The organism is Caballeronia sordidicola (genome assembly GCF_002220365.1).
In the GTDB taxonomy this organism is placed as follows: Bacteria; Pseudomonadota; Gammaproteobacteria; order Burkholderiales; family Burkholderiaceae; genus Caballeronia; species Caballeronia sordidicola_C.
The window spans coordinates 57,672-104,688 of the sequence record NZ_MTHB01000261.1 but is presented as its reverse complement, the minus strand read 5'-3'; the positions used below and the strand labels follow the sequence as shown (position 1 = coordinate 104,688).

Annotated in this window: 48 protein-coding genes (1 of these 48 running past the window's edge); 34 read left to right on the top strand and 14 right to left on the bottom strand. The window is 60.2% G+C overall.

Annotated elements, in window-relative coordinates:
* From BSU04_RS37690 to lipA, 3 genes are all read left to right on the top strand, one after another.
* A partial coding sequence (locus BSU04_RS37690) for a transposase (RefSeq protein WP_144021165.1) occupies window positions 1-292 on the top strand: 292 nt, incomplete at its 5' end.
* A gap of 155 nt (window positions 293-447) precedes the next feature.
* Window positions 448-1,197, top strand: coding sequence for a lipoyl(octanoyl) transferase LipB (gene lipB, locus BSU04_RS37685; RefSeq protein ID WP_089165311.1), 750 nt, complete (start codon window positions 448-450; stop codon window positions 1,195-1,197).
* A 13-nt stretch (window positions 1,198-1,210) separates the two neighbouring features.
* Window positions 1,211-2,221 carry a lipoyl synthase gene (lipA, locus tag BSU04_RS37680; RefSeq protein ID WP_089165310.1) on the top strand — a complete coding sequence of 337 codons (1,011 nt, stop codon included), beginning with the start codon at window positions 1,211-1,213 and terminating at the stop codon, window positions 2,219-2,221.
* A gap of 339 nt (window positions 2,222-2,560) precedes the next feature.
* Here lipA and BSU04_RS49030 read toward each other — a convergent pair whose 3' ends face one another.
* Together BSU04_RS49030 and BSU04_RS47245 are read right to left on the bottom strand one after the other, a co-directional pair.
* Window positions 2,561-2,938, bottom strand: a complete 378-nt coding sequence (locus BSU04_RS49030; RefSeq protein WP_373452914.1) for an adenylyltransferase/cytidyltransferase family protein — start codon at window positions 2,936-2,938, stop codon at window positions 2,561-2,563.
* 23 nt (window positions 2,939-2,961) lie between these two features.
* Entirely contained in the window at window positions 2,962-3,126 is a 165-nt protein-coding gene (locus BSU04_RS47245) for a hypothetical protein (RefSeq protein ID WP_218827413.1), read from the bottom strand.
* A gap of 856 nt (window positions 3,127-3,982) precedes the next feature.
* On the opposite strand from BSU04_RS47245, the gene BSU04_RS37675 reads away from it, so the two are divergent.
* The 3 genes from BSU04_RS37675 (at window position 3,983) to BSU04_RS37665 (ending at window position 8,813) form a co-directional block, all read left to right on the top strand.
* Complete coding sequence (locus BSU04_RS37675) at window positions 3,983-5,266, top strand: dicarboxylate/amino acid:cation symporter (RefSeq protein WP_089165320.1); 1,284 nt, start codon at window positions 3,983-3,985, stop codon at window positions 5,264-5,266.
* Between the two features lie 69 nt (window positions 5,267-5,335).
* Window positions 5,336-7,345 carry a sensor histidine kinase gene (locus BSU04_RS37670; RefSeq protein ID WP_089165309.1) on the top strand — a complete coding sequence of 670 codons (2,010 nt, stop codon included), beginning with the start codon at window positions 5,336-5,338 and terminating at the stop codon, window positions 7,343-7,345.
* 127 nt (window positions 7,346-7,472) lie between these two features.
* The gene (locus BSU04_RS37665) at window positions 7,473-8,813 is read left to right on the top strand and encodes a sigma-54-dependent transcriptional regulator (RefSeq protein ID WP_089165308.1); all 1,341 of its coding nucleotides are present in this window, start codon (window positions 7,473-7,475) and stop codon (window positions 8,811-8,813) included.
* A 109-nt stretch (window positions 8,814-8,922) separates the two neighbouring features.
* On the opposite strand, the gene BSU04_RS37660 is transcribed toward BSU04_RS37665, so the two are convergent.
* The gene (locus tag BSU04_RS37660) at window positions 8,923-9,459 is read right to left on the bottom strand and encodes a peroxiredoxin family protein (RefSeq protein WP_089165307.1); all 537 of its coding nucleotides are present in this window, start codon (window positions 9,457-9,459) and stop codon (window positions 8,923-8,925) included.
* A 248-nt stretch (window positions 9,460-9,707) separates the two neighbouring features.
* Between BSU04_RS37660 and BSU04_RS37655 the strand changes: the two genes are divergently transcribed.
* Window positions 9,708-10,340: a hypothetical protein gene (locus BSU04_RS37655; RefSeq protein ID WP_179258576.1), complete on the top strand. Its 633-nt coding sequence runs from the start codon at window positions 9,708-9,710 to the stop codon at window positions 10,338-10,340.
* Between the two features lie 388 nt (window positions 10,341-10,728).
* On the opposite strand, the gene BSU04_RS37650 is transcribed toward BSU04_RS37655, so the two are convergent.
* Complete coding sequence (locus BSU04_RS37650) at window positions 10,729-12,309, bottom strand: YifB family Mg chelatase-like AAA ATPase (protein WP_089165306.1); 1,581 nt, start codon at window positions 12,307-12,309, stop codon at window positions 10,729-10,731.
* 104 nt (window positions 12,310-12,413) lie between these two features.
* Window positions 12,414-12,689: an accessory factor UbiK family protein gene (locus BSU04_RS37645; protein WP_089165318.1), complete on the bottom strand. Its 276-nt coding sequence runs from the start codon at window positions 12,687-12,689 to the stop codon at window positions 12,414-12,416.
* Between the two features lie 467 nt (window positions 12,690-13,156).
* On the opposite strand from BSU04_RS37645, the gene BSU04_RS37640 reads away from it, so the two are divergent.
* The 7 genes from BSU04_RS37640 (at window position 13,157) to ptsP (BSU04_RS37605) (ending at window position 20,934) form a co-directional block, all read left to right on the top strand.
* Window positions 13,157-13,495, top strand: coding sequence for a P-II family nitrogen regulator (locus BSU04_RS37640; RefSeq protein ID WP_031364354.1), 339 nt, complete (start codon window positions 13,157-13,159; stop codon window positions 13,493-13,495).
* Window positions 13,496-13,527: 32 nt separating this feature from the next.
* Window positions 13,528-15,003 carry an ammonium transporter gene (locus BSU04_RS37635; RefSeq protein WP_089165305.1) on the top strand — a complete coding sequence of 492 codons (1,476 nt, stop codon included), beginning with the start codon at window positions 13,528-13,530 and terminating at the stop codon, window positions 15,001-15,003.
* Window positions 15,004-15,305: 302 nt separating this feature from the next.
* Window positions 15,306-16,595 (top strand): glutamate--cysteine ligase, encoded by a 1,290-nt coding sequence (gene gshA / locus BSU04_RS37630; RefSeq protein WP_089165304.1) that lies wholly within the window; start codon window positions 15,306-15,308, stop codon window positions 16,593-16,595.
* 150 nt (window positions 16,596-16,745) lie between these two features.
* The gene (gene gshB, locus BSU04_RS37625) at window positions 16,746-17,702 is read left to right on the top strand and encodes a glutathione synthase (RefSeq protein ID WP_089165303.1); all 957 of its coding nucleotides are present in this window, start codon (window positions 16,746-16,748) and stop codon (window positions 17,700-17,702) included.
* A 352-nt stretch (window positions 17,703-18,054) separates the two neighbouring features.
* A complete protein-coding gene (locus BSU04_RS37615; protein WP_089165301.1) occupies window positions 18,055-18,549 on the top strand; it encodes a PTS sugar transporter subunit IIA in 495 nt (164 codons plus the stop codon).
* 124 nt (window positions 18,550-18,673) lie between these two features.
* Window positions 18,674-18,943 (top strand): HPr family phosphocarrier protein, encoded by a 270-nt coding sequence (locus tag BSU04_RS37610; RefSeq protein ID WP_062090111.1) that lies wholly within the window; start codon window positions 18,674-18,676, stop codon window positions 18,941-18,943.
* Between the two features lie 230 nt (window positions 18,944-19,173).
* Window positions 19,174-20,934 (top strand): phosphoenolpyruvate--protein phosphotransferase, encoded by a 1,761-nt coding sequence (gene ptsP / locus BSU04_RS37605; protein WP_179258575.1) that lies wholly within the window; start codon window positions 19,174-19,176, stop codon window positions 20,932-20,934.
* Here ptsP (BSU04_RS37605) and BSU04_RS37600 read toward each other — a convergent pair.
* The 4 genes from BSU04_RS37600 to gpmA all read right to left on the bottom strand — a co-directional run bounded on the left by BSU04_RS37600 (window position 20,922) and on the right by gpmA (window position 26,287).
* Window positions 20,922-22,145, bottom strand: coding sequence for an autotransporter strand-loop-strand O-heptosyltransferase (locus BSU04_RS37600; RefSeq protein ID WP_179258574.1), 1,224 nt, complete (start codon window positions 22,143-22,145; stop codon window positions 20,922-20,924). The two genes, ptsP (BSU04_RS37605) and BSU04_RS37600, sit on opposite strands and share 13 nt — an antisense overlap.
* Window positions 22,146-22,303: 158 nt before the next feature.
* Entirely contained in the window at window positions 22,304-23,062 is a 759-nt protein-coding gene (locus BSU04_RS37595; protein WP_089165298.1) for a HesA/MoeB/ThiF family protein, read from the bottom strand.
* A gap of 294 nt (window positions 23,063-23,356) precedes the next feature.
* Entirely contained in the window at window positions 23,357-24,970 is a 1,614-nt protein-coding gene (locus BSU04_RS37590; protein WP_089165297.1) for a S41 family peptidase, read from the bottom strand.
* A gap of 570 nt (window positions 24,971-25,540) precedes the next feature.
* A complete protein-coding gene (gene gpmA / locus BSU04_RS37585; RefSeq protein WP_062090106.1) occupies window positions 25,541-26,287 on the bottom strand; it encodes a 2,3-diphosphoglycerate-dependent phosphoglycerate mutase in 747 nt (248 codons plus the stop codon).
* A 202-nt stretch (window positions 26,288-26,489) separates the two neighbouring features.
* On the opposite strand from gpmA, the gene BSU04_RS37580 reads away from it, so the two are divergent.
* The 4 genes from BSU04_RS37580 (at window position 26,490) to BSU04_RS37565 (ending at window position 28,804) form a co-directional block, all read left to right on the top strand.
* Window positions 26,490-26,915 carry a rhodanese-like domain-containing protein gene (locus BSU04_RS37580; protein WP_089165296.1) on the top strand — a complete coding sequence of 142 codons (426 nt, stop codon included), beginning with the start codon at window positions 26,490-26,492 and terminating at the stop codon, window positions 26,913-26,915.
* Entirely contained in the window at window positions 26,912-27,172 is a 261-nt protein-coding gene (grxC, locus tag BSU04_RS37575; RefSeq protein ID WP_089165295.1) for a glutaredoxin 3, read from the top strand. Before BSU04_RS37580 ends, grxC begins: the two co-directional genes overlap by 4 nt.
* A 135-nt stretch (window positions 27,173-27,307) precedes the next feature.
* The gene (gene secB / locus BSU04_RS37570) at window positions 27,308-27,781 is read left to right on the top strand and encodes a protein-export chaperone SecB (protein WP_089165294.1); all 474 of its coding nucleotides are present in this window, start codon (window positions 27,308-27,310) and stop codon (window positions 27,779-27,781) included.
* Between the two features lie 24 nt (window positions 27,782-27,805).
* Complete coding sequence (locus tag BSU04_RS37565) at window positions 27,806-28,804, top strand: NAD(P)H-dependent glycerol-3-phosphate dehydrogenase (RefSeq protein WP_089165293.1); 999 nt, start codon at window positions 27,806-27,808, stop codon at window positions 28,802-28,804.
* Between the two features lie 32 nt (window positions 28,805-28,836).
* Here the strand turns inward: BSU04_RS37565 and trmL are convergent, their stop codons facing one another.
* Both trmL and BSU04_RS37555 read right to left on the bottom strand, forming a co-directional pair.
* Entirely contained in the window at window positions 28,837-29,307 is a 471-nt protein-coding gene (trmL, locus tag BSU04_RS37560; RefSeq protein WP_089165292.1) for a tRNA (uridine(34)/cytosine(34)/5-carboxymethylaminomethyluridine(34)-2'-O)-methyltransferase TrmL, read from the bottom strand.
* A gap of 19 nt (window positions 29,308-29,326) precedes the next feature.
* On the bottom strand, window positions 29,327-30,130 hold the full coding sequence (locus BSU04_RS37555) for a ComF family protein (protein ID WP_373452913.1): 804 nt from the start codon (window positions 30,128-30,130) through the stop codon (window positions 29,327-29,329).
* A 157-nt stretch (window positions 30,131-30,287) separates the two neighbouring features.
* Here BSU04_RS37555 and BSU04_RS37550 point away from each other — a divergent pair, with 157 nt between their 5' ends.
* The 8 genes from BSU04_RS37550 (at window position 30,288) to BSU04_RS37515 (ending at window position 37,731) form a co-directional block, all read left to right on the top strand.
* The gene (locus BSU04_RS37550; RefSeq protein WP_089165291.1) at window positions 30,288-31,259 is read left to right on the top strand and encodes a methyltransferase domain-containing protein; all 972 of its coding nucleotides are present in this window, start codon (window positions 30,288-30,290) and stop codon (window positions 31,257-31,259) included.
* 332 nt (window positions 31,260-31,591) lie between these two features.
* On the top strand, window positions 31,592-32,068 hold the full coding sequence (locus BSU04_RS37545) for a DUF2244 domain-containing protein (protein ID WP_089165290.1): 477 nt from the start codon (window positions 31,592-31,594) through the stop codon (window positions 32,066-32,068).
* Between the two features lie 218 nt (window positions 32,069-32,286).
* On the top strand, window positions 32,287-33,942 hold the full coding sequence (coxB, locus tag BSU04_RS37540; protein WP_089165289.1) for a cytochrome c oxidase subunit II: 1,656 nt from the start codon (window positions 32,287-32,289) through the stop codon (window positions 33,940-33,942).
* A 90-nt stretch (window positions 33,943-34,032) separates the two neighbouring features.
* On the top strand, window positions 34,033-35,670 hold the full coding sequence (gene ctaD, locus BSU04_RS37535) for a cytochrome c oxidase subunit I (RefSeq protein ID WP_089165288.1): 1,638 nt from the start codon (window positions 34,033-34,035) through the stop codon (window positions 35,668-35,670).
* A 117-nt stretch (window positions 35,671-35,787) separates the two neighbouring features.
* Entirely contained in the window at window positions 35,788-35,928 is a 141-nt protein-coding gene (locus BSU04_RS46860; RefSeq protein ID WP_089165287.1) for a cytochrome oxidase small assembly protein, read from the top strand.
* A gap of 5 nt (window positions 35,929-35,933) precedes the next feature.
* Window positions 35,934-36,506 carry a cytochrome c oxidase assembly protein gene (locus BSU04_RS37525; protein ID WP_089165286.1) on the top strand — a complete coding sequence of 191 codons (573 nt, stop codon included), beginning with the start codon at window positions 35,934-35,936 and terminating at the stop codon, window positions 36,504-36,506.
* Between the two features lie 69 nt (window positions 36,507-36,575).
* Entirely contained in the window at window positions 36,576-36,782 is a 207-nt protein-coding gene (locus BSU04_RS37520) for a DUF2970 domain-containing protein (RefSeq protein ID WP_089165285.1), read from the top strand.
* Window positions 36,783-36,873: 91 nt separating this feature from the next.
* Entirely contained in the window at window positions 36,874-37,731 is an 858-nt protein-coding gene (locus tag BSU04_RS37515) for a cytochrome c oxidase subunit 3 (protein WP_089165284.1), read from the top strand.
* Window positions 37,732-38,081: 350 nt separating this feature from the next.
* Here the strand turns inward: BSU04_RS37515 and BSU04_RS37510 are convergent, their stop codons facing one another.
* Window positions 38,082-38,291, bottom strand: coding sequence for a twin transmembrane helix small protein (locus BSU04_RS37510; protein WP_089165283.1), 210 nt, complete (start codon window positions 38,289-38,291; stop codon window positions 38,082-38,084).
* A 99-nt stretch (window positions 38,292-38,390) separates the two neighbouring features.
* Between BSU04_RS37510 and BSU04_RS37505 the strand changes: the two genes are divergently transcribed.
* From BSU04_RS37505 to BSU04_RS37485, 5 genes are all read left to right on the top strand, one after another.
* On the top strand, window positions 38,391-39,146 hold the full coding sequence (locus BSU04_RS37505) for an SURF1 family protein (protein WP_089165282.1): 756 nt from the start codon (window positions 38,391-38,393) through the stop codon (window positions 39,144-39,146).
* A 211-nt stretch (window positions 39,147-39,357) separates the two neighbouring features.
* Entirely contained in the window at window positions 39,358-40,014 is a 657-nt protein-coding gene (locus BSU04_RS37500; protein ID WP_089165317.1) for an SCO family protein, read from the top strand.
* A 24-nt stretch (window positions 40,015-40,038) separates the two neighbouring features.
* Window positions 40,039-41,184, top strand: coding sequence for a COX15/CtaA family protein (locus BSU04_RS37495; protein WP_089165281.1), 1,146 nt, complete (start codon window positions 40,039-40,041; stop codon window positions 41,182-41,184).
* 6 nt (window positions 41,185-41,190) lie between these two features.
* Window positions 41,191-42,096, top strand: coding sequence for a heme o synthase (gene cyoE / locus BSU04_RS37490; protein ID WP_089165280.1), 906 nt, complete (start codon window positions 41,191-41,193; stop codon window positions 42,094-42,096).
* Window positions 42,093-42,692, top strand: coding sequence for an SCO family protein (locus BSU04_RS37485; protein ID WP_089165279.1), 600 nt, complete (start codon window positions 42,093-42,095; stop codon window positions 42,690-42,692). The genes cyoE and BSU04_RS37485 overlap by 4 nt, the downstream gene beginning before the upstream one ends.
* Window positions 42,693-42,842: 150 nt before the next feature.
* Here the strand turns inward: BSU04_RS37485 and BSU04_RS37480 are convergent, their stop codons facing one another.
* Window positions 42,843-43,133 (bottom strand): YciI family protein, encoded by a 291-nt coding sequence (locus BSU04_RS37480; protein ID WP_089165278.1) that lies wholly within the window; start codon window positions 43,131-43,133, stop codon window positions 42,843-42,845.
* A gap of 72 nt (window positions 43,134-43,205) precedes the next feature.
* Window positions 43,206-44,117, bottom strand: a complete 912-nt coding sequence (locus BSU04_RS37475; RefSeq protein WP_089165277.1) for a bifunctional helix-turn-helix transcriptional regulator/GNAT family N-acetyltransferase — start codon at window positions 44,115-44,117, stop codon at window positions 43,206-43,208.
* A 673-nt stretch (window positions 44,118-44,790) separates the two neighbouring features.
* Here BSU04_RS37475 and nagA point away from each other — a divergent pair.
* The 3 genes in view from nagA to ptsP (BSU04_RS37460) are tightly spaced (at most 14 nt apart) and all read left to right on the top strand, a layout consistent with a single transcriptional unit that may run on beyond the window.
* The gene (gene nagA / locus BSU04_RS37470) at window positions 44,791-45,894 is read left to right on the top strand and encodes an N-acetylglucosamine-6-phosphate deacetylase (protein WP_089165276.1); all 1,104 of its coding nucleotides are present in this window, start codon (window positions 44,791-44,793) and stop codon (window positions 45,892-45,894) included.
* Window positions 45,887-46,894: an SIS domain-containing protein gene (locus BSU04_RS37465; protein ID WP_089165275.1), complete on the top strand. Its 1,008-nt coding sequence runs from the start codon at window positions 45,887-45,889 to the stop codon at window positions 46,892-46,894. Before nagA ends, BSU04_RS37465 begins: the two co-directional genes overlap by 8 nt.
* Window positions 46,895-46,908: 14 nt before the next feature.
* Window positions 46,909-47,017: the beginning of a phosphoenolpyruvate--protein phosphotransferase gene (gene ptsP / locus BSU04_RS37460; protein WP_089165274.1), read on the top strand. 2,483 nt of this gene lie beyond the right edge of the window; 109 of the gene's 2,592 nt are visible here — the first part of the coding sequence; its start codon is at window positions 46,909-46,911; its stop codon lies beyond the right edge, outside the window.

Genomic DNA, 47,017 nt, shown 5'->3' with positions numbered 1-47,017 from the left:
CTTGATTGGTCAGAGCTGGCGTCGTAACTGGGCCCGGGTGATACCGTTCTTCGACTACCCGCCGGAGATCCGAAAGGTGATCTATACGACCAACGCGATCGAGTCGATCAACATGAGTCTGCGAAAGGTCATCAAAACGCGCAGTTCATTCCCGACTGACGACGCCGTAATGAAACTGTTTTACCTGGCGCTGAACAACATCAGCAAGAAATGGTCGATGCCAATCAGAGACTGGAAGGCGGCTCTAAACCGCTTCGCTATCCAGTTCGAAGACCGGATGTCGCCGGGTTAAACGAAAACCCGTTTACACAAAATTCGGGACACCCCCTCTTGACCGTTAAGCCCGAAACCAACAACTGGACACTGTCAGCGAGTTCGGACTGCCGCAAAAGCACCTCAAAACCATCCCCGGCGCGAGCTACCGAACTTCGGTAAACTAATGGGACTATGTCCGCCCAGCCGGTAATAACTTCCCCCTCAGCGTCAACTGATCGCGCGGTCCCCAGCGCCTTGGCCCCTGCGGTCATTTTCCGCTGGCGCGGGCTCGAGCCTTACATACAAAGCTTCGACGCCATGCGCGCGTTCACGGAAGAGCGCACGCCGGAGTCCGCCGATGAAATCTGGCTCGTCGAGCATCCGCCCGTCTTCACGCTAGGACTGGCCGGCGACCCCGCACATCTGCTCAACCCCGATAGTGATATCCCGCTCGTCAAAGTCGATCGCGGCGGCCAGATCACCTATCACGGGCCCGGACAAGTCGTCGCCTATCTGCTCCTCGACCTGCGCCGCCGCAAACTCATGGTCCGCGAACTGGTACAGCGAATCGAGGCCGGCGTGATCGAAACGCTTGCATCGTATAATCTGGCAACGCAACGCAAGGAGCGCGCGCCGGGCATCTACGTCGCGCCAACGCCGTCGCAGCTCGCCCACGCAGGTGCGAAGATCGCAGCGCTCGGGCTGAAGATCCGCAATGGCTGCAGTTATCACGGTGTGAGCCTCAACGTGAAAATGGATCTGCAACCGTTCCTCGCAATCAACCCGTGTGGCTACGCCGGCCTCGAAACCGTCGACATGGCAACACTCGGCGTGACGGCAGAATGGAACGACGTGGCTCAAACGCTGGCAGAAAACCTCACTCACCATATCGGCGGCCATCGCGCGACCGCCGCCCAACTGCAGAACGGCGTGGCCGTCTGAATGGACCGACCGAATGACTGACGTAACCGGAAATCTGGCTGGCAGTACCGCCGCATCACCCTCCGCTGCCGCGCCTTACGACGCCACCGCCAAACAAAAGGCGCAAGCGAAAACGGCGCGCATCCCGATCAAGATCATCCCGATCGAAAAGCTGAAAAAGCCGGAATGGATTCGCGTGAAGGCCGCAACGGGCAGTTCGCGCTTCACCGAAATCAAGCAGATCCTGCGCGAACACAACCTGCATACGGTCTGTGAAGAAGCGAGTTGCCCGAACATTGGCGAATGTTTCGGCAAGGGCACCGCGACGTTCATGATCATGGGCGACAAATGTACCCGTCGCTGCCCATTCTGTGACGTGGGCCACGGCCGCCCCGATCCCCTCGATGCCGACGAACCGCTGAACCTCGCCCGCACGATCGGCGCGCTCAAGCTCAAGTACGTGGTAATCACGAGCGTGGACCGCGACGACCTGCGTGACGGCGGCGCGGCGCACTTCGTGGAATGTATCCGTCAAGTGCGCGAGCATTCGCCGCTGACGCGCATCGAAATCCTGACGCCGGATTTTCGTGGTCGTCTGGACCGCGCAATCGGCATCCTGACCGCTGCGCCGCCTGACGTGATGAACCACAATCTCGAAACGGTGCCGCGTCTTTACAAGGAAGCGCGTCCTGGTTCGGATTACGCGCATTCGCTGAAGTTGTTGAAGGACTTCAAGGCGCTGCATCCGGAAGTGGCGACCAAATCGGGCTTGATGGTCGGCCTGGGTGAAACGGAAGAAGAAATCCTCCAGGTCATGCGCGACCTGCGGGCGCATAACGTGGACATGCTGACGATCGGCCAGTATCTGCAGCCTTCCGAACATCACCTCCCGGTGCGTTCGTACGTTCATCCGGACAGGTTCAAGATGTACGAGGAAGAAGCGTACAAGATGGGCTTCACGCACGCCGCCGTTGGTGCCATGGTGCGTTCGAGCTACCACGCGGATCAACAGGCTCACGACGCGGGCCTGGTCGGCGCCATGTAGGTCTTCTGGTTTGGTTGGTATAAAAAACCCACGGAAAACGTGGGTTTTTTATGTCCGCAATGCTTCCGAATTACATAGCAAGGACTTCGGCGGTTGTTCGAATTAATGGGCCAGTAGTTTTGCCGCGCATGCTTGAGCAAAATCCGGCAGTTGTTCAGGCTTGGAGAGATTCCCGTCAAATAGAACGCCCGATCAGGCGAGATGTATTCTCGCTGGATGTCGAGTAGAACGAGTGTCGGATGGTTGATTATGGCGTAAGTGAGCATGCATCAATCCTCGGAATGGATAAGCGAGCGAACTTCGGATTGTTCGAGAGTGCCGCTTTCGGCCCAAGCTCCCTCAGGTCGATTCAGTACTTGGGGGCCGTCCTGAATCCCCAGGTCGGAGCGGTTTAAATCGAGTGAATTGATAATAAGAGCGACTACCGGTGAGGAAGTAGTTGGCGTTTAGATCAGCCTTTGATGTGCGCTCGAGGATGTACAATCCGCAATCAAACTTCGATACGCGAGTTTCACCCCACCGCAATGCGGTCGCGTGAAGCCGTGGCACGACGGTTGAATGAATAAATACTTTGTATAGTCCGCGCAGTTCCAGCGCCCGTTTGATGATAGCGACGTGGGTCGCGTGAAACGGGTTGAAGGTGCCAAAGAAGATTCCGATTCCACCCTTTAGACAAAGGCACCCTCTGATACCCGATATGACGCCGCCGAATATCATTGCACCCAGAAGCAGGCTGAGGCTCACCAAAAATCCTTCACGACGGGAATGCCGGTCGTGGCTGCCGCCGTGACCAGGATATTGGCTGCAAGCGCGAATATAATGTTCCAGTTGAGATTGCCTAGTCCCCGGTTAAACAAAATGACAGCTATATATTGCGCGCCCTGCGACGCAATAGTAAACGCCATCCAGCACGGCGCTGTTTAGTACGCCGCCCACTCTGAACGCGGTAAATATGAGGTAATTGAAAGCCAGCTGCAGAATAAAACGACTCGCGCGACCGACTGTGACGAGTGCGAAAAGCCAATTTGCTTTCTCTTCAACTGCGCTACTTGGCCGTGAGTACCACGGAAGGAATATTGCAACAAATACGCAGATTATGGGGTCTCAATCAAAGCGAACTCCTGATTTTTGGAAACGAACCCGTTGCGATGTTTTGCTGTTTCCGAAATTCATCGTAGTCCTATAAATCAAATATTCATACAGTTAATAAGCGTTTATCAGTATCGACTACACAGTTTTACATATTTTCATTAAGCTTTCTTTGAGATGGATTGGCGCAATGAGGTGAAATTCAGCTAAATTAATTTAGATCCGAAATCACGCGTTAATGCGATCTGGAATTTCCGCAGTTCGTCCAGAAGCCCGGAAGCTTGCGCCTGGCATATCGCTTCGCAGACTGTGCAGAACCTCGGGAAAGCCCGTAGATAAAGCGTCCAAGGGATAACCCTTATCCCGTCCGGATGACCGGACGGTCCAATTCCTGAATTCCGGAAATGCAGATTTTTACCGTTTCGGGTCAACAAAAAACCCTTAATAATCAAGGCTAAACGCGAGTCAAAAACTGGCATCGACCTTGCAATATGAAGGGCTGGCCAGACAGGCCATAAAACAAGATAGGGAGACGATTCAATGCAACCCATTCCATCCAGCTTTATCTGATTTTACCGACGCCAGACGCGCATCGCCGCAGCCTAGCGCCGGCGCGTTTTTGTCTTACCCCTTTGCTATTCGCCGACCATGCCCGGAACAACTGTGACAACCGTGAAGAAACCTTTTTATAAAGTCCTGTATGTGCAGGTGCTGTTGGCTATTGCCATCGGCATAGCGCTCGGGCATTTTTATCCCGCGCTCGCTACTGAGATGAAACCACTCGGGGATGGGTTCATCAAGCTCATCAAGATGGTGATCGGCCCAATCATCTTCTGTACGGTCGTGACCGGGATCGCCGGCATGGAGGACATGAAGAAGGTCGGACGCGTGGGCGGCAAGGCGCTTCTGTACTTCGAAGTCGTCTCCAGCTTCGCGCTTGTGCTCGGCCTGGCCGCGACGCATCTGCTGAAACCGGGCGCGGGCTTCAATATCGATCCGGCTACGCTGGACGCCAAGGCGGTCGCCTCGTACGCCGCGAAGGCGCACGGCCAGACGACCACGGACTTCCTGATGCACATCATTCCGGACACCATCTCGTCCGCGTTCGCGCAAGGCGAAATCCTGCAGATCCTGTTGGTCGCGCTGCTGTTCGGTGCTGTGCTGGCTACCGCAGGTGAGAAAGGCCGCGCGGTGACGAGCTTTATCGAAAGCTTGTCGCACATCCTGTTTGGTGTCGTGCGCATCATCACGAAGCTGGCCCCGATCGGCGCGTTCGGTGCAATGGCGTTCACCATCGGCAAGTACGGAATCGGCTCGCTCGTGCCCATGCTCAAGCTGATCGGCACGTTCTATCTGACGTCGATCGTGTTCGTGGTCGTCGTTCTGGGCGCGATTGCACGAATGGTGGGCTTCAACATCCTGCGTTTCGTCGCGTACATCAAGGAAGAGATGCTGATCGTGCTCGGCACGAGCTCGTCGGAAGCCGCATTGCCGCAACTGATGCTCAAGCTCGAAAAGCTCGGCTGCTCGCGCTCGGTGGTGGGCCTTGTCGTGCCGACCGGTTATTCGTTCAACCTCGATGGCACCAACATCTATATGACGATGGCCGTGCTGTTCATTGCACAGGCGACGAACACCGACCTGACGTGGACGCAGCAACTGACGCTGCTCGCGGTGACCATGCTGACGTCGAAGGGCGCAAGCGGCGTGACCGGCGCAGGCTTCATCACGCTGGCTGCAACGCTCGCTGTCGTGCCGACCATTCCGCTGTCGGGCATGGTGCTGATCCTTGGCATCGACCGTTTCATGAGCGAGTGCCGCGCGTTGACGAACATCGTGGGTAACGGCGTGGCGACGGTGGTTGTGTCTGCGTGGGAGAAGGAACTGGACCGCGACAAGCTGCGCGATCAGCTCAAGCACGGCGCGGTGGATACCGAAGCCGAAACCGTGTCCTGATCGGGCGAAGCAGCGGCGCTTCCAAGCACGCTGCGCACCCGGCATTCACGCGAAAGGGAATCAACAGCAATGAAAGCGGCGAAGCATTCGGTGGCGGATGCTTCGCCGCGTCCGTTTACGGAAGGGGTGGCGAGGGCGTCGGCGGAAACCGCGTTCGAAGCGGCGCGTGCCACAATCGGGGGTCTCCATCGTCTGGAACCCGTTCACGTGACGCGGCGTTTGGTCGTTTTCCTGCTTCTTCTCGCGGCACTTGCCGGCGTGTGTGCGCTCACGTGGAGCATCGCGTGGCAACGCGGGCTCGACACGTTGCGTCAAAACGCGGCGGCGCGTGTCGACCGCACGACAGCCGAGCTGAAAAGCACGCTCGACCGTTACGAATATCTGCCTTATCTGCTTTCGCGCCATCCGTTCGTGCAGGAGGTTCTCGCTGATCCTAACCCGCGCTTCGCCGCGCGCGCGGACCGTTATCTCGCCGACCTGAATACGCACGCGCGTGCCACGGCAACTTACATCATCCAGTCGAACGGGCGCTGCGTGGCGGCGAGCAACTGGAATGGCCCGGATAGTTTCGTGGGCGCGGAATACCTGTTCCGGCCGTATTTCGTCGATGCCGTCAAAGGCGGCACCGGCCGTTTTTTCGGACTCGGCACGATCTCGCGCGAGCCCGGTTATTTCATTTCGCAGCCGGTATTCAAAGAGGGCACGCGGGACATTATCGGCGTGGCGGTCGTCAAGCTGAACCTGGAATGGCTGCAGGGCGCTGATGCCTCGGAACCGCTGCTCGTCACCGACGACCACGGCGTGATCTTCCTTTCTTCCGTGCCGGCGTGGAAATATCACACGCTGCGGCCGTTGCCGAAGGATATCGAAGCGTCGGTGTATTCCGCACGGCAGTACGCGCAGCATCCGATCACCGCGCTGCCGATGACCATCGTGCGCACGCTCGAAGGCGGCGCGCAAATCGTGCGCGTGGGAGGCGGGCGCGACGCGCCGAGTTTTCTCGCCACGCAGCGCGCGCTCGGCGAGCCCGATTGGCACTTGATGACAATGGTTTCGCTTGATCCGGCGGTCGACGCCGCGTGGAGCGCGACGATTGTGACGGCGCTGGTGTTCGTCTCGCTGTGTTTGCTCGCGTTCTACTGGCGCATGCGCCGTGTGCGTGTGCGTGAAATGATCCGCAGCCGCGCGCTCTTGCAGACCGCCTATGCCGAGCTGAATGAACGCGTCGCGGAGCGGACGGCGGATTTATCGGAGGCGAACGTGTTGCTGACCAAGGAGGTGAGCGAGCGCACGCGGGCCGAACAGGACTTGCGCGCGGCGCACGACGAACTGATCCAGGCGAGCAAACTGGCCGCGCTGGGGCAGATGGCAGCGGGCATTACGCATGAGTTGAACCAGCCGCTTGCCGCGTTGCGCAGTTTCTCTGACAACACCCGCGTGCTGATCGAGCGCGGCGATCACGTGGCAGCGCACGAGAATCTCGAGGCGATTGCCGCGTTGACGGAGCGCATGGGAAAGATCACGAACCAGCTGAAGTTGTTCGTGGCCAAGGCCCGTCCGAAAAACGCGCGTACCGATGTTGGCCGAGCATTGCGCAACGTCCTTGCCATGTTGCAGCCGCGCCTGAAGAACGTGGTGCTTGCCTTCGATGCCAACGAACGCGCCGATTCCAGCCCGCCGCTATATGTGCGCTGCGAGGATCTGCGGCTCGAGCAAATCCTGATCAACCTGATTGGCAATGCGCTGGACGCGGTGGTCGCGTGCGATCTTCCTCGTATCGAGATTGAGTTGATGAGGCACGAAACCACGGTCGACATTGTGGTGCGTGACAACGGGCCGGGCATTCCATCGGATGTTCTCCCGCGTCTTTTCGAGCCGTTTTTCACGACGAAGGAAATGGGTCATGGATTGGGCCTGGGATTGGCGATTTCATCGGCTATAGCGCGGGACTATGGTGGCACATTGGTCGCACGCAACCTGGTCCCGCAGATGGAAGTGGATGGGCCCGAAGGCGGCACGCAGGCTGACGCGGATCGCTCGCACGGGGCAGAATTCGTGATTACGCTGCAGCGCGCGTGACGAACGCGTGACCGGTGCAGCAGCACGCGCTACATGCTGAGAAAATGGCGCAGCACGCAGCGTTTCGCGCTGAAGCAGTCGCGCTGAAAGCGGCAACACGAAGCAATATCCGCAGGAGTCGAAACCCATGACCACAGGCCTTCAGGTGATCTTCATCGAAGACGACGAGCTGGTACGCCGCGCAAGCGTGCAAAGCCTCCAGCTCGCCGGCTTCGAGGTAACCGCATTCGGCAGTGTGGAGGGAGCATCGCGCCTGATCGATGCCAGTTTCCCCGGCGTGATCGTGAGCGACATCCGTCTGCCGGGCGCGAGCGGCCTCGACCTTCTCGCTCAATGTCACGAACGGGCGCCCGAAGTACCCGTCATCCTCGTGACAGGCCACGGCGATATCTCGATGGCTGTCCAGGCCATGCGCGACGGCGCCTACGATTTCATCGAAAAGCCATTCGCGTCGGAGCGGTTGATTGAAGCGGTTCGCCGCGCGCTGGAACGTCGCAAACTCGTGCTGGAAAACCGCGCGCTGCGGCGTGAACTTGCTGGCCAGAGCAGCGTGGCGCCGAGAATCATCGGACGCAGCCCGGCGATTGAACAGGTGCGCAAGCTGATCGCCAACGTCGCGCCCACTGACGCCTCCGTGCTGATCAACGGAGACACCGGCGCTGGCAAGGAGCTGATCGCGCGCAGCCTCCACGATTTGTCGCCGCGCCGGGATAAACCGTTCATCGCCGTGAATTGCGGCGCGTTGCCTGAGCAGATGTTCGAGTCGGAGATGTTCGGCTACGAGGCCGGCGCGTTTACCGGTGCGCAGAAACGCCGCATCGGCAAGCTCGAACATGCATCGGGCGGCACGCTGTTCCTCGATGAGATCGAAAGCATGCCGCTCGCGTTGCAAGTGAAATTGCTTCGAGTGCTGCAGGACGGGGTTCTGGAGCGGCTGGGCTCGAACCAGCCGATTCGCGCGAATTGCCGCGTGATCGCGGCCGTGAAGGGCGATATGACGGAGCACATCGCGGCAGGTACGTTCCGGCGCGACCTGATGTACCGCCTGAACGTGGTGACAATCACGCTGCCGCCGCTCGCTGAACGCCGCGAAGACGTGGTGCCGTTGTTCGAGCATTTTTTGCTCGACGCCGCCGTGCGATACGAGCGCCCCGCGCCGTTGCTCAGTGATCGACAGCGAGCAGAACTGATGCAGCGCGACTGGCCGGGCAATGTGCGTGAACTGCGCAACGCGGCGGACCGGATGGTGCTGGGTATCATCGATGAAACCGGGGTCCCGCTCGATGCCGCGACGCAATCGCTCAAGGAGCGCACCGAGCAGTTCGAACGCGCGGTGATCGGGGAGGCGCTGGAGCAGTGCGGCGGTGTGGTGGCCGCAGCGGCCGACCGGCTGCAGCTCGGCAAGGCCACGCTCTACGAAAAGATCAAGCGCTATGGACTGGCGGCGAAGGGTGAGGTTGAGCGGTAGACGAGGCGCGGTGTTCTGCCTTTTTATGCTTCTCATAAAACAAAACGCCCGCCGGTGATTCCGCGGGCGTTTTGCTCTTAACCGTGTAACGCGTCAAGTCGAACCGGTTTCAGGCTGCGTTCAGCGCTTTGTCGAGAAGCGCATCGAGTTCCGAGAACGTCGGCTCACCCACGTAGCGCTTCAAGATCTTGCCATCCTTATCCACGACAAATGTAGTCGGCGTCAATTGCACATTGCCGAACTGCTTTGCGGCGCTGCCGTCGTCCATGGCAACCTTGAATGGCAGGTTGCGCGTTTGCGCGTAGTTGGTCACGTACATCGGGGCGTCGTATTTCATCGCCACCGCGACGAATTCCAGGCCGCGGCCCTTGAAGCGGTTGTACGTGTCGACCATTGCCGGCATCTCTTTCATGCAGGTTTCGCAGTCGGTCGCCCAGAAGTTGATCAGGTAGACCTTGCCTTTCAGATCTGTCGATGTCGAAATCTTCTGGCCCGACAACAACGTGAAAGTGGCATCCGGAACGCGTTGCTGACCGCCGAATGCAAAATAGCCGGTGCACGCAATCACGCCGGCGACAACCGCCATCACGATATAGCGCAGCGGGCTCTTGCTGCGCCCCGGTGAAACCTGTGAATTCTCTGACATGGAAACCTCGAGCGTGCTCGGTTCTTACTCTGTTCTTACTCTGTTCTTACTCGGTTCTTACTTCGCGAAGCTGCAACAGCGCCAGCCTGACTGGATGGACTGCATTTTAGCCCCAATCTCGAAAAGGCGTTCTGCGTGCGGCTTGCTGTGAGTCTTTTTCAAGGCAGGGCATTGTTCCGTGCAAAGCCCGCCCTCAACGGTTTCAGCACCGGCAGCGGATAATCACGTTTTTCTCCTCAGCTTTATTCATGATCCGATCTTTTCCACTCGCCTTGAAACGCGCTTTTCTTCACGTCGGCGTGCCGTCCTCGCGCACAGTGTTCAACTCTGCCGCTTCGACCGCGACGCTTCTGCTCACCGCCGCCGCACTGCTCGCCTGCACGCCGGCCTATGACTGGCGCACGATCCAGAACAACGACGACGCTTACGAAGTGACCTTCCCGGCGAAGCCGCGCTCTGATGCTCGCGATATCGACGTTGCCGGCAAGCCGATGCGTATGAAGATGCAGATGGCCGAGGCGGGCGACGCGGTATTCGCCGTCGGTACGGTTGACTTGCCGGATGACGACCCCGCGACCCAGCGCGCCGCGCTCGATTTTCTCCAGCAAGGATTGGCACGCAATCTCAACGCCGCGCCTGCTGCGCATCCGGTTGATATCGACGTGGCGGCAGGCGGACGTTTGTCCGGCACGGAAATCAGCGTCAGAGGGACGAGCGGTACGAGCGGTACTGGCGCCGACGGCCAGAAGAGCCAGGCGCGTCAGATCCGGGCGCGTTTCATTGCCAAAGGGACGCACGCCTACCAGATCGCAATCGTCTCAACCAAGGTGCCGCCGCCCGATCAAATCGATCAGTTTTTCTCCTCATTCAAACTTTTTTAAGTATTTGCCCCGAAGCGCATCTATTCGTTCGTCGATATTTCTCAAATTGAACGACACACCGCAAACGTTTCGAGTCTGAGAAATCGCACAAGCATTTACAGCTAAAACTAGGATTTATCTCAGTTTTTTGAACTATCCACAGAGGCTGTGGATAACTTTGTGGAAAACATCGCCGCGCGCTCGCCAAGTGCCCGCCCGACGCGGCTTTCCTTACTTTGCCTTGATTCAGTGCAGTCTAAAATAGTCAATAAAATCAAAGGCCTGAAGATCATTAACAATATGGGTGTTTGATCAGATGTTAAAGAAACACAGAACGATGCAGTGTGCATAAGTCAAGTCTTGACAGCCGATTTTTCTTTTTGTGAAAGGGCGCGGCGCCGGTGGTGGTTTATGCGGTCGTCAATGCCCGTCGATACTGAATTGCTTCGGCGAGGTGAGTCGCGGTTGGTGAATCGGCCGCCGCGAGATCGGCAATTGTGCGCGCCACTTTAAGAACGCGGTAATACGCCCGTGCCGACCAGCCGAATCGCTCACCGGCTTCCCTAAGCAGGCCTTCTCCGGTGGCATCGAGCCGGCAGACAGCGTCCACTTCGCGCCCGTCCAGCTCGCGGTTCGTCTTTCCCTGCCGTTCGAGCTGCCGGTCGCGCGCGTCGGCCACTCGCCGCGCAACGATCGCGCTGGTTTCGCCAACGGATGCACTCCTCCCCGACAGTTCCGCTGGCGACAATGCCGGCAATTCGATCTGGATGTCGATTCGATCGAGCAGCGGCCCGGATAATTTGCGCAGATAACGCGTGGCGACGTCGGGCGTGCACCGGCAGCGGCCGTTGGGATCACCGCGCCAGCCGCACGGGCAGGGATTCATGGCTGCGACCAATTGGCACGCCGCCGGAAAATCGGCCTGGTGCGCGGCGCGCGAAATAGTGATGCGGCCAGCCTCTAACGGTTCCCGTAGCGTCTCGAGCACTTTCCGGTCGAATTCGGGCAACTCGTCGAGGAACAGTACGCCGAGATGCGCCAGCGTGATCTCGCCGGGTTGCGGCGGATTGCGCCCACCTACCAGCGCAACCGAACTCGACGAATGATGCGGCGCGCGAAACGGTCGCTGTCGCCATTGCGAGGGCGAAAATCCGAGCATGCTGGCGGAGAGAATGGCCGCGGACGACAACGCTTCGTCGTCGGTCATGGGCGGAAGAAGGCTGGGTAGCCGGGCGGCGAGCATTGACTTACCCGCGCCGGGCGGCCCGACCATCAGCAGGTGATGTCCCCCCGCTGCCGCAACCTCGAGCGCGCGGCGTGCGCCGGGATGGCCGATCACATCGACGAGATCCGGCAACGGCGCGCGCCCGCGTAGCGGGGAATCGGGCGCCGCTCCGCGCATAGGGATAAGACGGCCATCGACCGAACCACTCAAGTGTGCACACAAAGCGGGCAGATCGGCAGCCCCGAATACATCGATACCCGGTACCAGCGCCGCTTCCGCCGCGCTCCCCAGAGGCAGGTAGATTTCGGGCATGCGGAGATCGGTATCGCGGATGGAGACGCCTTCGAGCGCCGACCCGGCGCGCGCATATTGCCGCGCCGCGCCGCAAGCCATGGCGAACGCGCCGCGCATTGGGCGCAGTGCACCGGTCAGCGACAACTCCCCGGCGAACTCGCGATGCAGCAGCGCGTCGGCCGGAATCTGACCGCTCGCCGCCAGGATGCCCAATGCGATCGGCAGGTCGAATCGGCCGGATTCCTTCGGCAGGTCGGCGGGAGCGAGATTGACGGTGATGCGGCGAACCGGGAAATCGAAACCGCAATTCTGGAGTGCTGCGCGCACCCGCTCGCGGCTTTCACGAACTTCGAGATCGGGCAAGCCGACGATTGAAAACGACGGTAATCCATTGGCGAGATGAACCTCGACGGTCACCTCGGGCGCGCGCCCAGGGGCGGGCGCGCGGCTGCGCACCACGGCAAGCGACATGATTTTTTTCCCCGCTGCCGTTGCCTCGCAATTTCGAGGTGCCGGCTCAATGATTCAACATCACGGCTCGCTTAGCCGATGACACGCTTTAGAACATCTGGACCTCAGTCCTGCACAGTAGACGAACCGGACGACGGTCCGCCGCCCAGCTTCGCTTCCAGTTGCGCGACGCGTTGTTCCAGCTCCTCGAGCCGGGCGCGCGTACGCACGAGCACTTGCGTCTGAGTATCGAATTCTTCGCGCGTCACCAGGTCCAGCTTCGAAAATCCCTGGGACAGCATGGCTTTCATATTCCGTTCAATGTCCTTTGCCGGCGAATTCTTAAGCAGTTCGCTCATCTTGGCCTGGAAATCATTGAATACGTCGTTCGGTTGTTTCATGCGGGTTTCCTCTTGCGCACCATAAAAGTGCATTCATTGTTAGCTCAGTGCTCCGGCAAACCGGATGATCCATTTTGGTGCGTGCACTAGCGGGCTACGAGAACCGCAGCACCTCCGCGCGACACGATGCCGCGCTTCGGAACACACCTGCTTTGCCTGGACCTTGCGAGCACTCTAGCAACGATCCACGGTGCGCGCCAGCGAACGCAGGCGTTGCTGGCCATCCGGTCTACGCCCGCGCATTACACGCCATTCGAGCCGGTTCGACAGGTCATGGACACGCGCATGGCATACGAGTTGCATATGTGCCCCGGGCCTTGTCCGTGCGCGCTTTTCCGGGCGGTTGGCAATGCGGCGTGGCGCAACAGACGCCGCCCGCGGCGGACATGAGACAAACGAGGGATCAGGCATGGGACCAGATTAAAGCGCTAAAGCGCCAACTCTGTTCGACACACAGCGAGGGATACATGAAGCTCATTACCGCAATCATCAAGCCGTTCAAGCTCGACGAAGCACGCGAAGCGCTGTCGGCTATTGGCGTCTCGGGTATCACCGTGACCGAGGTAAAAGGCTTCGGCCGCCAGAAGGGCCACACGGAGCTGTATCGCGGCGCCGAATACGTGGTCGATTTCCTGCCAAAAGTGAAGATCGAAGCAGCGGTCTCCGACGACATCGTCGACCAGGCCATCGAAGCGGTCGAGCGTGCAGCCCGCACAGGCAAGATCGGCGACGGCAAGATCTTCGTCACCCCGATTGAACAGGTCATTCGCATTCGTACCGGTGAAACCGGCGCGGACGCTCTCTAATAAAAGACACGGCGATAAGAGGAAACAGAAGAATGCGTAAATTATTGATGTCCTTGTTGATGGCGGGGTCGCTGCTTGGAGTCAGCGCCGGCACCGTGATGGCGCAGGATGCCTCCGCGCCAGCGGCTGCATCCGCCGCGGCTTCAGACACGACCGCGGCAGCACCTGCAAGCGCACCAGATACAGCCAGCGCGGCAATGGCAGCATCGGCGGCCGCTCCGGCTTCCGGCGCATCCGATGCCGCAGCCGCACCCGCCGCACCGACGGAACCGTTCTCTGTTGATTCATCGAAGATCAATTCGGGCGACACCGCCTGGATGCTGACTTCGACCGCCCTCGTGCTGTTCATGACGATCCCGGGCCTCGCGCTGTTCTACGCGGGCATGGTCCGCAAGAAGAACGTGCTCGCAACCGTGATGCAGAGTTTCGCGATCTGCTGCCTGGTCACGATCCTCTGGACCGTGGTGGGCTACAGCCTTGCGTTCACGCCGGGTAACGCGTTCATCGGCGGCTTCTCGCGGGTGTTCCTGCACGGCATGAACTACATCCACGGCGACAAGGCGACCACCCTGACCGTCAGCCATCTGGCTCCGACGATTCCGGAATCGGTCTACTTCGTCTACCAGATGACGTTCGCGATCATCACCCCGGCGCTCATCGCCGGCGCGTTCGCCGACCGGATGAAGTTCTCGGCAATGCTGGTCTTCATGGGACTGTGGACGATCATCGTCTACTCGCCGATCGCACACATGGTCTGGGAACCGACGGGCTGGTTGTCGGCGGCTGGCATCCTCGACTTCGCAGGCGGCACGGTGGTTCACATCAACGCCGGTATCGCGGGTCTGGTGTGCTGTCTGGTGCTGGGCAAGCGGGTCGGTTACGGCCGCGAAGTCATGGCGCCGCACAACCTCGTGCTTTCGCTGATCGGTGCTTCGATGCTGTGGGTCGGCTGGTTCGGCTTCAACGCGGGTTCGGCAGTGGCGGCTGACGGCCGTGCCGGTTTCGCGATGTTGACGACGCAAATCGCTACCGCATTTGCCGCGTTCGGCTGGATGTTCGCCGAATGGCTGGCCAAGGGTAAGCCTTCGGTGCTCGGCATTATCTCGGGCGCGGTGGCAGGTCTGGTGGCCATTACGCCGGCTTCGGGTTACGTCGGCGTGACCGGCGCGATCGTGATCGGTATTGCGGCTGGCGTGGTCTGCTTCTGGTCGGCAACGTGGCTCAAGACGAAGCTCGGCTACGACGACTCGCTCGACGCATTCGGCGTCCATGGCGTTGGCGGTATTCTCGGCGCGCTCCTGACCGGCATCTTCGCGGTCAAGGACATTGGCGGCGCGGACGGCAGCATCCTTCTGCAAGCCAAGGGCGTGCTCACCACGCTGGTCTACAGCGGCGTGGTCAGCTTCATCCTGTTGAAGGTTATCGACATGGTCATGGGTCTGCGTGTCACAGAAGAAGAGGAACGTGAAGGCCTCGACGTGACGCTGCATGGCGAACACGTCGAATAAGAAGTTTTTTCGATGGCGGTGATGCCCGGCGCGAGAGGTCGCGGCGTCATCCCCATAATCGAGCGCAGGCTAGTGCAGCTCGGCTCCGAGAAAAGCGCAGCGTTTTGCCCGCCCACTTACCGGCGGGCATTTTTTTGTCCCGGGTTTTGTCCCATTTTTGTGCGGGGTAAGTGTTTCTGGCTGGCGGGATTGGTGCAAACAGCGGCACGAACCATGCGAATAGGCTTGGGAAAAGGGAGTTCATACCCAAATACGTGAGGCGTTTGTTCTACAATCTTTCCTCTTAAGTCCGCGAGTCATCAATGGTTCCGCACCTCGTTACGGCTTTAAACGGCCCTTTGCTCGATCTCGAGCGGAAGATACTCGACGCGACGCCGTCCATCGAACGCTGGTTTCGGCTGGAGTGGCAAGAACACACCCCGCCGTTCTACTGCTCGGTCGACCTGCGCAACGCCGGTTTCAAGCTCGCTCCCGTCGATACCAACCTCTTCCCGGGCGGCTTCAACAACCTGCCGGTCGAAGTGTTGCCGCTCGCCGTGCAGGCCGCGATGGCGTCGATCGAAAAGATCTGCCCCGACGCGAAGAACCTGCTCGTGATCCCCGAGCGCCATACACGCAATGCGTTTTATCTCGAGAACGTCGCGCGGCTCGCGACCATCATGCGTCAGGCCGGGCTGAATATCCGCTTCGGCACGCTTGACGAAAATATTCATGGACCGGTCACCATCGCGCTCGCGGACGGGCAGAAGATCGTCCTGGAACCGCTTGAACGCACGCCGCGCCGGCTGGGCTTGAAAAACTTCGATCCCTGCTCGATCCTGCTGAACAACGACCTGTCCGGCGGCATTCCGCCCGTGCTGGAAAACCTGCACGAGCAATATCTGCTGCCGCCGCTGCATGCGGGCTGGGCCGTGCGCCGCAAGTCGAATCACTTCTCTTGCTATGACGACGTCGCGAAGAAGTTTTCGAAGCTCGTCGAGATCGATCCGTGGATGATCAACCCGTATTTCGCGCACGTGGAAGGCGTGGATTACGAGGCACGTACCGGCGAGGAAGCGCTGGCGGATGCGATCGACGGCGTGTTGAAGAAGATTGCGAAGAAGTATCGAGAGTATGGAATCAGCGAGAAGCCGTACGTCGTGATCAAAGCCGATGCCGGCACCTACGGCAAAGGCGTCATGACGGTGCATGACGCGTCCGAAGTGGCCGCGCTGACCAAACGCGAACGCGTGAAGATGAACGACGCGAAGGACGGCCTCGAAGTCCACGACGTGATCGTGCAGGAAGGCGTGCATACGTTCGAGCGCGTGGAAAATGCAGTCGCCGAGCCGGTAGTCTACATGATCGACCGGTATGTGGTGGGCGGGTTTTATCGTGTGCACGATTCTCGTGACCGCGACCAGAACCTCAACGCGCCGGGCATGCATTTCGTGCCGCTCGGCTTCGAGCATACGGCCTTGCCCGACGCCCATGCGAAGCCGGGCGCCGCGCCGCCGAACCGCTTTTATATGTATGGCGTGGTGGCTCGGCTGGGATTGCTCGCGGCATCGGTGGAACTGGAAAAAACCGATCCGGAAGCCATTCAGGTCTAAGCTTCATCCCATCACGACGGCCGCACGAAGTTGCGGCCGTTTGCACTTCAGGCGCGAACGCGCGCGACGTGTTAAAAATCGCGTATTGCACGCCGCTTTCTGCTGCCGCCTCTCGAATCAACCAAGGCCTAACGGCCGCTCTGGACGCTTATGGACATCCTTTTTATCGCCGATCCGCTTGATCATTTCAAGATCTACAAAGACACGACCTACGCGATGATGGCCGAAGCCGCGCGTCGCGGCCACACGGTCTACGCGTGCGAGCCGCAGCATCTGGCCTGGATAGGCGGCAGGGTGGAAGGGACAGTCCAGCGCGTGACAATCATCGGCGACGAAGCCGATTCCGCGCGCTCGCCGTGGTACGAAGCCGCTGCACCGGAACTGCTCGACCTCAAGCATTTCGGCGCGGTCCTGATGCGCAAAGACCCGCCGTTCGACATGGAATACGTGACGTCAACGTGGCTGCTCGAACTGGCCGAGCGCACCGGCGCACGCATCTTCAACAAGCCGAGCGCGATCCGCGATCACTCCGAGAAGCTGGCGATTGGCGAATGGCCGGAGTTCGTCGTGCCCACGCTGGTTACCCGCGACGCCGCGCGTCTGCGATCTTTCCATGCCGAACACGGTGACGTGATCCTCAAGCCGCTCGATGGCATGGGCGGCATGGGCGTGTTTCGCGTGAAAGCTGATGGCATGAACCTCGGCACGATCGTGGAAATGCTCAGCGACAACGGCGCGCGTAGCGTCATGGCCCAGAAGTTCATCCCGCAAATTGCCGATGGCGACAAACGCATCCTGCTGATCGGCGGGCAACCCGTGCCGTACTCGCTTGCCCGGATTCCGCAGGGCAACGAAGTACGCGGCAATCTGGCCGCAGGCGGATTGGGGCGTGCGCAACCGCTCACGGAAAACGATCGCAAGATCGCGGAAACACTGGGAGAGACGCTCTTCGCGCGTGGCTTGCTGCTGGTCGGACTCGATGCCATCGGCGACTATCTGACCGAGGTGAACGTGACCAGCCCGACCTGCTTCCGCGAAATCATGGACCAGACAGGTTTCGATGTGGCCGGCATGTTTATCGATGCGCTGGAACGAGCCGCAGCTTAAGCGTCGAGCAGAGGAAGGAAGGCGAGAAATTAGAGGTGGCTGTCGAACAAGGCAGTCCGCCCGTTGATTTCTCCCAGACTGTTACAATCTCCCCCTCATGAGATTCGTTTCGTGGAGCGATCCGGCCCCGAAATTGAAGTGGAAACTTGCTGCAGCGCATTACGCTGCGCATAGCGTGCGAAATCCGACTAAGCTTAGGTATTGGGCTGGTTGACGTTTCTGCACCCGGATCGATGTTGCAGTCGCGTTTTGCAATGCGTTTCACCATGCTTGGCATCGCAATTGGCATACATAACAGCACGTTCCCACGATTTCCGACGTATCTCGTCGTTTTGGGGCAGCACACTCTGACATGGCTGGCATTCTAATTATTGCGCACGCTCCGTTCGCTTCAGCGTTACGTGAGTGCATTACCCACATTTACGGCGGTTTGCCCGCTCGCATTGGTGCGATCGATGTGAAGCCGGATTGCGATCCCGTCGAAGTCCGGGCGTTTGCGCGCTCCGAAATCGACCGTCTGAAGGAAGAAAACGGTGCGATCGTCCTCACGGACGTGTTCGGCGCAACGCCTGCGAATATTGCGCAGAGCCTGGCAAGCAACAGCGTTCGCGTGCTCGCCGGCGTCAACCTGCCCATGCTCGTGCGCGCGGTCTGTTACAGGACCACGCCGCTGGACACGTTGGCTGAAAAGTCGCTGCAGGGGGGATCGAAGGGCATTCAGGAACTGGATGCCTCTACGCCCGCCAACCCTTGCGCAATGGCCAGCGCCGCGGCTGCGGCCGCTGCTAATTGTGCTGTGGGTGCCGCGGCCACCAGCTGCATGCCCGCCAAGGTGGCAAGTCACTGAGTCGCGGCTGAGCTCGGTTGGGTTTGCCTCGCTGGCAGCACACTGGCCACCCGTTGCGAAGACCGTTAAAAAGCATTGACCCAGCTGCATCGCGTCAGCCCTCTCAACTAGCGCCCGGAGCATCATGCTGCAACAGGAAACAACGATCGTGAACAAGCTGGGGCTGCACGCGCGTGCTTCGGCCAAGCTCACACAACTGGCGGGAAACTTTCAATGCGAGATCTGGATGAGCCGCAACGGCCGCCGGATCAACGCGAAAAGCATCATGGGCGTGATGATGCTCGCGGCGGGAATCGGCAGTACGGTGACAATTGAAACCGAAGGCTCCGACGAAGCCGAAGCGATGAAGGCGATCCTTGCGCTCATCGCAGATAAATTTGGCGAAGGACAATGACGTTGTCCTGCCAGCAGCATTGAGAAGAAGCCGCGCATCGACGCGGCTTTTTTGTGTCCGCGGACAGAGCGCTGACATGGCTGGCAATAAACTGCGTCAGTTTGTGACAGAAACTTGCTGCACCGCAAAGAGTGTCAAATCGCGTTCGAATTTATAATGGTGTGCGGACTCGCATTGCCAGCCGGTGATCGACAAAACCGTGAGACACCCATAACTAGAGAGAGGTGCGCGTGTCGTTCACGCTGCATGGAATTCCCGTTTCGCGCGGTATCGCCATCGGCCGCGCGTATCTGATCGCGGCGGCTGCACTCGATGTCGATCACTATCTGGTCGAACCAGATCGCATCGACAGTGAAATTGAACGCTTTCACGCAGCGCAAGCGCAGGTGCACGCGGAGCTGGACGCCCTGCGCGACGATCTGGCTGCGGACGCTCCCAGCGAGATGGGCGCGTTCATCAACGTCCACTCCATGATCCTGAACGACGCCATGCTCGTTCACGAAACCATCGATCTCGTCCGTACGCGCCGCTACAACGTGGAATGGGCGCTGACAGAGCAGCTTGAAATCCTGAGCCGCCATTTCGACGATATCGAAGACGAATATCTACGCGAGCGCAAGGCCGATATCCAGCAAGTCGTGGAGCGCGTGCTGAAGGCGCTGGCCGGCGCGCCATCCACCGCTACGCTCGTCGTGGATGGCGCGGCGACCAACGGCCACAACGACATGATCGTGGTCGCCCACGACATCGCGCCGGCGGACATGCTGCAGTTCAAGACCCAGGCGTTCAAGGGTTTCGTGACGGATCTCGGTGGCCGCACGTCACACACGGCTATTGTGGCCCGCAGCCTGGGTATTCCGGCGTCGGTCGGCGTGCAGCAGGCGAGTGCCTTGATCCGGCAGAACGATCTGATCATCGTGGATGGGGATCACGGCATTGTGATCGTCGATCCGGCGCCAATCGTGCTGGAGGAGTATTCGTATCGGCAGAGCGAAAAGGTGCTCGAGCAGCGCAAGCTGCAGCGCCTCAAGTTCTCGCCGACGCAAACGTTGGACGGCACCAAGATCGAATTGTGCGCGAACATCGAATTACCCGACGACGCCAAGACGGCGCTCGACGCGGGCGCAATGGGCGTGGGCCTGTTCCGCAGCGAGTTCCTGTTCATGAATCACAAGGACGAGCTGCCGGAAGAAGAAGAGCAATTCGAGGCTTACCGGCGCGCGATCGAGCTGATGAAGGGCCGGCCGGTGACCATTCGCACGATCGACGTGGGTGCGGACAAGCCGCTTGAATCCATGAGCAGCGGCGACGGTTACGAGACGGCGCAGAACCCTGCGCTGGGTCTGCGGGCGATCCGCTGGAGCCTGTCCGAGCCGCAGATGTTCATGACGCAATTGCGGGCTATCTTGCGGGCATCGGCATTTGGCCGCGCGAAGATCCTGATCCCCATGCTCGCGCATGCGCAGGAAATCGACCAGACGCTCGACCTGATCCACGAAGCGAAGCGGCAGCTTGACGACGCGGGTATCGACTACGATCGCAACATTCAGGTCGGCGCGATGATCGAGATCCCGGCGGCCGCGATTGCCGTGCGGCTGTTCCTGAAGCGGCTGGATTTCCTCTCGATCGGGACCAACGACCTGATCCAGTACACGCTTGCAATCGATCGCGCCGATAACGCTGTCGCCCATCTTTACGACCCGTTGCATCCCGCGGTTTTGCACTTGATCGCGTTCACGCTGCGTGAGGCTAAAGCTGCGGGCGTCCCGGTCTCCGTGTGCGGTGAAATGGCCGGCGATCCTGCCGTGACACGTCTGCTGCTCGGCATGGGCCTCACCGAGTTTTCGATGCATCCAAGCCAGCTGCTCGTGGTCAAGCAGGAGATCCTGCGGGCTGACTTGAAGGCGTTGCAAAAGCCGGTCGCGGACGTGCTCGCCGCGTATGAACCCGCGGAGTTGCTCGCCGCGCTGGCGGTGCTTCAGAAGGTCTGAGCGAGACCGCGCTCGGCGATGAGTTTATCGACGACGCGCATCACGAACTCAGGGGTGATCACCGCCGTGCATTGAAACGGTTGCGGTTTGTCGACGCGGCGGGGACACCAGGTGAAATCGTGCGTATCGAACTCGATGGTGGTGTCGTTGAAGCAGCTATTGCAGGCGTGAAAGTTGATCACGCGATACGGCGTGCGGAACTCGGTCGACGGATGCGAGAAGCCGCTGATCATGACCACGGGCGTGCCTGCCGCCCACGCGAGCCACGACAGTCCACTCCCCAATCCGATGAAAAAATCCGCGTGATGCAACAGGCTCATGCGCTCCTGCAGCGGCCGGTTACCGGTGAAATCCTCGGCGCCTTCCGGCATGGTGTTCATGTGCTCCGCCTTGCCATATTGCTTGTCGCGGTCAATGCATAACACTCTATAACCCAGCGTTTTCAGGTGCTCGATCAGCGTCGGCCAGCCACGCGGATTGTTCCAGTACTTGCATTGCGCGGTGGATTGCGTCGCGATGCACACGTAACGTTCGGCAATCGTGCGCGTCTTGTCCGCGATAACCACATTCGGCTTGCGTTCCTCACACGGCACGCCCAGCAGATACGCCATCATGTCCTGCATGTTGCTCACGCGCGGATCGGTGGGTTGATGATCGCGTTCAGAGAATGGCTTTAACAGACCGAGGTAGTACGTTGCGTAGTATGCGTCGTTCCGGCTGTCGAGTTCGGCGTCTGTTGCGATGTGCAAATGCGGATAACCGTCTAGAAAAAGCGGCTGCAAATGCTTCGCCAACGGCATATATAGCGCGCATTGATGTTGTTCGCGGAATGCATCGATGACGGGCAGCCATGCGAGCGAATCGCCCAGTGCGAGTGGTTGCATGCGTAATCGAATTTTTCGGTTCGTGGCGTCGAAAGCGTGAGAGAACACGAGCCGCTGGCCATCGAATACTTCCAGCAGGAAACGCACGAAATACTTGCGTCTGCTGGTGATCACAGCGTCGGCTTCCACGGCTTCGTCCAGCAGGACATTGAACGTGTCCAGGTCGGTCATCCGGACGTGCCATCCATCTACGGGCACTTGCACGCGGCAGCCGTAATTAAAATCGTAGAGGATGCCTTCGGGTCCAGCCAGCACCGGGACGCCGGGCTTGGCGAATTCCGTTTCGGTCCTGCCGCGTTGCGTATGCCGGGTTTCGGTCTCGTTCATGTGTTTCTCCAATTGCGTCAAAGCGTAGTAGCCAAGATAGGCTGGCCCGGTGCTTAGGAAAATTGGAGAACTCTTAAATTTGAGACAGCGGCGTGAATCGACGTTCGTGTGGCAAGTTGGGCGGGCTTTGGCATGGCGCGGCCATCGCCTTGAACAGACTATTTCTGTGCGTGTATTCCGCATACCGGGCAGTCGGTCTGTCGTGTGATGCGCATTGTGTTCCATTCCATGCGCATCGAATCAAGCATCATCAGGCGGCCTTGCAGCGTCGTACCGAACCCGCCGATCACGCGTAACGCCTCGGCGGCCTGCATGGCGCCGATGATTCCGACCGTCGGCGAGAAGACGCCCATGGTCGAGCATGCGACTTCCTCGAACGCTTCGTCCGGCGGGAACACACATGCATAGCAGGGGGATTCGGCGCAGCGGAAGTCGAAAGTGCTGATCTGGCCGTCGAAGCGCAGCGCGGCACCCGACACCAGCGGCACGCCGTGGGCGAAGCACGCAGCGTTGATCGCGTGGCGGGTGGCGAAGTTATCGGTGCAATCGAGGACGACAGTCGCGTGTGGGACGTGGGCGTCGAGCCAGGCAGCATCGGCGCGAACGGCGGCTGTGGTCACCTTTACGCCGGGGTTGAGCGCGGCGAGCGTAGCGCGGGCCGAATCCACCTTCGGTGAACCGACCGATGCGCTCACGTGCAGGATCTGGCGCTGGAGATTGGTGAGATCGACGGAATCGGCATCGACCAGCGTGATCTCTCCCACCCCTGCCGCTGCCAGATACATGGCGGCAGGAGACCCGAGCCCACCCGCGCCAATGATGATGGCGTGCGCATCGAGAAAGCGTTGTTGCGCTTCAATGCCGATTTCATCGACGAGGATGTGGCGGGAGTAGCGGAGAAGCTGATCGTCGTTCATCGAGCGCTCAAGTAGGCTTCGACCGGTACGCCTGGCAGCAGGAGACAGACGCGCGATCGCGAAACCGCCATTTTAATCGCGTGTCGAGGGGAGTTGGTGCAGAGCGCTCACCCGGTCCCATGCGATCGCAGGAAGCTGAGGGTCGAAGCGAGAAGCGTTGGGGAGGGGGGCAGCGGGCAACGGGAGCGGCACCTGGGGTTGTGCCGGAAGACGTTTAGTTTAATTCTTTGCTGCTAGCCGCTGAATCAGTCGGCGCGGCTATCAAGCGCGCGCCGACTGAAACTGAGACAAAACTTACTGTATAGCCGAAGCGGGCACCGGTGCGGACGCGGGCGCCGGCGACGCGTCGGCACCCGGCACACCGGAGGCAGGCGTTGATTCCGCTCCCGGTGTAACCGGCAACGCTGGTTTGACAGCAATAGGCGCCGAAGCCGATGGAGCCGGCTTATCCTGCGCCAGCTTCCGTTCGGAATAAGACTTCGACTCCTGCACCGGCTTGCCTTCCAGCTTGTTCAGCGCTTGCGTGAGCATGAAGTCATCGGCCGTGCCGAAATCGACCGGCTTGCGCTCGCGATCCTTACGGCGTTGCTCCGGCGTCTTCTTGTCGTTTTGCTCTTCAAGAATCCGCAGTTGCTCGAGCCGGTCCGCTTCGCGGGCTTCCTGTTCCTTCTTCTCGTTCGGATCCTGCGTATTGGCCAGGTGGTTCGAGTAATCCACTTCGCGGGTGACGAGCGCGTCGTCTGGATCACCTTCAGCGTATTGATCGACCGGAACGTCCGGGCGGATGCCCTTGTTCTGGATCGACCTGCCGCTCGGCGTGTAGTAATAAGCAGTGGTCAGGCGCAGCGCGGTGTCGGCGGTCATCGGCCGGACGGTCTGCACAGAGCCCTTGCCAAACGTGGTCTTGCCGACAATCAACGCGCGATGATGATCCTGCAGCGCGCCCGCGACGATCTCGGACGCCGACGCGGAGTACGCATTGGTCAATACGACCATGGGTACCTTCTTGAAGATTTCCGGCAGGTTCTTCAGCGGATCGGAGTCGAAGGAGGGCAGGCGATAGTTGTCGTACGTATCGCGGAAAGTTTGCTTCGCGTCCGCGATTTGTCCGTTCGTCGACACGACCACTGCGTTATCCGGCAGGAACGCGCCAGCTACGCCAACCGCGCTCTGCAGCAAACCGCCGCCGTTGTTACGCAGGTCAAGCACGAGCCCCTTCAGGTCCGGCTGCTGGCGCGCGAGATCTTGCAGCTTCGCGGCGAGATCCGGCACCGTGCGTTCCTGGAAGCTCGTGATCCGGATGTAGCCGTAACCCGGAGCCGGAACCTTCATCTTCACGCTCTGCACGCGGATGATTGCGCGCGTGACGGTGACCGGGAAGGTCCGGTCGTCCGTCTTGCGGAAGATGGTCAGCGTGACCTTCGTGCCCGGATCGCCGCGCATTTGCTTGACGGCGTTATCCAGCGTCATGCCGCGAACCGGCTTGTCGTTGATGCGCGTGATCAGGTCACCCGGGCGAATGCCGGCATGGAACGCCGGCGTATCTTCGATAGGCGAAATCACCTTGATCAAGCCATCTTCCGCCGAAATCTCGATACCTAGACCCGCGAAGCGACCTTTGGTCTGCTCCTGGAGTTCTTCGTAATCGGTTTTGTCGAGATATGACGAATGCGGATCGAGGCTCGACACCATGCCCTTGATAGCCGCGGTGAGGAGCTTTTTATCGTCGACCGGCTCGACGTATTCATGCTTGATTTGCCCGAATACTTCGGCAAACAACCGCAATTGATCGAGCGGGAGAGGCGCGGTGGCTGCTTGCTGGGCGGATGCGGAGAGTTGCAGCGTTGCAAATACGCCGGTAGCAAGGCCCGCGGCGATCAGGCCGATATTTTTCAGGTTCTTTCGCATAGAGTCTGTTGCGGTCGAAAGCGGATTAGGCTGCGTCGTGGTTGACTGGGCAGTATAACTGCAAGCCCCGGACCACGACTTAAACGCAGCTTAAAGGGCATCGCCGGAAAATGAATGGGCGGGTTCTTTTTTGTGCGGCGGTTTCCAAAGCATTATTCGCCCGCAAATGTCGGGCCCGGTTTAAAGGTGATACGGGAAGCGCGAGATCGAACGGCATATTTCCGCGGTTCGGACGCGCATCCGGACGAAGCGGGCTGGTGAGCAGAAAGGATGAAAAATCCGCGCGCGCTCGCCTGGATGCCGGCCAAAATCTGGACGGTGCCGGCTGAAAGTTTGCCTTCACCATTCACCATAAAGCCGCGTTGCGAGGCGCGTAAAACACCGATCGCGTAAGCGAACCGGCAGGCGACCTCGTACGGCCAATGGCTCGTGCGTACATGCGGTGAACTCCGCTGAGCACCACGAGCTTCGGACACAGCGAGGAAAAAATCGCACGCTGTTTCAAAAGCCAACGGTCAGGAGTGCCGGATCAGAGCACCCGCACCGTCGGTCATCCTGAAACAAAAGCCCTCAACCCGCCTTCCCTTGTTTCGCGACGGCCGCTTGCGCCTTGGCGATTGCTTCCGGGTCGCCGAGATAATAGTGCTTGATCGGCTTCAGGTTTTCGTCGAGTTCATATACGAGTGGCACGCCGTTCGGGACGTTCAGGCCAACGATGTCGTCGTCGGAAATGCCGTCCAGATATTTGATCAGCGCGCGCATGGAGTTGCCGTGCGCGGCGATCAGCACCCGCTTGCCCGACTTGATGGCCGGTGCAATGGACTCGTTCCAGATGGGCATGACGCGGGCGACCGTGTCCTTCAGGCATTCGGTCAGCGGCAACTGCTCGCGCGGCACTTTTGCATAGCGAGGGTCGTTGAACGACGTGCGTTCGTCGGACGGATCGAGTGCGGGCGGCGGCGTGTCGTAGCTTCTGCGCCAGATCAGCACTTGCTCGTCGCCGTATTTCTTGGCGGTTTCAGCCTTGTTCAGGCCGGAGAGCGCGCCGTAATGACGCTCGTTCAGCCGCCACGAATGGACAACCGGCAAGTACATTTCATCCATCTGGTCTTGCACGTGCCAGAGCGTGCGGATCGCGCGCTTGAGCACTGAGGTGTAGGCCAAGTCAAAGCTGAAGCCGGCTTCCTTCAGCAGCAGGCCGGCCTGCTGCGCCTCACGGTTGCCTTGTTCAGTCAGGTCGACGTCGACCCAGCCTGTGAATCGGTTTTCCTTGTTCCACGTGGATTCGCCGTGGCGGATGAGCACTAGCTTGTACATGATGTCCGTTGAGAGGTCGGTTAGTTAGGAAGCGGCAAAAAAAGCTGGAAACTGGCATCGATTCTGTGCGGCAAAGCGTTCTGGCGCAACTCGGCCGATCGGCCGAGGCCATCGCGGAGGACGGTTATTTTATAATGGCTGGATTGTCCCGATTTTTTTCGACCTTTTCATTTTTCCACACTCCCAATCCGGCGGTCCCGACGTGAAGTTTTTCACCGATTACACCAACCTTGTACTTATCGCCGTCGCCCTCATTTCTGGTGGGTTGCTGCTTTGGCCGTCGATTGCCCGGCGCGGCCGCGGAGGGGTTTCCGCTCCCGAGGCCATTCAACTGATCAACCGGCGTAACGCCTCTGTGATCGACGTGCGGCCGGCCGCCGAGTATTCGAAAGGGCATCTGCCGGCGGCGCGGAACTTCGAGATTTCGGAGCTTCAAGCAAAAATTGGCCAAATCGCGAAGAATAAGAGCAATCCGGTCTTGCTCGTATGTCAGACCGGCCAACAGTCCCAGAAGGCGAGCCAGATCGTGAGCGATGCCGGTTACGCCGAAGTCCACGTATTGCAGGGCGGGTTGGATGCCTGGCAAAAAGCCGGCATGCCGGTCGTGAAACAAGGAGCGGTAAAGTGAATAAAGTGATCATGTACAGCACGCAAGTGTGCCCGTATTGCCAGATGGCCGAACGTCTACTAAAGTCGCGCGGCGTCGAAAACGTCGAGAAAGTGCTGATCGACCGTGATCCGGCGCGGCGTGAAGAAATGATGACACGTACGGGGCGCCGTACGGTGCCGCAAGTGTTTATCGGCGAAACGCATGTTGGCGGTTACGACGATCTTTCCGCGCTCGATCGCAAAGGTGGCCTGGTGCCGCTACTCGCAACCGTCTGAATATAGATTGCGGACCGTCGGGCCGGGCGCGTCGGCCTGAATACGTTCGCTGCGCAATTAAGCAGCCCGCTGCCTTCAGCCGGAAAAAACCGGAAAAGTCGCGGGCAGCACATTAAATAATCAAGGGAAACAACCATGTCTGACGACAACAACCAGCCGTTCTTCAACATCCAGCGCATCTACTTGAAGGACATGTCGCTCGAGCAGCCCAATTCGCCGGGCATCTTCCTTGAGCAGGAAATGCCGTCGGTGGAAGTGGAAGTGGACGTGAAGGCAGAGCGCCTGGCGGAAAGCGTGTTTGAAGTGCTGGTAACGGGCACCGTGACCGCGAAGGTGACCGACAAGGTCGCGTTCCTGATCGAAGCCAAGCAAGCCGGTATTTTCGATATCCGCAACATTCCCGCCGATCAAATCGATCCGCTGGTCGGCATTGCGTGTCCGACCATCCTGTTCCCGTACCTGCGCTCGAACATTGCCGACGCCATCACCCGCGCCGGTTTCCCGCCGATCCACCTCGCCGAGATCAACTTCCAGGCGCTGTACGAACAACGTATTTCCCAGTTGTCGGCCGCTCAGGAAGGCGTGGCCAACGGCGCGACGCTTAACTAAATCCCGCATATTCCGGAGCCGGGCATGCAAGTAGCCGTTCTCGGCGCCGGTGCGTGGGGCACCGCACTGGCTGGCCATCTGGCCGCTCGCCACCCTACGGTGCTCTGGGCGCGCGACCGCGCGCTCATCGAGTCCCTGTCTCAAACGCACGAAAACGAGCGCTATCTGCGCGGCATAACGCTGCCCGCAGCGCTTCAGTACGAGCCTGATCTCGCCGCAGCGCTGGCCCACGGCGCAGCTGAAGACGCGCTGTGCGTGGTTGCAGCGCCGGTCGCAGGCTTGCGCGCGTTATGCCGCAATATGCGTGAACTGGGTATTGTTCCGGCGCATATCGTCTGGTTGTGCAAAGGCTTCGAAGCCGATACGCAATGCCTGCCGAACGAGGTGGTGTTGGCCGAACTACCGCAGCACGCGAGCAACGGCACGCTTTCCGGACCAAGCTTCGCGCGTGAGGTCGGGCAGGGTTTGCCGGTGGCGCTGACGGTCGCAAGCGCGTCGGCAACGCTTGGTGAACGGACTGTGGCCGCGCTTCATCACGGCGCCATGCGCATTTATACCGGCGACGACGTAATTGGCGTGGAAGTGGGCGGCGCGGTGAAGAACGTGCTGGCCATTGCAACCGGCATTGCCGATGGCCTTGGCCTGGGCCTGAACGCCCGGGCGGCGCTGATTACGCGCGGACTGGCCGAGATGTCACGGCTCGGCGTAGCATTGGGCGGGCGCGCGGAAACCTTCACCGGCCTGACCGGGCTCGGCGACCTGATTCTTACCGCTACAGGTGATTTGTCACGCAATCGCACGGTCGGCATGCAGTTGGCGACAGGCCGTTCGCTCACCGACATTCTCGCGGCCCTCGGTCATGTAGCCGAGGGCGTTCGATGCGCGCGTGCCGTGCTGGCGCTGGCCGAGTCTCACGGCATCGACATGCCGATCACACACGCGGTATGTCGCGTGTTATTCGAAAATGTCGCGCCGCGCGACGCCGTTCACGCGTTGTTAAGCCGCGACGCAAAAGCGGAGTGACGGTTCTCAGGCGCGCGGAGACTGCGCGAAGACTATTCGCCGCCTTCGAACCCTGTCTGACGCCATGCCTCGAATGTCACGACCGCCACCGTATTCGATAAATTCAAACTCCTGTTCCCCGGCCGCATAGGCAACCGCACGCGCCGGTCGTTCGTGAATTGCGTGAGTACCGCGTCCGACAAGCCCCGGGTTTCCGCGCCGAAGACGAACCAGTCACCCGCCCTGAATGTATGCCCGAAAAATGGCGTTGAGCCGCGCGTGGTGAACGCAAACATGCGGCTCACTTCGGGCGCCTCGGTCTCGAGGAAGGTCTCCCAGTTCGGATGTACATGCATCTGCGCGTACTCGTGGTAGTCGAGGCCGGCGCGGCGCATCTTGGCGTCATCGAGAGGGAAACCGAGCGGTTCGATCAAATGCAGGCGGGCGCCGGTATTGGCGCATAGCCGGATCACGTTGCCGGTGTTCGGTGGAATTTCAGGTTCGACCAGTACGACATTGAACATAAGCGATAACCCGTGAAAATTAGTCTTGCGGCGTGCGCAGCGCGACGAAGTTGGTGACACGCCGAGCGCCGGCGGCTTTCAGCGTAAAGGCCAGCGCGTCGAGGGTGGCACCGGAGGTCATGACGTCATCGACGATACCCACGTGCTGGCCGCGTATCTCGCGCAGCACCGTGAACGCATTGCCGACGTTTTTGCGCCGCGTATCGAGATCGAGTTTTGCTTGCGGTGCCGTGTCCCTGGTGCGCTCGATCAGCGTTGCGTCCGCGAACGAGCCGAGCCGGCGCGCAAGCGGTTTCCCGATCGACCACGCCTGGTTGTAACCGCGCGTCCTCAGGCGCCGTGGCGACAGCGGCACAGGTGCGACGACATCCGGTGCCTCGGTGTTTGTGCCCTCGAATGCGGCGTGCAACTGGCGCGCAAACTCGTCGGCCGTTGACAGCCGCGCGTGGAACTTGAGATCGAGTGCGAGTGTATCGAGCGGCGCATGATAGTCGGCCAGCGCGATGGTCGCGTCGAAATGCGGGGGCTCCGCCATACACCGCCTGCAAGGCAAATGCGCACTACTTTTAGCGCCAGCGGATGCGGCCGATGCCGCAGCAAGAACTGGTACGGGCAATGCACAAACCGGACACCTTGTGCGTGTCTGGTTCCAATACTGTTCATCGCAACCGGCACACAACACCTTCTGCGACAAATTGCCACACAATGCGCACTGACTGGGCAGCGCGATGTCGCGCATCTGGCCAAGCCGCCGCAGCGCCGTGGCAGAAGCCGCGCGCAGCGAGCCTGGACCGCGCCATACGACATCAAACCGTAGATTCATACGTTCGATCCAAAGAATGCGTGGCAGCGCAAAAATCTGCCCTGAGTGAGCGGGCGAGCGCGTATGGGAACCGGCGGAAACCGTTGCACTGCCTGGTTTGGCTGAACGTTTCAGGAATCGACCGAGTATACTTCGCACTCTTAGAAAGTAGGTTGTCATGTCCCCAACTTCCGCCAACGCTGGCCGTCCGGCCTACGATTCGCGCCGTCTGCAGCAAATTTTCGACCGTCGCGCCGTGACGTTCGATGACGTCGCGTTCCTGCCGCGCGAGATCGCGCAGCGCATGCGCGAGCGGCTCGACTACATCAAGGTAACGCCGGTGCGCGTGCTCGACGCGGGCTGCGGCATGGGCGCCGACCTGCCGGGCCTGCGCGAGCGTTTCGCTGATGCGTCGGTGCTCGGCATGGATTTGTCGGCGGCAATGCTGGCCCGGGCGAACCAGGCCGAGACGGCCGAGTCCGACGCCAACGCCGGCTGGCGGCGGTTTCTTCCTGCCACGCTGGGCAAGGCATTCGGGGCGCGCGGCCCGCAACTGGCGCAGGGCGACTTCGCTCACCTGCCATTTGTTGCAGGCGCGTTCGAGATGCTTTGGTCGAATCTCGCGCTGCACTGGAACGCGCGGCCCGACCTCGTATTTCCCGAGTGGGCACGTGTGCTCAAGGTGAACGGCCTTCTGATGTTCAGCACGCTCGGTCCCGACACATTGAAAGAGCTCAGCGGCGCGTACGCGCAGGCGGAAAAATCACTGGGCCTGGCACCGCAGCGCCACACCATCGAATTCGTCGATATGCACGATCTCGGTGACATGCTGGTCGAGAGCGGTTTCGAGATTCCGGTGATGGATCAGGAGGTGCTGACAATCACGTACAAGTCGCCGGAATCGCTGCTGAAGGACGTGCGCCGCTGGGGTGCATATCCGCGTGACGCTGCGCCGCAAACCCATGCTCGCGCGTTGCGTGACGCGCTTCACGCGGCGCTTGAAGCGCGCCGCCGCGAAGATGGCACGATCCCGCTGACCTTCGAAGTGATCTATGGTCACGCATGGAAGGCGGTGCCGCGAATGACGGCGGAAGGGCACGGTATCGTGAGGCTTGAAGACATAGGACGAGGCTCAAAACGGAGCAAGTAAACCAGTCAAAAAGGCCTTTCCCACCCCTCGATTACTCGCGTTGACAAGCATCCAAAAGGATGCGGCAAAAGGGCGCAGAGGCTTGTGCGGCTTGGCTTTGCGGCGTGCACCACCTTGCTTGTGGATGCTGGGCAACGCGCCTATAATGCGTCAGTTTGTCGCCGGGCTGGCATGGTTTTGGGTGCATTCCGAACGATTGGCGGTGGGCAATAGGTGTGCAGGAAGCGAACAGGAAGCGAACATCAGTTGAGCAATAGTTGAGCAATACGCGGCGCGGGTGAGACAAATCTGACGCGGGAATCTGACGCGGGAATTTGACGCGGGAGGCGGCGATGCAAGCAACGGATCTGCCGATGGACACCGAACCGGTCGTAAAGGACTGGTTGATCAAGCGGAACTGTTCTGTCTCGCCGCGGCAATTCGTGGCGTTCTACGTGTCGCTCGCACTGTTTTCGTTGCTGATCGCGAGTTTGCTGGTGTGGGCAGGCGCTTGGCTGGTGCTGCCTTTTACGGGTATCGAGTTGCTGGCGGTCGGCATCGCGTTCGTCATTTATGCGCGGCATGCTGTCGACTACGAGCGGATTCTGCTGTTTCACGACCGGCTGCTGATCGAGCGGATGGATGCAGAAACGCTCACGCAGATGGAGTTCAATCCGCGTTGGGTGAGAGTGGAACCGGGAGCAACGCCGAGGGATCCCGTGAAGCTGGTGTCGCGGGGGGAGTCGGTACCGGTCGGGATATATCTGGCGCAGCATCGTCGCAAGCAGTTCGCCGTCGAGTTGCGGATGTGGCTGAGGCGCTGCGGTTGATGGTCTGACAGTGCGGCGGCTGGGCGCGTTCAGAATGTCCGAATCGCAGCACTCCGCAAAAAAGCGCGGAGCCGGACAGGGCGGAAAGTACGCCGCAAGGAATTACGCAGGAAGTACGTTGCAAGCGGCACACGCATCGACACGCGCCGCCGAGTAGATCGTTTCCAGGGGAGGCGATGCATGAGTCGGACGGGTGCATACGGGGGTCGAGGGTCTGAATGGAAATTTTGGGTAAGGAAGCTATGAAAACAATCAAGCGAGCCCTGTCGGGCGTGCTGGCGTTAAGCGGACTCCTGTTCGCCGGCGCAGCCCTGGCGGTCAACGACAGTCCCGGCGGTCCTGGAGTGAATGAACTCAACTTCCAGACGCCGGTGACGAAGATCGCCGAAGAGCTCTACAGCCTCCATACGTTCATGCTGATCATCTGCACGGTGATTTTCCTCGGCGTGTTCGGCGTGATGTTCTATTCGGTCCTGATGCACCGGAAGTCGAAAGGACACAAGGCTTCGAATTTCCACGAAAGCACCACCGTCGAAATCATCTGGACGATCGTTCCGTTCGTGATCGTCGTGCTGATGGCGTTGCCGGCCACGAAGGCCGTCGTCGCCATGAAAGACACCACCAACGCCGACCTGACCGTGAAGGTCACCGGTTATCAGTGGAAGTGGGGCTACGACTACGTGAAGGGGCAGGGCGAAGGCATCAACTTCCTGTCCACGCTCTCCACCCCGCGTAGCGAAGTGAACGGCCAGGCGCCGATCACCGACCTGTATCTGCAGGAAGTCGACAACCCGCTCGTGGTTCCGGTCGACAAGAAAATCCGCATCATCACGACCGCCAACGACGTCGTCCACTCGTGGTACGTCCCGGCATTCGGTGTGAAGCAGGACGCGATCCCCGGCTTCGTGCGCGACACGTGGTTCAAGGCCGAGAAGACCGGTACGTTCCGAGGCTTCTGTACCGAGCTGTGCGGCAAGGAACACGCGTACATGCCGGTCGTGGTCGTCGTGCTGTCGGCTGAAGACTACACGGCGTGGGTCGATGGCCAGAAGAAGAAAATGGCCGCCAGCGCGGACGATCCGAACAAGACCTACACGATGGACGAGCTGAAGGCGCGCGGCGCGCAGGTCTATACGTCGAATTGCGCGGTCTGCCACCAGCCGACCGGCAAGGGAGCAGGTCAATTCCCGGCGCTAGATGGCAGCAAGATCGCCAACGGCCCGATCGCGGGCCACGTGAGCATTGTGCTTAAGGGCAAGGGCGCGATGCCGAATTGGGGCGCGACGCTCAATGACGTCGAGATCGCGTCGGTGATCACGTACGAGCGCAATACCTGGGGTAACCACACGGGCGACATCCTGCAACCCATGCAAGTCGCTGACGCACGTAACGGCAAGATGCCCGCAGGCGGCGACCATCTGGCGGGCGCAGGTGCTGCGGCCGGTTCGGATGCAGCGGCGAGCGGCGCTGCGGGTGCTTCGGACGCAGCAAGCGCGGCTCCGGCGGCGTCTGCAGCGCCGGCATCCGGGGCTGCGTCGGACGCCTCGGCTCCGGCGGCTTCGCTGCCGGCGAGCGTGTATTTCGAGACGGGCAAGGATGCTTTGCCTGCCGATGCCGCCAGTGCGATCCAGGCTGCAGCCGATTATGCGAAGGCGCATCCGGACGCGAAGCTGACGCTGTCAGGTTTCACCGACGCAACCGGCTCCGCCGCGAAGAACGCCGAACTGGCGAAGACGCGCGCGCAGGCCGTTCGCGACGCGCTGAAGGCTGCAGGCGTGGCGGAAGACCGCATTATTTTGAAGAAGCCGGAAACGATCACGGGCGGTGCTGACGCGAGAGAAGCACGGCGTGTAGAGATCAGTCCGGCTGCCTGACGGTCGTACCCATTCGGCCAGCTTCCTTCTGAAAGGAAGCTGGCGTAGCGTATGCCCCAAGTGCCGCAGTATTCGCTTTAGGAGATTGTCATGTCTAGCATCGGACACGATGTAACCGCGGGCCACGAACATGGCCACGCTCATGATCACGGTCATGACCACGACGAGCACGCGCACGAACTGCCGTATGGCTGGCGTCGCTGGCTGTTCGCGACGAACCACAAGGACATCGGGACGTTGTACCTGTTGTTCTCGTTCATCATGTTCCTGTCAGGGGGCGTGATGGCGCTGATGATCCGCGCCGAGCTCTTCGAGCCTGGCCTGCAGATCATGCGTCCCGAGTTCTTCAACCAGTTGACCACCATGCACGGCCTGATCATGGTGTTCGGCGCGATCATGCCGGCGTTCGTCGGTTTCGCGAACTGGCAGATTCCGCTGCAGATTGGTGCGTCGGACATGGCCTTCGCGCGGATGAACAACTTCAGCTTCTGGCTGCTGCCGGTGGCGGCCATCCTGCTGATCACGTCGTTCTTCGTTCCCGGCGGCGCGACCGCTGCCGGCTGGACGCTGTACGCGCCGCTCTCCACGCAGATGGGCCCGGGCATGGACTTCGCCATTTTCGCGATCCACTTGATGGGTGCGTCGTCAATCATGGGCGGTATCAATATCGTCGTGACGATCCTGAACATGCGCGCGCCCGGCATGACGCTGATGAAGATGCCGATGTTCTGCTGGACCTGGCTGATCACCGCCTACCTGTTGATTGCCGTGATGCCGGTGCTGGCAGGCGCGATCACCATGGTGCTGTTCGATCGCCACTTCGGCACGTCGTTCTTCAACGCAGCAGGCGGCGGCGACCCTGTGATGTACCAGCATATCTTCTGGTTCTTCGGGCATCCCGAGGTGTACATCATGATCTTGCCGGCGTTCGGGATTGTGTCGCAGGTGATCCCGGCATTCTCGCGCAAGCCTTTGTTCGGCTATAGCTCGATGGTGTATGCCACGTCGTCCATCGCGATTCTCTCGTTCATGGTCTGGGCGCACCATATGTTCGCCACCGGCATGCCGGTGACGGGCCAGCTCTTCTTCATGTACGCGACCATGCTGATCGCGGTGCCGACGGGCGTTAAGGTGTTCAACTGGGTCGCAACCATGTGGCGCGGTTCGTTGAGCTTCGAATCTCCCATGCTGTTTGCCATCGGCTTCCTGTTCGTGTTCACCATGGGCGGTTTCACGGGCCTGATCCTCTCCATGGCGCCGCTTGATATCCAGATGCACGGCACTTATTACGTGGTGGCGCACTTCCACTACGTGCTGGTGGCGGGGTCGCTGTTCGCGCTCTTCTCAGGCTGGTACTACTGGTCGCCGAAGTGGACGGGCTGGATGTACAACGAGACGCGCGGCAAGATCCATTTCTGGGCGTCGATGATCTTCTTCAACATCACCTTCTTCCCGATGCACTTCCTGGGCCTCGCCGGCATGCCGCGTCGTTATGCGGATTACCCGGCGCAGTTCACGGACTTCAACCAGGTCGCGACGATTGGCGCGTTTGGTTTCGGTCTGGCGCAGGTGTACTTCCTGTTCGCGGTGGCGTTGCCGGCGTATCGCGGCGGTGGCGATCTGGAGAAAGCCGGCGACAAGCCGTGGGACGGTGCCGAAGGTCTGGAATGGACCGTGCCGAGCCCGGCTCCGTTCCACACGTTCGAGCAGCCACCGCACGTCGAGTGAAATACCGGCAGCGTGTCCCGTTGCGTTGATACTGAAGCAATACGCGGCAATACGGGACGCGCGCCACGCAGGACAACGACAACGAAGCGCATGACTAGCGGAATAAAGCCTGAACGGATGACCCGGAATTCACAGAAGCAACGCACGCCCGCGCAAGTTCGCGCGGGCAACAAGCGGCTTGGCCTGATCCTGCTTGCCGTAGCCGCGGTGTTTTTCGCGGCGGTAGTCGTCGATCAGTACGTGCGATCGAGAGGCTAGGGAACGTGTCGACGCCTGAAGAGATCAAGGAAGATCGCGCGTTCAACCGCTCGATGATGGTCAAGCTGATTGTGGTGGCGGCGGCCATGTTCGGTTTTGGTTTTGCGCTGGTGCCCATGTATCGCGCGATCTGCTCGATTACCGGCATCAATAATCTCGTGCAGCGCGACGTCGGCGCAAGGGAAGCGAAGAATACGCAGGTCGACACGAGCCGCAAGATTTCCATCGAATTCGATGCAAATGCGCGCGGCCCGTTGCAGTTCAAGCCGGAACAGAACACGCTGGACGTGCATCCGGGCGAAGTGATGACGGTGATGTACCAGGTGACCAACCAGCAAGCCCGCACGGTTCAGGCGCAAGCCATTCCGAGCTACGCGCCCATGCAGGCCACCGAGTACTTCAAGAAGATAGAGTGCTTTTGCTTCACGCAGCAGACGTTGAAACCGAACGAGACGCGGCGCATGCCTGTGGTGTTCGTGGTGGATCCGAAACTGCCCAAAGATGTGAAAACGATCACGTTGTCGTACACGTTTTTTGAATTGACCGCGCCTGAGTCGGTGTCGCGAAGTGGTACTTAGTCACTGCGCTTGCGGCAAACACACGCGGCGAGGTAGTAGAAAAGCCGCGCCAGGCGGCGGAGACGTGAGATGGTTGAAACACAAAAGCAGGTGCCGAAGAACAGTTTTCTCCGGTTGCTGAAGGCGGTTTTCTGGTCGTTCTTCGGCGTGCGCCGTCGCAGCGATCTCGAAAGCGATGCCTCGTTGAAACCGCTGCATCTGATCGCGGCCGGGGTTATCGGGGCGGTGCTGTTTATCGTGGTGTTGCTGTTAGTGGTGCGCGCGGTGGTGGGATAAAGCCAGTGAAGTTGCTGCGGATGAAGTAAGCGGCGGCGGCGGCAGTGGCAGCAAAAAATTCAAGCAACTGGATCGAAGTGGAGAATCAATAATGAGCGGTCAAAACGAAAGCCCGTACTATTTCGTCCCGCAGCCGTCGAGACATCCGATCATGGCCGCCACCGGCCTGCTGATCTCGATGGCTTCGCTGGCGTCGTGGGTCAATGGTGAATCATGGGCGCCGATCACCTTTGTCGTCGGCCTGCTTTGGCTGCTGTACACACTGTGGCACTGGTTCGGCGACTCTATCGGGGAATCCGAAGGCGGGATGTACGGCAAGAATGTCGATTTGTCGTACCGGTGGAGCATGAGCTGGTTCATCTTCTCCGAAGTGATGTTCTTCGCGGCATTCTTCGGTGCGTTGTTCTACGCCCGGGAGATCGCGCTTCATGAGTTGGGCAGCCTCGATTACAAGCTGATCTGGCCGGACTTTACCGCCGTATGGCCGAACAACGGTCCTGCCGCGCTGGTATCGCACTTCCGCTCCATGACGCCGTGGCCGCTGCCGACAATCAACACGGCGCTGCTGCTGAGCTCAGGCGCCACGCTGACGGTCGCTCACCATGCGCTGCGCGAGAATCATCGGAATAAAACGATCATCTGGCTGGCCGCGACCGTGCTGCTTGGTCTGTGTTTCCTGTTTTGCCAAGGTTACGAATATTTTCACGCGTACAACGAATTGAACCTGACGCTGGCTTCTGGCGTGTACGGTTCGACGTTCTTCCTGCTGACGGGTTTTCACGGTTTCCACGTGTTTCTTGGCGGCACGATGCTCACCGTCGTTCTGGTACGTGTAATTCGCGGGCACTTCACGGCGGAGCATCACTTCGCGTTTGAAGGTGCCGCGTGGTACTGGCACTTCGTGGACGTGGTTTGGCTCGGACTGTACGTGGTGGTGTACTGGCTGTAAGCATTCAGGCAGCGTTCAGGCTGGCCAGATGCGATGAATCGATCCGCCGCATCTGGTCTGGCAGGAAGGTTTGAAGTGGATTGAAGCGAAGTGGATTGAAGCGAAGTGAATTGAAGCGAAGTAGATTCAAATAAACGAAGTCGATTGAAAAAGATGCTTTGCAAAGCGCCGCCTCGACCTGACTCGGGCGGCGTTTTGCTTTTGAATGCGGCTTGAAGCAATGTTGAGGAAGGAATTTCCTGCGCGGTTTTGTCGCAGCGTTGGGCGCGACGGCCCGCTACTATTCCGCGATCCCGGGCGAACCTTCGCGCTGCCGGAAGGCCCAACCCAAGCGTAACTTAAACCTTGACTCAGCGTCCGAGCGGAATCCCGGTGGACTGAATCCAGCCCATCCAGTGCGCGAACAGGATGAAGAGGAACAGCGAGATCGACAGCCCGACCCGCATGGCAAGTGACCACACCATGCGCTTGGTCTTGCCCTTGTCGGTCATCATGAAGTACAGCGCCGAACCCAGGCTCGCGATGATGAGAATGAATGCAACGGCAACGAATATGTGCATGAAAACAGCCAGTTGGACTAAGAAGTTCGATCCTTCGATTATCGCACCGCAGGTAACATGCCGCGTGGGCGTTCAGGTTTTCAACGGTAGGAACGCGGTATGAAAATCCGTTTCTGGCCATCGTTGATCATCCTGATCGTCATGGCGGTTACCGTGCGTCTTGGCTTCTGGCAACGCGACCGCGCGCATCAGAAAGAGCAATTGAACGCGCAGATTGTCGCGTTTGAAAACGCGCCCGTGCAACGCGTGGGCGCGACGCCGATTGCGCTGAAGGACATCAATTTTCATCGCGTGGTGGCACGTGGCACGTTCATGCCCGATCAGGTCGTTTATCTCGACAACCGGCCCTATAACGACCAGCCGGGGTTTTATGTGGTGATGCCGCTTAAGCTCGACGGCGGCGGGGTCGTGCTGGTGAATCGCGGCTGGTTGCCGCGAAATCTGGCGGATCGCACAGGCATTGAGCCGTATGACACACCGTCAGGCGTTGTCGAGATTGAAGGCGTTGCGCGTGCGAATGCATCGCAGGCGTTCGAACTCGGACATGGTGGTTCCGCGGCGCAGCAAAAGATTCGGCAGAATCTCGATGTCGCCGCGTACGCCGCCGAAACGGGTTTGCCGTTGCAGCCGTTCGTGATCCAGCAGTTGAACAACAGCGGTGACAAGCTGGTGCGCGATTGGCCGGCGCCGACCATGGGCGTGGATACCAACTACGGTTATATGCTGCAGTGGTGGGGCATGGCGCTCGCCGCGCTCGGGTTCGGGCTGTATGCGGCGCGGCGCGCGGCGAAGAACGAAGGGAAGAAGGATGGCGCCGGGCAGTCCGCTCCGGAAACGCTCGATGGGAAGGTTTGATCCAATACGCTTGAGCGGTGACGGGTTGGGCCGGTAAAGGACGACCGTGTGTTCGCGTCGGGCGGGCTTTACCGGAAGTGACAGGCCGACGCGCGCAAACAAACACCGGGTCCGGCCGGCGGCCACGAAGCAGGCGCTGCGCGCCTGAATGAACGCATCGCGCGAAATGAAGTACGCGATGCCGCAAACGAATAGAGGCAACATTTTGTCCATGCAAACTCCCCGACCGTCCGCGTCCGCCATTCACAAGGCGCGTGCCCAGCAGCAGGAACGCAAGCCCGGTTCATGGAACAAGGGGCGCTGGATGCTGATCCTGCTCGCGGCCGTCTGCGCCGCGCCGGTCCTCGCGTCCTACTTTATGTACTACGTGGTCAAGCCGACCGGTGGCACCACGAGCTACGGTGCGCTGATCGAGCCGCAACGGCCGATTCCCGACCAGCTCGTCGTCACTGACGAACAAGGCAAACCGATGCCGCTCACCGCCTTGCGCGGCAAATGGCTGATGATCACGGTCAACGGAAGCGATTGCAACGAACAATGCGTCACGCGCCTGTTCTTCATGCGGCAGGTGCGCGTGCTGCAATCGGCTGAGCGCGAACGGGTGGTCAACGTCTGGCTTCGTACCGATGACAAACCGGTGTCGAGCGTGATCCGCGCCGCTTATCCGCAGCCGGACACGCGCATGCTGGTCGCCGACCCTAAAGCCGTTGCGGCTTGGCTGCCGGCGGGCGCGGATTCGCAACTCACCGATCACATCTTCCTGGTCGATCCCAACGGCAATCTCATGATGCGGTTCCCGAAGAATCCGGCGCCGGAGAAGATCAAGGCGGATCTGGCAAAGCTGCTGAAGTGGTCGCGGATCGGTTGAAGGCGAGTTGAGGACAGTGCACGCATGACTTACGTTTTACAACTCGGATTGATCGGCATCTGCATTGCGTTGTTGCCACTTTCGTACGTGTGGGTGAAGGCCGACGACAACAAATTCCGCAAGCTTGTCTGGCTGACTACGTTCCTGACGCTTGACCTCGTGATGTTCGGCGGTTTTACGCGTTTGACCGATTCGGGTCTCGGTTGTCCCGATTGGCCGGGTTGCTACGGGACGTCGTCGCCGTTTATTGCGCATGCGGCCATTGCCGCCGCCCATCAGGCGATGCCGACGGGGCCGGTGAGTCTCGGCAAGGCGTGGATCGAAATGATCCACCGCTATTTCGCCATGGCGATCGGCGTGTTGATCATCGCGCAGGTCCTGATTGCATGGACGGCGCGTGCCAAGCGTCGGCCCCTGCACGTGTCGCCCTGGTGGCCGACCGGCATCCTGATGCTGATCGTGGTGCAGGGTGCGTTTGGCGCCTGGACGGTTACCATGAAGCTGCAGCCGGTCATTGTGACCACGCATCTGTTGCTCGGGCTGGCGTTGCTCGGCTCGCTCGGCTGGCTGGCCGCGCGCCAGACGCCGATTCCAGCGATCGATCCCGCCGCCGCCCGCTGGTTGCCCGCGGCGCTCGTCGGGCTGGTGCTGCTGGTGGTTCAGATTGCGCTGGGCGGCTGGGTCAGCACGAATTACGCGGTGCTCGCCTGCACGGACTTTCCACTGTGCAACGGGGCCTGGATTCCGCCGATGAACTTCGAGCACGGCTTCCACCTGTGGCGGGCGCTCGGCATGACCGGCGACGGCGATGTCATCTCGCAGGACGCGCTCGTCGCGATTCACTGGACCCACAGGACCTTTGCGATCGTCGTCGTGCTATACACGTTGTGGCTTGCGGCGAAACTGCGGCGATTCGAGTCGCTGAGAAAACCCGCCAACGGCATCATGATCGTGATCGTCGTGCAGTTCCTGACGGGATTGTCGAACATCCTGCTGCAGTGGCCGCTGCCCATCGCCGTGGCGCATAACGGCGGGGCGGCCATCCTTTTGCTGTTGCTCGTTATGGTAAACTTTCGAATCTCTTCCAGCCGTCCCGGCCACGTCGTGGGGTCGTCTGCCACCGCCCCGCGCGAGCCCGTTCCCGCATCACTCCCGCGCCAAGCTCCGTGAGTTTCTATGGACAGCACGACACTGATTTCCCCTTCCGGTAACCGTCTCTCGCAGTACATCGCGTTGACCAAACCGCGCGTGACGCAACTCGCGGTTTTCTGCGCGGTCATCGGCATGTTCCTGGCCACGCCGGGCATGGTGCCGTGGACTGTGCTGATCGGCGGAACGGTTGGCATCTGGTTGCTCGCCGGGGCCGCGTTCGCCATCAACTGCCTGATGGAACAAAAGATCGATGCAATGATGCGCCGCACCGCGTGGCGTCCGTCCGCACGCGGCGAGATCACGGCGGCGCAGATCCTGCTGTTTTCAGCGGTGCTCGGCGGCGCCGGCATGTGGACGCTCTACACGTTTACGAATGCGCTGACCATGTGGCTGACAATCGCGACGTTCGTCGGCTATGCGGTGATTTATACGTGCTTGCTGAAACCCGCGACGCCGCAGAACATCGTGATCGGCGGAGCATCGGGTGCCATGCCGCCGGCGCTTGGCTGGGCAGCCGTCACGGGCCATGTACCCGGGGACGCGTGGATTCTTGTCCTGATCATCTTCGTATGGACGCCGCCGCATTTTTGGGCGTTGGCGTTGTATCGGAGGAAGGACTACGAGAACGCCGGCTTGCCGATGCTGCCAAACACGCACGGCGAGAAATACACGCGCCTGCATATCCTCTTGTACACGGTGATCCTGTTTGCCGTGACCATGATGCCGTTTATCTCCGGCATGAGCGGTCTGCTCTATCTGGCGTCGGCCGTTGTGCTCAGCGGGACGTTCGTCGGTTATGCGTGGAAGATTTATCGTGAATATTCCGATGCCCTCGCGCGCAAGACCTTCCGGTTCTCCATCGTGTATTTGTCGCTGCTATTCGGCGCGCTGCTCGTGGATCATTACGTGCGGACGGTGATCGGTTTATGAGGGTTTCAGTTAGAAGGATCGCCGTCTGGTTAGGATTCGCTTTGGCCGCCGCGCTGCTCGCAGGATGCGACAGCAAACCGGCGTTCACGAACCTCGACATTACGGGAAATACGCAGTTCGGCAGCGATTTTTCGTTGCCCGACACCAGCGGCAAAACGCGCACACTCGGTGACTTCAAAGGCAAGGCGGTCGTGCTGTTCTTCGGCTATACGCATTGCCCGGACGTTTGCCCGACCACGCTCGCCGAACTTTCGCAGGCGCTGCAAAAACTCGGCGTCGACGGCAAGCGCGTTCAGGTGCTGATGGTCACCGTAGATCCCGCCCGCGATACGGCGCCGTTGCTGGGCGAATATGTGTCGGCGTTTAGCCCGACGTTTATCGGCCTGCGTCCCGCTGATACGGCCGAACTGGTCAAGATCACGAAGGATTTTCGCGTGTACTACGCGCAGGTTCCCGGCAAGACTGCTGGCGACTACACAATGGACCACACGGCCGCGAGTTATGTCTTCGACCCGCAAGGTCGGCTCAGGCTGTTCGCACGCGACGGGCAGGGCGTGGATACGTGGGTACACGATCTGAAGTTGCTGCTCGATTAGCAGGCGCTTGGCTGCCAGTGACGCCAAGGCCGTTTCAACTCACGTTGAAACGGCCTTTTTCATGGCTGATGGCTGATGGCTGACTTCGTGGCTGACTTGATGGCTGACTGCTGCTTCAAATCATTGCTGAATGCCGATCGAAAATCATGCTCACGGCGATTGCGGCAAATTCAGTCCCGGTGCGAGCCGGGTGGCCTGGAACTCGATGATGTCGTAGTGCACGAGTTTCTGCTGCGAGAACGGGTCTTGCGCAATGATCGCGTCGAGCCGGTCACGTTCCATGGCCGCCGCCAGGATAACGCCGCCGTCGCGTGGCACTTTGGGGCCCGCGATAATAAACGCGCCTGCGTCGAACTGCCGTGCGAGATAGAGGCGATGAGCGTCGAGCGCGTCGTCGATTTCAGCGAGCGCGCCGGTGTAGCGTAGATGGATGACGTACATGGCGATTCAACCGATGAGGAACGGGCCTCAATATTAAGCCTAAGCCCACTCAGTCGCCCCGGTGCGCGGGCTTTAAATGGCGGCAGGTCCTTTCAAGCGCTTTTCCCATTCCCCTTGGCCGCTTAGTTCCTCGAAACCAAAGTGCAGGAGAAGAGGGGCAATCGGAGCCGGATTCAGATCGATCGCGCAGACGATGCGGTCATACCCGGACTCGGTGGCAAACGTCACGCACGCCTTGACCAAACGACGGGCGATGCCGCCCCGCCTCACACCCGGTTCCACGAACAGCGCCGAAAGCCGTGCGCTCCCGGCCGACATGCCTATTAGCAGGCTCGCGCCTACGCTGACGCCGTCCTGCTCGGCGATCCAGCACCCATTGCGCAGCGGATCGGGGGCGGTCAGGTAATCCGCTACGACTGTCGCTGTACGTGTTTCCCACTTCCGTTGCGATTGCATTCCACCGGGGGCGAGGTGCGCCTCGCGCTCGACGATCCAGCCGAAATCACCCGGTCGCGGACCGCGCAGTCGAACGCGCTGCGCGTCGCCGGCAGGAGCGAGCAGGCGCTGGACGCAACCCATTGATGCAAGCAATTGCGCGCGTTCGTCCGGCGTCATTGCGTCCAGCGCGGCCGATACCTCGTCGCGCACGTGGGTGCTTACCACAGCCAGCGCCGTCTCTCCGTCCGTGGTCAATGAAACCTGGTGGCGGCGGGCATCGCCGGAAAATGGCTGCCGCTCGATCAATCCGGCGCACTCGAATTGCGTCAGCATCCGGCTCAGATAACCGGTATCGAGCCCGAGCGTGCGGGAGATATTCGCCGCCGTGCACGTGCCTGCGTGCATCACAGCAAACAGCACACGCGTTTCCGTCAGCGACAGCGCGCTGTGCTCAACCAACTCATGGGGCGCCTTGACGTGGCACGCATAAAACCACTGGAAGCGGCGCACCGCGTCCGTCAGGCCGTCATTCATGGAACTGTCCATATCCGCCTCGATCTCTCGTTTTTATGCCGTTCACCGTTTCCCCCGGTGAATCGATCGAGATCATTGTGCCGATAAATAGCATGACCGTGCGAATGAGCGTTCGGGTCACCTCTTGCTGCTGACGAAGGGCGTCTCCAGTGTTTAAACCAGCCGTGTTCAAGTGGGCTGTATTCAAGGGTAATCACTGATATGAAAGCGCTCGTAAAATAAATGTAATTATGAAGTTAACTTATTGATAATTAACAAGTTTGTTCAGTTTGGTGCTATTGATTTTTGAAATTGACTGGTATTATTTTGGTTATATAATGGGCTCGCCAAAGATATCGACTTTGCGACAATTCTTATGCATATTGGATTAGCCAAGCGATCGTCAAAATTGGTCGCAAAGCGTCAATCAGTGTGTCCGGCTGGCATCCTGTTGTTGCGTTTCATGCATCAAGCATCGCGCCAGAGTCCGTCCACTATCGGACCGGCGAGACGCCGAGACAGGCGTAGCAAAACAATTCCAGGGGCGAAGAGCGCCATCGCGGGGAATCGCTGAGGATCGTTCTATCAGCGAATTCCAGCCTGCTCGCAGCGGGTGCGATGGTCGATTGAGCTTCATCACGCGCGCAGCGCGCGCCGACAGACGCGCCTAATGCACGTTAAGCGGTACGTTTCACGAGAGAGATTCATGCTGAAAGGAAACATTCTGACGACCGATGGCTGGATATACGGCTCGGTCGAGTTTGCGAACGGACGGGTGACCGCGCTGGAAGGCGCGCGCGTGGACCCGAAGACCAATGATGCGCCGTACATCCTGCCGGGGTTCGTCGACTGCCATGTGCATGGCGGCGGCGGCGCGGACATCATGGAAGGCGGCGACGCTGCAACCATCGTTTCGCGCGAGCATGCGAAGCACGGCACCACCAGTATGCTCGCCACCACCATGACCGCCCCGCGTGACGAACTCATGGCGGTCGTCGCGGGTCTGGGCGAACAATCCATCCGCCGCGCGCCAGGCGGCGCCCGCGTGCTCGGCGTGCATCTGGAAGGACCGTATATCAATCCCGGCAAGCTCGGCGCGCAACCGGACGCGGCCGCGGTCGCCGTGCGTGACGAAGTGCTGAAGTACTTGTCGCTCGCGCCTATCCGCGTGGTCACGATCGCGCCGGAAATTTCCGGGCATATTGAAGTGATCCAGGAAATGGCGGCGCGCGGCGTGCGCGTGCAAGTGGGCCATTCGCTCGCTACTTACGACGACGCCGTCAATGCGCTCAAACACGGCGCTCGCGGCTTCACGCACTTGTTCAACGCCATGTCGCCGCTGCATCACCGCGATCCCGGCGTGGTCGGCGCGGCGCTCGCGCATGCCGAGTATGCCGAACTGATTCCCGATCTCATACACGTGCATCCCGGCGCGATCCGCGCCGCGCTGCGCGCCATTCCGCGCCTGTACGTGGTGACAGACAGCACCTCGGCGGCCGGCATGCCCGACGGCGAATATCGCCTGGGCAGCCAGCACGTCACGAAGTGCATGGGCGGCGTGCGTCTAGCCGACGGCACGCTTGCCGGCAGCACGCTGACCATGGATCAGGCGCTGCGCAATCTTGTCTCCATCGGCTTGCCCATGGCAGACGTTTCCAATCGCCTGTCACGCTACGCCGCCGATTATCTCGGCCTTGAAGACAGAGGCCGGATCGCGCGTGGCGCGTGGGCGGACCTCGTTGTTTTTGATCGCGAACTTGCGTTGACGGCTACTTATGTAGAAGGTGAATCAATTGTCGAATATGCTTGACGAGGCACTGGCCTCCGCCGACGTGGTGGTTGCCCAGCTCGCCGATACTTCCCACATTGAAGCACTCGCCGCACGGCTCGCCGAAGAGCCGCGCCACGTTGCGCTGACCGTTGCGCGCGGTTCATCGGATCACGCCGCCAGCTACTTCGCAGGGCTGACCATGAGCCGCATCGGCGTGCCGGTCGCGTCGTTGCCCATGTCGGTTGCGACCTTGCAACAAGCACCTTTGCGCGTGAAAGGCCAACTGGCGGTGGCGTTTTCGCAGTCCGGCAAGAGTCCCGACCTGATCGGCACGATGCAGGCGTTGCGTGCCGCCGGTGCACTGACCGTGGCCGCCGTCAACGCGCCCGGTTCGCCGCTCGCCGAAGCGTGCGAGTGGAATCTGCCGCTGCTGGCCGGGCCGGAATTGTCGGTGGCCGCGACTAAAAGCTATATCGCGATGTTGTCGCTTTCGGCGATCGTGATCGCGCACGTGCAGAAAGATCTTGAATTGCTGAACGCGCTGAAAACGCTGCCGGACGCGTTGCGTGCAGCGGGCAAGCTCGACTGGTCACACGCTGTCGATGAACTGAAAAACGTCGATCGCATGATCGTGATCGGCCGTGGACTCGGTCTCGCGATCGCCCAGGAAGCTGCGCTCAAGCTGAAGGAAACATCGGGAATACAAGCCGAAGCGTTCTCCAGCGCGGAAGTGCGGCATGGACCCATGGAACTCATTGGTGCGGACTATCCGTTGCTCGTGTTCGCACCCCGCGGTCCGGAACAGGCTGGTTTGATCCAGCTTGCCCGCGACATGCGCGCGCGTGGCGCACGCGTGCTGCTCGCCGCGCCCGCCGATGTGCCCGAAGCCACGTTGCCGCTGGTCGACACTGCCCATTTCGCGCTGGATCCGATCGCCGCGATCCTGTCCTTCTATGTGATGGCCGACGCCCTGGCTGCCGCGCGCGGGCGTAATCCCGACGCGCCGCGCCATCTGGCCAAAGTCACCGAAACCCGTTAATCGAGAGTCATCCGATGCGTCGTGCCGAGGAGTCCCTGTTGAATCATTCCCCTGAAAACCCGAACGATTTCGTGTTGCTCGCGCCATTCACCGGCCCGATGGTGCCGCTCGCCGATGTCCCCG

What these genes read in the sequence shown, in the direction of transcription:
- lipB (WP_089165311.1), top strand. Translation starts at nt 448, where the DNA reads ATGTCCGCCCAGCCGGTAATAACTTCCCCCTCAGCGTCAACTGATCGC.
- lipA (WP_089165310.1), top strand. Translation starts at nt 1,211, where the DNA reads ATGACTGACGTAACCGGAAATCTGGCTGGCAGTACCGCCGCATCACCC.
- BSU04_RS49030 (WP_373452914.1), bottom strand. Translation starts at nt 2,938, where the DNA reads ATGATATTCGGCGGCGTCATATCGGGTATCAGAGGGTGCCTTTGTCTA.
- BSU04_RS47245 (WP_218827413.1), bottom strand. Translation starts at nt 3,126, where the DNA reads ATGGCGTTTACTATTGCGTCGCAGGGCGCGCAATATATAGCTGTCATT.
- BSU04_RS37670 (WP_089165309.1), top strand. Translation starts at nt 5,336, where the DNA reads ATGAAAGCGGCGAAGCATTCGGTGGCGGATGCTTCGCCGCGTCCGTTT.
- BSU04_RS37665 (WP_089165308.1), top strand. Translation starts at nt 7,473, where the DNA reads ATGACCACAGGCCTTCAGGTGATCTTCATCGAAGACGACGAGCTGGTA.
- BSU04_RS37660 (WP_089165307.1), bottom strand. Translation starts at nt 9,459, where the DNA reads ATGTCAGAGAATTCACAGGTTTCACCGGGGCGCAGCAAGAGCCCGCTG.
- BSU04_RS37655 (WP_179258576.1), top strand. Translation starts at nt 9,708, where the DNA reads ATGATCCGATCTTTTCCACTCGCCTTGAAACGCGCTTTTCTTCACGTC.
- BSU04_RS37650 (WP_089165306.1), bottom strand. Translation starts at nt 12,309, where the DNA reads ATGTCGCTTGCCGTGGTGCGCAGCCGCGCGCCCGCCCCTGGGCGCGCG.
- BSU04_RS37645 (WP_089165318.1), bottom strand. Translation starts at nt 12,689, where the DNA reads ATGAAACAACCGAACGACGTATTCAATGATTTCCAGGCCAAGATGAGC.
- BSU04_RS37640 (WP_031364354.1), top strand. Translation starts at nt 13,157, where the DNA reads ATGAAGCTCATTACCGCAATCATCAAGCCGTTCAAGCTCGACGAAGCA.
- BSU04_RS37635 (WP_089165305.1), top strand. Translation starts at nt 13,528, where the DNA reads ATGCGTAAATTATTGATGTCCTTGTTGATGGCGGGGTCGCTGCTTGGA.
- gshA (WP_089165304.1), top strand. Translation starts at nt 15,306, where the DNA reads ATGGTTCCGCACCTCGTTACGGCTTTAAACGGCCCTTTGCTCGATCTC.
- gshB (WP_089165303.1), top strand. Translation starts at nt 16,746, where the DNA reads ATGGACATCCTTTTTATCGCCGATCCGCTTGATCATTTCAAGATCTAC.
- BSU04_RS37615 (WP_089165301.1), top strand. Translation starts at nt 18,055, where the DNA reads ATGGCTGGCATTCTAATTATTGCGCACGCTCCGTTCGCTTCAGCGTTA.
- BSU04_RS37610 (WP_062090111.1), top strand. Translation starts at nt 18,674, where the DNA reads ATGCTGCAACAGGAAACAACGATCGTGAACAAGCTGGGGCTGCACGCG.
- BSU04_RS37600 (WP_179258574.1), bottom strand. Translation starts at nt 22,145, where the DNA reads ATGAACGAGACCGAAACCCGGCATACGCAACGCGGCAGGACCGAAACG.
- BSU04_RS37595 (WP_089165298.1), bottom strand. Translation starts at nt 23,062, where the DNA reads ATGAACGACGATCAGCTTCTCCGCTACTCCCGCCACATCCTCGTCGAT.
- BSU04_RS37590 (WP_089165297.1), bottom strand. Translation starts at nt 24,970, where the DNA reads ATGCGAAAGAACCTGAAAAATATCGGCCTGATCGCCGCGGGCCTTGCT.
- gpmA (WP_062090106.1), bottom strand. Translation starts at nt 26,287, where the DNA reads ATGTACAAGCTAGTGCTCATCCGCCACGGCGAATCCACGTGGAACAAG.
- secB (WP_089165294.1), top strand. Translation starts at nt 27,308, where the DNA reads ATGTCTGACGACAACAACCAGCCGTTCTTCAACATCCAGCGCATCTAC.
- BSU04_RS37565 (WP_089165293.1), top strand. Translation starts at nt 27,806, where the DNA reads ATGCAAGTAGCCGTTCTCGGCGCCGGTGCGTGGGGCACCGCACTGGCT.
- trmL (WP_089165292.1), bottom strand. Translation starts at nt 29,307, where the DNA reads ATGTTCAATGTCGTACTGGTCGAACCTGAAATTCCACCGAACACCGGC.
- BSU04_RS37555 (WP_373452913.1), bottom strand. Translation starts at nt 30,130, where the DNA reads ATGAATCTACGGTTTGATGTCGTATGGCGCGGTCCAGGCTCGCTGCGC.
- BSU04_RS37550 (WP_089165291.1), top strand. Translation starts at nt 30,288, where the DNA reads ATGTCCCCAACTTCCGCCAACGCTGGCCGTCCGGCCTACGATTCGCGC.
- BSU04_RS37545 (WP_089165290.1), top strand. Translation starts at nt 31,592, where the DNA reads ATGCAAGCAACGGATCTGCCGATGGACACCGAACCGGTCGTAAAGGAC.
- coxB (WP_089165289.1), top strand. Translation starts at nt 32,287, where the DNA reads ATGGAAATTTTGGGTAAGGAAGCTATGAAAACAATCAAGCGAGCCCTG.
- ctaD (WP_089165288.1), top strand. Translation starts at nt 34,033, where the DNA reads ATGTCTAGCATCGGACACGATGTAACCGCGGGCCACGAACATGGCCAC.
- BSU04_RS46860 (WP_089165287.1), top strand. Translation starts at nt 35,788, where the DNA reads ATGACCCGGAATTCACAGAAGCAACGCACGCCCGCGCAAGTTCGCGCG.
- BSU04_RS37520 (WP_089165285.1), top strand. Translation starts at nt 36,576, where the DNA reads ATGGTTGAAACACAAAAGCAGGTGCCGAAGAACAGTTTTCTCCGGTTG.
- BSU04_RS37515 (WP_089165284.1), top strand. Translation starts at nt 36,874, where the DNA reads ATGAGCGGTCAAAACGAAAGCCCGTACTATTTCGTCCCGCAGCCGTCG.
- BSU04_RS37510 (WP_089165283.1), bottom strand. Translation starts at nt 38,291, where the DNA reads ATGCACATATTCGTTGCCGTTGCATTCATTCTCATCATCGCGAGCCTG.
- BSU04_RS37505 (WP_089165282.1), top strand. Translation starts at nt 38,391, where the DNA reads ATGAAAATCCGTTTCTGGCCATCGTTGATCATCCTGATCGTCATGGCG.
- BSU04_RS37500 (WP_089165317.1), top strand. Translation starts at nt 39,358, where the DNA reads ATGCAAACTCCCCGACCGTCCGCGTCCGCCATTCACAAGGCGCGTGCC.
- BSU04_RS37495 (WP_089165281.1), top strand. Translation starts at nt 40,039, where the DNA reads ATGACTTACGTTTTACAACTCGGATTGATCGGCATCTGCATTGCGTTG.
- cyoE (WP_089165280.1), top strand. Translation starts at nt 41,191, where the DNA reads ATGGACAGCACGACACTGATTTCCCCTTCCGGTAACCGTCTCTCGCAG.
- BSU04_RS37485 (WP_089165279.1), top strand. Translation starts at nt 42,093, where the DNA reads ATGAGGGTTTCAGTTAGAAGGATCGCCGTCTGGTTAGGATTCGCTTTG.
- BSU04_RS37480 (WP_089165278.1), bottom strand. Translation starts at nt 43,133, where the DNA reads ATGTACGTCATCCATCTACGCTACACCGGCGCGCTCGCTGAAATCGAC.
- BSU04_RS37475 (WP_089165277.1), bottom strand. Translation starts at nt 44,117, where the DNA reads ATGGACAGTTCCATGAATGACGGCCTGACGGACGCGGTGCGCCGCTTC.
- nagA (WP_089165276.1), top strand. Translation starts at nt 44,791, where the DNA reads ATGCTGAAAGGAAACATTCTGACGACCGATGGCTGGATATACGGCTCG.
- BSU04_RS37465 (WP_089165275.1), top strand. Translation starts at nt 45,887, where the DNA reads ATGCTTGACGAGGCACTGGCCTCCGCCGACGTGGTGGTTGCCCAGCTC.